General features: G+C 62.1%; 58 protein-coding genes and 1 pseudogene (2 of these 59 running past the window's edge). 54 read left to right on the forward strand and 5 right to left on the reverse strand.

Going from position 1 to position 55,881, the window contains the following annotated elements; all coding sequences use genetic code 11:
* The 14 genes from AFIDRAFT_RS03905 to AFIDRAFT_RS19075 form a co-directional block, all read left to right on the forward strand.
* Positions 1–76 carry the 3' end of a hypothetical protein gene (locus AFIDRAFT_RS03905; RefSeq protein WP_009337791.1) on the forward strand. 440 nt of this gene lie to the left of the window's left edge, so 76 of the gene's 516 nt are visible here — the last part of the coding sequence; the start codon falls outside the window, past its left edge; the stop codon is at positions 74–76.
* 222 nt (positions 77–298) lie between these two features.
* On the forward strand, positions 299–1,480 hold the full coding sequence (locus AFIDRAFT_RS03910) for a hypothetical protein (protein WP_009337792.1): 1,182 nt from the start codon (positions 299–301) through the stop codon (positions 1,478–1,480).
* A gap of 102 nt (positions 1,481–1,582) precedes the next feature.
* A complete protein-coding gene (locus AFIDRAFT_RS03915; protein ID WP_009337793.1) occupies positions 1,583–2,413 on the forward strand; it encodes a hypothetical protein in 831 nt (276 codons plus the stop codon).
* Positions 2,413–2,790: a hypothetical protein gene (locus AFIDRAFT_RS03920; RefSeq protein WP_009337794.1), complete on the forward strand. Its 378-nt coding sequence runs from the start codon at positions 2,413–2,415 to the stop codon at positions 2,788–2,790. The genes AFIDRAFT_RS03915 and AFIDRAFT_RS03920 overlap by 1 nt, the downstream gene beginning before the upstream one ends.
* A gap of 22 nt (positions 2,791–2,812) precedes the next feature.
* Positions 2,813–4,585, forward strand: a complete 1,773-nt coding sequence (locus AFIDRAFT_RS03925) for a type IV secretion system DNA-binding domain-containing protein (protein WP_009337795.1) — start codon at positions 2,813–2,815, stop codon at positions 4,583–4,585.
* 145 nt (positions 4,586–4,730) lie between these two features.
* Positions 4,731–7,436, forward strand: a complete 2,706-nt coding sequence (gene mobF, locus AFIDRAFT_RS03930; RefSeq protein WP_009337796.1) for a MobF family relaxase — start codon at positions 4,731–4,733, stop codon at positions 7,434–7,436.
* Between the two features lie 4 nt (positions 7,437–7,440).
* A complete protein-coding gene (locus AFIDRAFT_RS03935) occupies positions 7,441–7,638 on the forward strand; it encodes a hypothetical protein (RefSeq protein ID WP_245258104.1) in 198 nt (65 codons plus the stop codon).
* On the forward strand, positions 7,635–8,069 hold the full coding sequence (locus AFIDRAFT_RS03940) for a hypothetical protein (protein WP_009337801.1): 435 nt from the start codon (positions 7,635–7,637) through the stop codon (positions 8,067–8,069). Before AFIDRAFT_RS03935 ends, AFIDRAFT_RS03940 begins: the two co-directional genes overlap by 4 nt.
* A 78-nt stretch (positions 8,070–8,147) precedes the next feature.
* The gene (locus AFIDRAFT_RS03945) at positions 8,148–9,812 is read left to right on the forward strand and encodes a recombinase family protein (RefSeq protein ID WP_009337804.1); all 1,665 of its coding nucleotides are present in this window, start codon (positions 8,148–8,150) and stop codon (positions 9,810–9,812) included.
* Positions 9,813–10,008: 196 nt separating this feature from the next.
* A complete protein-coding gene (locus tag AFIDRAFT_RS03950; protein WP_009337806.1) occupies positions 10,009–11,376 on the forward strand; it encodes a tyrosine-type recombinase/integrase in 1,368 nt (455 codons plus the stop codon).
* A 186-nt stretch (positions 11,377–11,562) separates the two neighbouring features.
* Positions 11,563–11,868, forward strand: a complete 306-nt coding sequence (locus AFIDRAFT_RS03955) for a type II toxin-antitoxin system TacA family antitoxin (RefSeq protein ID WP_009337808.1) — start codon at positions 11,563–11,565, stop codon at positions 11,866–11,868.
* A gap of 23 nt (positions 11,869–11,891) precedes the next feature.
* Positions 11,892–12,392, forward strand: coding sequence for a GNAT family N-acetyltransferase (locus AFIDRAFT_RS03960; protein WP_245258105.1), 501 nt, complete (start codon positions 11,892–11,894; stop codon positions 12,390–12,392).
* A 463-nt stretch (positions 12,393–12,855) separates the two neighbouring features.
* Entirely contained in the window at positions 12,856–13,629 is a 774-nt protein-coding gene (locus AFIDRAFT_RS03965) for an HNH endonuclease signature motif containing protein (RefSeq protein ID WP_009337812.1), read from the forward strand.
* 123 nt (positions 13,630–13,752) lie between these two features.
* Positions 13,753–15,570 carry a competence protein CoiA family protein gene (locus AFIDRAFT_RS19075; protein WP_009337817.1) on the forward strand — a complete coding sequence of 606 codons (1,818 nt, stop codon included), beginning with the start codon at positions 13,753–13,755 and terminating at the stop codon, positions 15,568–15,570.
* Between the two features lie 73 nt (positions 15,571–15,643).
* On the opposite strand, the gene AFIDRAFT_RS03975 is transcribed toward AFIDRAFT_RS19075, so the two are convergent.
* The 3 genes from AFIDRAFT_RS03975 to AFIDRAFT_RS03985 are packed head-to-tail and all read right to left on the reverse strand — an operon-like array spanning position 15,644 to position 20,105.
* The gene (locus tag AFIDRAFT_RS03975; RefSeq protein ID WP_009337819.1) at positions 15,644–16,537 is read right to left on the reverse strand and encodes a 3'-5' exonuclease; all 894 of its coding nucleotides are present in this window, start codon (positions 16,535–16,537) and stop codon (positions 15,644–15,646) included.
* A complete protein-coding gene (locus AFIDRAFT_RS03980; protein WP_009337820.1) occupies positions 16,537–18,561 on the reverse strand; it encodes an ATP-binding protein in 2,025 nt (674 codons plus the stop codon). The genes AFIDRAFT_RS03975 and AFIDRAFT_RS03980 overlap by 1 nt, the downstream gene beginning before the upstream one ends.
* The gene (locus AFIDRAFT_RS03985) at positions 18,558–20,105 is read right to left on the reverse strand and encodes an SIR2 family protein (protein WP_245258106.1); all 1,548 of its coding nucleotides are present in this window, start codon (positions 20,103–20,105) and stop codon (positions 18,558–18,560) included. Before AFIDRAFT_RS03985 ends, AFIDRAFT_RS03980 begins: the two co-directional genes overlap by 4 nt.
* A 235-nt stretch (positions 20,106–20,340) precedes the next feature.
* On the opposite strand from AFIDRAFT_RS03985, the gene AFIDRAFT_RS03990 reads away from it, so the two are divergent.
* On the forward strand, positions 20,341–20,619 hold the full coding sequence (locus tag AFIDRAFT_RS03990; RefSeq protein WP_009337824.1) for a hypothetical protein: 279 nt from the start codon (positions 20,341–20,343) through the stop codon (positions 20,617–20,619).
* A gap of 161 nt (positions 20,620–20,780) precedes the next feature.
* On the opposite strand, the gene AFIDRAFT_RS03995 is transcribed toward AFIDRAFT_RS03990, so the two are convergent.
* Positions 20,781–21,686: a LysR family transcriptional regulator gene (locus AFIDRAFT_RS03995; protein WP_009337825.1), complete on the reverse strand. Its 906-nt coding sequence runs from the start codon at positions 21,684–21,686 to the stop codon at positions 20,781–20,783.
* Between the two features lie 139 nt (positions 21,687–21,825).
* Between AFIDRAFT_RS03995 and AFIDRAFT_RS04000 the strand changes: the two genes are divergently transcribed.
* The 14 genes from AFIDRAFT_RS04000 to AFIDRAFT_RS04065 all read left to right on the forward strand — a co-directional run bounded on the left by AFIDRAFT_RS04000 (position 21,826) and on the right by AFIDRAFT_RS04065 (position 36,610).
* Complete coding sequence (locus AFIDRAFT_RS04000) at positions 21,826–22,314, forward strand: (R)-mandelonitrile lyase (protein WP_009337827.1); 489 nt, start codon at positions 21,826–21,828, stop codon at positions 22,312–22,314.
* A gap of 3 nt (positions 22,315–22,317) precedes the next feature.
* A complete protein-coding gene (locus tag AFIDRAFT_RS04005) occupies positions 22,318–22,563 on the forward strand; it encodes a tautomerase family protein (protein WP_009337829.1) in 246 nt (81 codons plus the stop codon).
* Between the two features lie 11 nt (positions 22,564–22,574).
* Positions 22,575–23,465: an aldo/keto reductase gene (locus tag AFIDRAFT_RS04010; protein ID WP_009337830.1), complete on the forward strand. Its 891-nt coding sequence runs from the start codon at positions 22,575–22,577 to the stop codon at positions 23,463–23,465.
* A gap of 4 nt (positions 23,466–23,469) precedes the next feature.
* Positions 23,470–24,237, forward strand: coding sequence for an SDR family oxidoreductase (locus AFIDRAFT_RS04015; protein ID WP_009337832.1), 768 nt, complete (start codon positions 23,470–23,472; stop codon positions 24,235–24,237).
* Positions 24,238–24,329: 92 nt separating this feature from the next.
* Complete coding sequence (locus tag AFIDRAFT_RS04020) at positions 24,330–24,656, forward strand: carboxymuconolactone decarboxylase family protein (RefSeq protein WP_009337834.1); 327 nt, start codon at positions 24,330–24,332, stop codon at positions 24,654–24,656.
* A gap of 105 nt (positions 24,657–24,761) precedes the next feature.
* The gene (locus AFIDRAFT_RS04025) at positions 24,762–25,724 is read left to right on the forward strand and encodes an ArdC family protein (protein ID WP_009337836.1); all 963 of its coding nucleotides are present in this window, start codon (positions 24,762–24,764) and stop codon (positions 25,722–25,724) included.
* A gap of 149 nt (positions 25,725–25,873) precedes the next feature.
* Entirely contained in the window at positions 25,874–28,024 is a 2,151-nt protein-coding gene (locus AFIDRAFT_RS04030) for a ParB/RepB/Spo0J family partition protein (protein ID WP_009337837.1), read from the forward strand.
* A 101-nt stretch (positions 28,025–28,125) separates the two neighbouring features.
* Positions 28,126–28,602, forward strand: a complete 477-nt coding sequence (locus tag AFIDRAFT_RS04035) for a UCP036055 family protein (protein ID WP_009337838.1) — start codon at positions 28,126–28,128, stop codon at positions 28,600–28,602.
* Positions 28,603–28,672: 70 nt separating this feature from the next.
* On the forward strand, positions 28,673–28,942 hold the full coding sequence (locus AFIDRAFT_RS04040; protein ID WP_009337840.1) for a DUF6117 family protein: 270 nt from the start codon (positions 28,673–28,675) through the stop codon (positions 28,940–28,942).
* Between the two features lie 70 nt (positions 28,943–29,012).
* On the forward strand, positions 29,013–29,237 hold the full coding sequence (locus AFIDRAFT_RS04045) for a hypothetical protein (RefSeq protein WP_009337841.1): 225 nt from the start codon (positions 29,013–29,015) through the stop codon (positions 29,235–29,237).
* Positions 29,238–29,331: 94 nt separating this feature from the next.
* Positions 29,332–29,754 (forward strand): antirestriction protein, encoded by a 423-nt coding sequence (locus tag AFIDRAFT_RS04050; protein ID WP_009337844.1) that lies wholly within the window; start codon positions 29,332–29,334, stop codon positions 29,752–29,754.
* A 158-nt stretch (positions 29,755–29,912) separates the two neighbouring features.
* Complete coding sequence (locus AFIDRAFT_RS04055; RefSeq protein WP_009337846.1) at positions 29,913–34,265, forward strand: strawberry notch-like NTP hydrolase domain-containing protein; 4,353 nt, start codon at positions 29,913–29,915, stop codon at positions 34,263–34,265.
* Entirely contained in the window at positions 34,265–35,305 is a 1,041-nt protein-coding gene (locus tag AFIDRAFT_RS04060; RefSeq protein ID WP_009337847.1) for a DUF7146 domain-containing protein, read from the forward strand. Before AFIDRAFT_RS04055 ends, AFIDRAFT_RS04060 begins: the two co-directional genes overlap by 1 nt.
* Positions 35,306–35,674: 369 nt before the next feature.
* Complete coding sequence (locus AFIDRAFT_RS04065; protein WP_009337849.1) at positions 35,675–36,610, forward strand: DUF2493 domain-containing protein; 936 nt, start codon at positions 35,675–35,677, stop codon at positions 36,608–36,610.
* Between the two features lie 8 nt (positions 36,611–36,618).
* Here the strand turns inward: AFIDRAFT_RS04065 and AFIDRAFT_RS04070 are convergent.
* Positions 36,619–37,177, reverse strand: a pseudogene (locus tag AFIDRAFT_RS04070) (flavin reductase family protein).
* A 241-nt stretch (positions 37,178–37,418) separates the two neighbouring features.
* Here AFIDRAFT_RS04070 and AFIDRAFT_RS04075 point away from each other — a divergent pair.
* From AFIDRAFT_RS04075 to trbE, 25 genes are all read left to right on the forward strand, one after another.
* Positions 37,419–37,835 (forward strand): hypothetical protein, encoded by a 417-nt coding sequence (locus AFIDRAFT_RS04075; RefSeq protein WP_009337854.1) that lies wholly within the window; start codon positions 37,419–37,421, stop codon positions 37,833–37,835.
* Between the two features lie 688 nt (positions 37,836–38,523).
* Positions 38,524–38,928, forward strand: a complete 405-nt coding sequence (locus tag AFIDRAFT_RS04080; RefSeq protein ID WP_009337855.1) for a single-stranded DNA-binding protein — start codon at positions 38,524–38,526, stop codon at positions 38,926–38,928.
* Between the two features lie 461 nt (positions 38,929–39,389).
* A complete protein-coding gene (locus AFIDRAFT_RS19960; RefSeq protein WP_009337856.1) occupies positions 39,390–39,557 on the forward strand; it encodes a hypothetical protein in 168 nt (55 codons plus the stop codon).
* A 180-nt stretch (positions 39,558–39,737) separates the two neighbouring features.
* On the forward strand, positions 39,738–39,986 hold the full coding sequence (locus AFIDRAFT_RS20135; protein WP_009337858.1) for a helix-turn-helix domain-containing protein: 249 nt from the start codon (positions 39,738–39,740) through the stop codon (positions 39,984–39,986).
* 119 nt (positions 39,987–40,105) lie between these two features.
* Complete coding sequence (locus tag AFIDRAFT_RS04090) at positions 40,106–40,366, forward strand: DNA -binding domain-containing protein (protein ID WP_009337860.1); 261 nt, start codon at positions 40,106–40,108, stop codon at positions 40,364–40,366.
* A 134-nt stretch (positions 40,367–40,500) separates the two neighbouring features.
* The gene (locus tag AFIDRAFT_RS20140) at positions 40,501–40,788 is read left to right on the forward strand and encodes a transcriptional regulator domain-containing protein (RefSeq protein ID WP_009337862.1); all 288 of its coding nucleotides are present in this window, start codon (positions 40,501–40,503) and stop codon (positions 40,786–40,788) included.
* A 4-nt stretch (positions 40,789–40,792) separates the two neighbouring features.
* Complete coding sequence (locus AFIDRAFT_RS19970; RefSeq protein ID WP_343205833.1) at positions 40,793–41,263, forward strand: DUF2285 domain-containing protein; 471 nt, start codon at positions 40,793–40,795, stop codon at positions 41,261–41,263.
* Between the two features lie 140 nt (positions 41,264–41,403).
* A complete protein-coding gene (locus tag AFIDRAFT_RS04100) occupies positions 41,404–41,685 on the forward strand; it encodes a helix-turn-helix transcriptional regulator (RefSeq protein ID WP_009337866.1) in 282 nt (93 codons plus the stop codon).
* Between the two features lie 18 nt (positions 41,686–41,703).
* Positions 41,704–42,885, forward strand: coding sequence for a replication initiator protein A (locus tag AFIDRAFT_RS04105; RefSeq protein ID WP_083801620.1), 1,182 nt, complete (start codon positions 41,704–41,706; stop codon positions 42,883–42,885).
* A complete protein-coding gene (gene parA / locus AFIDRAFT_RS04110; protein WP_009337870.1) occupies positions 42,882–43,535 on the forward strand; it encodes a ParA family partition ATPase in 654 nt (217 codons plus the stop codon). The genes AFIDRAFT_RS04105 and parA overlap by 4 nt, the downstream gene beginning before the upstream one ends.
* Complete coding sequence (locus AFIDRAFT_RS04115) at positions 43,532–44,275, forward strand: DNA-methyltransferase (RefSeq protein ID WP_009337872.1); 744 nt, start codon at positions 43,532–43,534, stop codon at positions 44,273–44,275. Before parA ends, AFIDRAFT_RS04115 begins: the two co-directional genes overlap by 4 nt.
* Positions 44,272–44,526 carry a hypothetical protein gene (locus AFIDRAFT_RS04120; RefSeq protein WP_009337874.1) on the forward strand — a complete coding sequence of 85 codons (255 nt, stop codon included), beginning with the start codon at positions 44,272–44,274 and terminating at the stop codon, positions 44,524–44,526. The genes AFIDRAFT_RS04115 and AFIDRAFT_RS04120 overlap by 4 nt, the downstream gene beginning before the upstream one ends.
* The gene (locus AFIDRAFT_RS04125) at positions 44,523–45,041 is read left to right on the forward strand and encodes a DUF2840 domain-containing protein (protein WP_009337876.1); all 519 of its coding nucleotides are present in this window, start codon (positions 44,523–44,525) and stop codon (positions 45,039–45,041) included. Before AFIDRAFT_RS04120 ends, AFIDRAFT_RS04125 begins: the two co-directional genes overlap by 4 nt.
* Positions 45,038–45,583: a S26 family signal peptidase gene (locus tag AFIDRAFT_RS04130; RefSeq protein ID WP_009337877.1), complete on the forward strand. Its 546-nt coding sequence runs from the start codon at positions 45,038–45,040 to the stop codon at positions 45,581–45,583. Before AFIDRAFT_RS04125 ends, AFIDRAFT_RS04130 begins: the two co-directional genes overlap by 4 nt.
* 67 nt (positions 45,584–45,650) lie before the next feature.
* On the forward strand, positions 45,651–45,986 hold the full coding sequence (locus AFIDRAFT_RS04135) for a DUF736 domain-containing protein (protein ID WP_009337878.1): 336 nt from the start codon (positions 45,651–45,653) through the stop codon (positions 45,984–45,986).
* Positions 45,987–45,988: 2 nt separating this feature from the next.
* Positions 45,989–46,753, forward strand: a complete 765-nt coding sequence (locus AFIDRAFT_RS04140) for a lytic transglycosylase domain-containing protein (protein ID WP_009337879.1) — start codon at positions 45,989–45,991, stop codon at positions 46,751–46,753.
* A gap of 243 nt (positions 46,754–46,996) precedes the next feature.
* Positions 46,997–48,736, forward strand: coding sequence for a relaxase/mobilization nuclease domain-containing protein (locus AFIDRAFT_RS04145; RefSeq protein ID WP_009337880.1), 1,740 nt, complete (start codon positions 46,997–46,999; stop codon positions 48,734–48,736).
* Positions 48,737–48,760: 24 nt separating this feature from the next.
* On the forward strand, positions 48,761–50,743 hold the full coding sequence (locus tag AFIDRAFT_RS04150) for a conjugal transfer protein TraG (RefSeq protein ID WP_009337881.1): 1,983 nt from the start codon (positions 48,761–48,763) through the stop codon (positions 50,741–50,743).
* Between the two features lie 5 nt (positions 50,744–50,748).
* Complete coding sequence (locus tag AFIDRAFT_RS04155; protein WP_009337882.1) at positions 50,749–51,195, forward strand: CopG family transcriptional regulator; 447 nt, start codon at positions 50,749–50,751, stop codon at positions 51,193–51,195.
* Between the two features lie 60 nt (positions 51,196–51,255).
* Positions 51,256–51,516, forward strand: coding sequence for an AbrB/MazE/SpoVT family DNA-binding domain-containing protein (locus tag AFIDRAFT_RS04160; RefSeq protein ID WP_009337883.1), 261 nt, complete (start codon positions 51,256–51,258; stop codon positions 51,514–51,516).
* Positions 51,513–51,920 (forward strand): type II toxin-antitoxin system VapC family toxin, encoded by a 408-nt coding sequence (locus AFIDRAFT_RS04165; protein WP_009337884.1) that lies wholly within the window; start codon positions 51,513–51,515, stop codon positions 51,918–51,920. Before AFIDRAFT_RS04160 ends, AFIDRAFT_RS04165 begins: the two co-directional genes overlap by 4 nt.
* Before the next feature lie 244 nt (positions 51,921–52,164).
* Positions 52,165–53,145 (forward strand): P-type conjugative transfer ATPase TrbB, encoded by a 981-nt coding sequence (gene trbB / locus AFIDRAFT_RS04175; RefSeq protein WP_009337886.1) that lies wholly within the window; start codon positions 52,165–52,167, stop codon positions 53,143–53,145.
* Positions 53,142–53,474 (forward strand): TrbC/VirB2 family type IV secretion system protein, encoded by a 333-nt coding sequence (locus AFIDRAFT_RS04180; protein ID WP_009337887.1) that lies wholly within the window; start codon positions 53,142–53,144, stop codon positions 53,472–53,474. Before trbB ends, AFIDRAFT_RS04180 begins: the two co-directional genes overlap by 4 nt.
* Positions 53,474–53,755: a VirB3 family type IV secretion system protein gene (locus AFIDRAFT_RS04185; protein ID WP_009337888.1), complete on the forward strand. Its 282-nt coding sequence runs from the start codon at positions 53,474–53,476 to the stop codon at positions 53,753–53,755. Before AFIDRAFT_RS04180 ends, AFIDRAFT_RS04185 begins: the two co-directional genes overlap by 1 nt.
* Positions 53,756–53,768: 13 nt before the next feature.
* Positions 53,769–55,881: the 5' portion of a conjugal transfer protein TrbE gene (gene trbE / locus AFIDRAFT_RS04190; RefSeq protein WP_009337889.1), read on the forward strand. 326 nt of this gene lie beyond the right edge of the window; the window shows 2,113 of its 2,439 coding nt (coding positions 1–2,113); the start codon lies at positions 53,769–53,771; its stop codon lies beyond the right edge, outside the window.

The following is a 55,881-nucleotide window of genomic DNA, read 5'->3' on the forward strand; positions in this document are numbered from 1 at the left end:
CGTGTTAGCGCTCGGTCCGCTGAAGTTCAACGTGCATACGCCGCTCGGCTCGGCGTGGACCGACATCGTCCACTGATCGCGACCGTAGCGCAAAGTGCGAGGCATCGATGGTGATCAATTGCAACGCGCGGCGCAGCCTTGATCGACCGGAACCGCTGGGCGAGTGCCAGGTATTCAACCGCCACCTTGAGGGCTGATTGAAGGGACGTTCCAGCCGCCACCTCCAGCAATCCGAAAATATAGAGAGTTAGGCCAACGGCAACGACGGCCGTCGCCGACAATCGAAGCGCAGGGACACATGAACAGCACCGACAACCTCAGCTACATGGAACTCAAGGACCGGCTCGAAAATCTGGAGCCGCCGACCACCAGCGTGCTCATCCACGACCGGCGATTCACGACCGACGCCGGTCGCAGTGAGATCGAGGTCATCCGCACTGCTTTCGGTGACCGCCCCGTCGCAACATTCAATGTGCCAGTCGAGTGGCTACGAAAACTTTCTATATTCGTGCCGTCGGACCAGCTCGCCCGGTATAATAACGGGTTCCCGATCGTGATCCGCGGTGTCGAACTCGAAGATGTCGATATCCGGCAAAAACATGACCGCCATGACGGCGATTTGGTCAAGTCCGCCAAGCACGCGCTCGAGATTGAAACCTTTCGTATCACCGGCCGCCAGACCGAGGTCGAATTGGCTCGAAACACCCGCCTGCGCACGCTGACCGAGAGCGAAGCGGAACATCGGGCGAAGCAGGCGGTGGGCGTGGCCGCTTATCGCGAGAAGGTCTCGCCTAAACTCCATATAATCGTACCCACGTTCGATACGATCATGAGCCTGATCAATGGTCTGATCGATCGGGGCCGTCGACTGGTAAAGGCCTTCTTCGGCATCCCCGCGCCCAAAGACCTGATCGCCGACGAGCAGGCCATCGTCAAAGCCATGATGCATGAGCGGGGAGCTGGCATTCTCGAACATGTCGAGGAGGACAATATTAGCCGGGTGCGCGGGGCGGCCTGGAATCGAGAGCGTGCGGGCCTCTTTACCAAGGCCATGGAGACGTGGACGAAGCGCGCAGCGATCGAAAAGCCCATCACCATCTCAAGCGGCGAAGATCTCACCAACGCCCTTGAGGAGCGGATGACGGCGACCGCGTTGATGAAAATCGCCGTTTCGGGCGATCTGCAACCCTCGGACATCCATAAGAACCTGTTGATCGAAGAGGACCGCTTCGCGATTGGGCGTTTGATCGGCCAACTATCGCGAGGAAGACAGATAGAAATCGATGCCCTGCAAGCGAAGATATTGCGGCACGCGATTATCAAGAGAGGCTTCGGTTGCCTCGAAACGCAATCTGACAGCATGAACTTCCTGCTGGCCGACGCTGCTCTGACTTGTCGGGACATGACGGCCTGGATGAAGGCGCTCGACCACATCGTCTCGACTGGTCTTGCCGAAACAATTCAGCCCCAAACCAGGTAAATTTCATTTTGGGCATCTAATCCCAAACCCGGGGATCGGCGCCACCCCTACGATTCATCCCGTGGCCGCGCCGTAACGGCCGGCAGATTGGGAAGGATCGGTATGAAGAAAAACAAAGCTGCCGCGATGAGTGGCGCCAGCCAGCTCATCATCATGGCGAACGACAAAGGCGGCCAAGGTAAGACCTTGGCTTCGCTCGTCGTCGCCGATCATGCTCATCTGCACGATGCGCCGCTGGCCATCGCTCAGGTAGACGTCCAGCACCGCCTGGCTCGCACGGTGGGCCGTAATGTCCTGACGATACCAGCGGTACCACGCGAATCACGGCGCGATCCGACCGCCGACGCTCGCTCCTTCACGCCGCTTTACCACATGCTGGAGCGCGTAAGCGCTCGCAACGCGAACTGCTTGCTCGACATCGGCGCCAACCAGGTCGAGCGCTTCGCCAACTGGGCCGGGATCGTTGAGCTCGACGAAGATCTCGAAGCATGGCGCTTCGAGACCACGATCATGATCCCGTACGTGGCGGAAAGCGAGGGCATTCGTCAGGCCGCCATGACCGCAGACGCTTTGCTGCAGCGCTTTCCGCGCTCCAACTTGGTCTTTGTCCAGAATGAGCGCGACGGCGAATTTGCCCATCTGCATGAAGCCTCTGACGCCGCGTCGATTTACCGTAGATCGATCGAACCTCTATTGGACCGGGCTACATTGCTCCGTATGCCCGTCGTCGAGGCTGGCTCCTGGCGTCCGTTTGAAGCAGCGCACTGCCGCTTGATGGACGTACCTTTGATGCCCATCCGCAAGGTCATGGCGTTAACGGGCTTGCCGCACCCCGAAAGCAAGATTGCGAAGGGCGAAGTAGCCGCCTGGACGTCTGTCGTTTTCGGCGAACTCGACCGCGTTTTGAACTGGGCAACGACGGAGGCCAAGTGATGCCAGAACAACGCGATCTATTTGACCTTGCTGCAGCAGATGCTGTAGCAGCCCGTACCTCCGCACAGGCCGAACTCGCCAAAAATCTTGCCAATGAGATTTTGAAGGGTCCCGCGAAGTTCGACCCGAAACGCCTGAAGGCGCTCAGCCCCCAGGGCATCCTCGTTCTGCTCGCTGCGATTCGTCAGCACAAGGTCCGCGAAGCGGAACCTCCGCGCGAAACATCCGCCGGTAAGGTTGACGAGCGCATGAAATCCTTTTCGTGGCAGCACTTACGCAAGCCGGAGCCCAACCGCTGGCTCCGCAGCGTGGCCGCTGGCGTGGGCAGCGGCCTCCTTATCGTCGCGATCGGCCTTTCCGCCGCGGCATTCTCCTAACCGACAAGCAGCGAGCATCATCATGCCGGTCGTCAATCCGTTCCTCGAAACCAAACCCGTCGTGCCCGCCGTCTTGGGAGCGACGATTGCCGCCTTCCTCGTCTTGATCGTGGGGCTGGCGATCCTCTTTTCGACTGGTGCACCGTATGTGATCGCCGCCAACGGGACCGTTCCGCTCAATTTTCAGATGGTTGGTCGGATCGCTCTGGAGTTTCTCCGTGGCGATACGTGTGCAGCAGGCCTGACCAAAATCATTGGGCTTGACTGCCGTTTCCAGTATCTGGACCGTGTCTTTCAGGCGATTGCGGCGTCCAGGTCAGCGTCGATCCCCACCGTCACTCTGCTATTAGCAATTGCAGTGTCGTGGGGAACGACGGCGTACATGATGTACGCGGCAGCATCGAAGTGCGAGCGATTCGTCACGCTGCGCGGATGGCGACTGCTGTTCGATGGCGAGGGCCGCGCGTCCTTGCGGGGAGTGATCGCGCGAACCGGACCAATCCTCAAGCGCGGCTTGTGGCTGCTGCCCCACGTCCAACTGACGAGCGAGTGCGAAGGGTACAATATCCTCGCCCTCGGGACCCAAGGCAGCGCCAAGACATCAACGCTGCGCGGTCTGGTCGAGCAGTGCGAGGCCAGAGGCGACCAGATGTTTATCCACGAGGTCAAGGGCGACTTCACCGCGGGGCTTCCGATCAACCCGTTCATTCTGGTTGCGCCGCATGATCGACGATCCGCTGCCTACGACATTGCCCGTGACATCAGAAACGAGAAACATGCGCGTGAATTCGCGACGCACGCGGTTCAAAAATCCGACCACGATTCGATGTGGGGCGACGCCGCCCGCGCCGCGTGGGCGGATCTGGTCATGACGCTGCACGCGGAGAATCCCGGCGACTGGAGTTGGGATGATCTCGCCTCGGTTCTGCTGTCCCCGGGTGAGACCATCAAGGCAACGTTGGACGCCGCCGGCAAGAACAGCGCCAGCCGCCTGATCTTTGGCAGCGACAACCCCGAGGATAACCGCACCACGATGTCAATTCTCGTGACCATGTGGGTGGCTGCGTTGACGACCGTCCTGCCTCTCGCCGAGGCGTGGCGTGACGTGCCGGTTAAGCGGCGCTTCTCCCTACGGCAGTGGCTGGATGAGCCGACGGCATATCCGCGTGTTATCGTGCTGCAGAAGTCGAGTGAGTATCCGGAGTTGTCGGGCGCAATCGGCGGCTTTCTGATCGATCGCCTGATCGCTCTCGCACTGCGTCCCGGCCGTCAGCGCAATCCGACGCGCAAGCTGGTGTTCTGCCTGGACGAGTTGCCCGAGTGCGGCAACGGCCACATCCAGGGCCTTCCAAGGCTTCTAAATACCGGGCGCGAGTTCGGCATCGTGACGCTGGCGGGAATCCAGGAGATCTCTCACCTGGTCGAAATTTACGGCGAGAACCTGGCCAGCGTTCTCCTCGGCCGATTCAGGATCAAGCTGATCCACCAGCTCAACGCCGGCGATTCGGCAGAACGGATCAGCGCGTTGCTTGGCGAGCGCCGCATCGAATATCCTGGCGCGCCTGTACGCGACCAGATTACCGGCCGCTGGGTTCGCGAGACCGTCCGCGAAACGGCGCCGGTCTGCCCGGCCGACCGCCTCGAAAGTGATCTCGGCGTGACGAAGAAGGGCCTCCACAAAACAGCGCGGATACTGGTGATGGGATTGGGCAATCCCGCGATTGTAGACGTGCCTCTGACCGTGTGGCGCGATCGTCGTCCCGGCCATGTCCCGGCAGCTTGGACCGGCGAATAGGGCACCCGATCCGACATGATACTTAGCGAAGCGGCCGCCGTTCTCGCGGCCGCTTTTCTTTCAGAAATCTTTCCGATAACCGATCTAATCCCAAAATCCGGGATCCGGCCACGCGCTAATTGAACAGCCTCCTCGGAGGCTCTTCGTGGTCGCAACTTTCGCTATCATTCATCGTCCCGCCTACTACACGTCCCAACCATCGGCCTATTATACGGCCGACAAGGAAGCTGCGGGTGTGTGGCTGCGCGGCAACGAGCGGTTGGGGATCGTTCAGGGATCAGCGGTCCGTCCTCGCGATTTCGATCTTCTGTGCGAGGGCTGCGACACGACCGGCAAGAAGCTGGTTAAAACGCCACTGTTCAAGCGCAGGGTATTGGGCGTCGACATCACCCTGTCATCGCCCAAAGCTGTATCGGTCCTCTATGCCGCCGGCGATGACGCGTTGCGGGAAGAAATCGCCAGCGCCGAGCGCGCTTCGGTCGAAGCCACTCTTCGGATCATCGAGCAGGAAATTCCGCTGGCGCGGCGCGGAAAAGATGGCGTCCGGCGCGAGCATGCGAAATTTGTCGCCGCGGTCTTCACCCACTCCGAGGCGCGTCCGGAGACCCACGCGGATGGCAGTGTTCTTGCCTCAGTGCAGCGCCATCATCACGTATGCCTCCCATCGATTGTGGAGCGCCTTTCTGACTCTACATTTGGCGCATTAGACACAGCCGGCGGCATCCGATCAGGCAAAAAACTCCTCGGCTCAATCTTTCGGTTGCAACTCGCCACCGAACTGGAGCAGCGAGGTTTTGCAATTGAGCGCGCCGACGACGGTTGGCGCTGGAGCATAGCTGGCGTTCCCGACAAGGTCGCAAAATTCTTCTCCGCGCGCAGGTCGGCTATCGAAGCCGAATTGGCCAAGGCCGGCCTGACCTCGGGCGAAGCGCCGTCCGCTGCCGCTGCTATCACCCGAAAGAACCGCCGGACCAAAGATACGGTGCATGCCATTGATCGTATTGCCGGCTGGCAGGAGGCCATCAAGGACCTCGGCTTCGATTCTAGCGCGATCGTCGAAGCGGCCCGCGAAGCTGGCCGCGAGGCAGCAGCGACTCGCGATCCCGCGACCCTGAACACGCTCATTCGTGAGCGAACGGCACTCCTTCCGGCCTCCCTCACCGAGTTTGAGGCAACGTTCGAGCGGCGACATCTCCTTGAGGCCGCGTGCAACGCGCTCGTGGGCACCGGCGTATCGGTCGAACAGGCCGTCAAGGAAGCCGACGCCCTCATCCAGAGTCGTGCCATCGTCGAGCTCGGCACGACGCGTGATGGCGTCGTCCTGTCCACCCCCGAAATGGTCGCGATCGAACGGCGGCTTGTCGAAACCGCGGTCAACCTCGCGCAGGCGCGCTTAGCTGTTCCCGACCCCGGTCTGGTGCGACGTCTCTGCCAAGAGAACGGTCTGTCGCGGGAGCAGACGGAAGTCGCGCTCGCGGCAACGTCGGGTGCCCGACTGGTGAACGTTCTCGCGCCGGCGGGCACCGGCAAGTCCAAACTCCTCGGCGTGATCGCGCGCAGCTTCGAAGTTGCCGGATATTCGCCCGCAGTGAGCGGCTCTCCGGCCGCTAGTGACCGAGCCGGCACCGCTTTGCCGGGCGCCTCCGTTGTGGGCGCCTCCGTGGCCTGGAGGGCTGCGCTCGACTTGGGACAGTCCATCAACGTTCCATCGTCCGCGATCGATGCGCTACTGAACCGTCTGGATTCCCGTGTTGCCGAGGGAAAGCCGTTATTCGAAGGCAGGACGGTTCTGCTGATCGACGAAAGCGGCCTGCAGTCAAGCCCTCAGCTCGCGCGGATTCTCGATCATATCAGCCGGGACAATAGTCGCAGCCTGTTAGTGGTGGTCGGCGACGAGCGGCAGGTAAGGCCGATAGGTCCAGGCCACGCGATTCGGCTCGTGCGAGAAGCTATTGGAGCTGCCACGCTCAGCCAGATTTACCGGCAGCGCGAGGCCTGGGCGCGCGAGGCCCCGCAAGCGTTCGCGCGCGGTGATGCCGAGGCTGCCTTGAAGGCGTTCGATGAGCATGGCCTCATTGAATTTCACGACGGACTCAAACCCACGGTCGATGCGCTGGCGGATGCCTGGCAACAAGCCCGCCTAAGCCGTCCGAGCGAACAAATCACCGTTCTCACCAAATCCAACGCTGAAGCCCGCGCTGTTGCCGCAGTGCTTCGCAACAGACTCAAACGCGAGGGCATCGTTGGAACTCGCGAGGTACTACTTCCGGCGGTCGATGCCTCCGGGAATCCTCACACGCTCCCGGTAGCGGCGGGAGATACGCTGGTCGCACTTCGCCGCGTCGATCGGATCGGCGTGGTCAATGGTACGCCGCTTGTGGTCGAGCGTGTCAAGGTCGCGCGCCTCACCAAGAAAGTCACGATCACCGCACGGCGCGGCGACGAAATCATCCAGTTCACACCGGAGGATATCGCGGACGGCAAGGGACGCGTTCGCCTCGCCAACGGTCTCGTCTCCACGATCTTTCGGGCTCAAGGTGCCACCGTCGATCAAGCTTTTGTCTTGCTCAATGAAAAATTCGATAGACACGATTCTTACGTCAGTGCCTCAAGAGCCAGAGGCGACACGCGATTTTTCTGCTCGAGGTCGCTCGACTCGTCAATTCGTGCCTCCAGTGGCGACTTTCACAGCGAAATAGACGACGCGCAACGCCTCGACCATCTGGCGCAGCGGTTGTCGCGCGAGCGCGTCAAGACCACGACACTTGACCTGATTGACGTCTCCGAATTTGCCAAGGCGCATATCAAGCGCGAGCGCAATCGCCAGAAAGAGCTCGGGCATGAGTTCTAGGCAATTGAAGTCCAAGCTTCGGCCCATCGATCCGGAGTTCTGGACGGTCGAGAACGAGCTGCCTGATCCGTTTCCCTTCTCAACGGCCGAACTGGATGCGATCGAGCGATATTTTGGCGGTGTGCTCGACGCCGTCTTCGACTCCAAACCCCGCGCACTACCAGTGGCAACCACCGCATCTCAGAAAGGAAAGAAGCGATGACGACCCAACCGTTCTACGAACCCCGTATCCTGGAAATGCCCTTGGAAAAGTATGCTGAAATCGCCATCGACGGCGGCCTCTGGTTTGTCGGCGAACTGTTGGCGCAGGGCTGCCTAACAAAGCATGGATTTGTCCCAGATCCCCGCTACGTCTACAAGCCCCGGCATCAGGAGACCGCTATGATCCAGCTTCGCCGAGTGAGCGAGGAGCTGCGTCACCGGGTCTTCATCTCAGGGTTTTTAACGTTGCCGGACAATGGTGCGCAGGGCACCTTTCAACGCCTGCTCGTGACCCATACCGAAATGCTGTACGAAACGTTCCGCCTTGAATGGGAGATCCGAACGCGCCGGATGATCGATGTCAGCCCTCGGCACCTGCTCCAAGCCAATGTTACAACGCAGATGCTTCACAAGCTCATTCTTGATCGCTAGACTCACTTTGCTACTAGGACTACGGCTATTTTGCTGTGTTTGAACCAACGTGCGATTGCTCGTTTAACTGAGGGAAGAATGAACAAGCATACCTTCGGGAACGTTGTTCGGAGTGGTAACGCCGCCCCAAAGAGAGCGGTGCTTTATTTGCGCGTCAGCACAGGCAGACAAGCTACTAACGACGTCTCCTTGCCATCGCAGCGAGATATCACCACCGCGCACTGCACAGCCAACGGATGGCTCGTGATCGACGAATTTGTGGAAGCAGGAGCAACCGCGACGGACGATCGCCGGCCGGCGTTCCAAGACATGATGGAGCGTGCCTGCGATCCCAGCCGACCATACGACGTGATCGTTATCTACGCATTCAACCGTCTATATCGTAACGGTGTCGAGTTGGAGCTTGCTGTTCGTAAGCTGCGCAAAAACGGGGTTGAAGTTGCCTCAGTGACTCAGCCAACTGGTAACGACCCATCACAAGAACTGATGCGCCAACTCATCGGCGTGTTCGACGAACACACGTCCCGCGAAATAGGAAAAAATACCAAAAGAGCGATGATGCAGTCCGCGAAGCAAGGCTTCTGGAACGGCGCAACGCCGCCGTTGGGCTATAAGATCGTTGAGGCGGAACGCCGCGGTCAAAAGATCAAGAAGAAACTCGATACCGACCCCGTCGAGGCGGAGACGATCAGACTGATTTTCCGTCTTTATCTCGAGGGTGACGGAAACACGGGTCCGCTCGGCGTCAAGGAAACAACCAAGTGGCTCAATAGCCACGGCTACCGAACGCGGCGTGGATCCACATTCGGCGTGGGACCGGTCCACAAGATACTGACCAATACATGCTACGCGACCGGGCTGTGGGTTTATGGGAAAAGAGACTCTCGCAATGGCGGGCTCAACGATCCTTCGACAGTCGTTGAGATTCCAATTCCGACTCTGATTGAACTGGCGATCTTTGATCGCGTCCAGGCAAAGCTGAGTAACAATAACCCGCGGACCACCGCGCCACGCATCGTCAACGGTCCGTCCTTGCTGACCGGGATTGCCATATGCGCATCCTGCGGCGCTGGCATGACACGCACCGGCACAAATCGACGTGGCAAGTCTTATTCCTATTATAGCTGCGCAGGTTGCCACCGGAAGGGGGAGACCGCTTGCAAGGGACGACACATTCCGACAGGTACGTTGGACGAAATCGTTGTCAGCAATCTCAAGCAGAGGCTGTTCGCACCGGAGCGGCTCGCTGAATTGCTCCAGACCCTGGCAGATCGACGTTCCGCCAAGAGCCTTGCGGAAGACAATCGGCTCGTTTCCCTTCGTCACCAGTTGACCGAGACCGAGGAGCGCCTCAAGCGCCTCTATCGTTCGATCGAAGATGGCATAATCGAACTCGACGACATTCTCCGGGAACGAACCTCTACCCTCAAATCAGAGCACGAAAGGGCAAAAGCCGCACTTGACCGTGCCCGCAGCCAAGGCGGAGCCGAGATATTGATCGACGCGGACAAAATCGACACCTTCTCAAGGCTCATGACCGAGAAACTTGATCACGGCGATGTCAATTCGAAGAAGGCCTATATTCGCGCCGTCGTCAGCGCGATCGAAGTTGACGATACTGCGATCCGGATCATCGGCAGTAAGCACATGCTGCAGGCGGTCATTGCGGGAAAACAGGCCACGAACGAAAATGTTCGTGGTTTTGTACGCAAATGGCGCGCCCGAAGAGATTCGAACTCCTGACCCCCAGATTCGTAGTTCAAAAAGTCCCTTACGAGGCATTATCCGGCAGCACTTCTAACTTTCCGAATAAACATATTTTTATTTGTAATTCAATGGATTATCGCATATTCTCTTGTGGTGGCGTAGGGAGCCCGTTAGACACCCCATTCCGCCAAAACCGTTTCAAAAACCGTTTCAGAATCTCGGGAGCTCGCAAATGGCCGACATGCGTATCCCCTTGAACGATAAGACAGTCGAGCGTTTGCCACTGCCCGAAAAGGGACGCTACATTGTCCGAGATACCGACCAAAAGGGCTTCTTCCTGATGGTCGGAGCCCGAAAGAAGACCTTTATGGTCCAGGGCGACCTTCGCCAACAGGGCAAACGTGCCTCCACCATCCGCATCGCGATTGGCGATTCTAAGCAGCTCTCGACCCGTGCGGCGCGTGCAGCGGCCAAGGAATATCTGATCCAAATTAGTCGCGGCATACACCCCAAGAGCGACGAGAAAGCCACGAAGGCATCGACGATTGCTGACCTCGCAAACGAGCAAAAGCCCGGCCCGGTCGGGATCACCCTCAAAGAGGCGTGGGCCCGATACAAAATCGCAATGGAGCGCAAGAACCGGAGCGCGCGGACGATCGAGAGCTACCGCGATCACGTCGAGCGCATTTTCAAGGACTGGCTGGATACGCCTCTGAAACAACTTGGTGACGATCCGGGCCAGGTCTCCGCAAAGCACGACGCCATCAGTGAAAAGCATGGACCCTACATCGCGAATGGCAGCATGCGCACCTTCCGCGCCATCTACAATCACGCCCGCAAGACCAATCGCGAACTGCCGCCCGACAATCCCGTCGATAGCGTCGATTGGAATCACGAGAAGCGACGGGATACAGGGATGGGCGTCGCCGACTTGAAAGGCTGGTTCGTCGAGGCTGCGACACTTGACAATCCGATACGGCGCGAATTTCATCTGTTCACCCTCCTCTCGGCATCGCGTCCAACGGCCTTGAAAGAAGCTCGGCTCGAACATCTCGATCTGCGTCGTCGGGTTCTTCACATCCCGCGCCCGAAGGGAGGCGCCGATCGTGCCTTCGACATCCCGCTGTCCCGGCAGGCGATCAATTGCCTCATGCGCTCCATTCGGTTCGGCCGGCAGATGCACCCCTATGAGGCGAAAGACTGGCTGTTTCCTGCCGATGGTGCCGATGGTCATCTGGTCGAGCAGAAGGAAGATCGAGCGGTGCTGTCGAAGTGGGGCAACGAGCTACGCCAAACGTATCGCACTGTCGCAACCCCTGCCGGCGTCTCGGAACTCGACGCCCGCATGCTGATGAATCATTCGGTCCCCGGCGTGAATTCAGGGTACATCACGCGACACAAGCTGCTGGAGGATCATCTGCGCGCCCAACAGCAGGCGATCAGCAACACCATCTTTTCAGCACTCGGAAATACGTTGACGGCGCAACCAGAACTTCGCGACTGGCTAGGTCGCGGGGCCGCGCGACGGCAGGTTGCACGTGCGCGAGAGGCCTTCGAACAGCGGGAGGTAAAGGTTCCGCGAGTCAGGAAGGCGGCATAGGAGTGACCCGCCCGATCGCTTCCGGCCCGCTCCCGTCCACGTGACCTCGGGGATAAACACGGAACTGCCTCACGCTCAACCTGACCCATCCCGTGTCGCATTACGAGAATCGCCGCACGTTTAACTTGCAATGTTCGTCAATTAGACGTACATTTAAGCTATAAAACTGTTATCAGGTGAATTCTTATGTCAAGCAATCAGGCCCGATCCCCCCGAAACGTACCCGGCCGTGTCGAGCGGCTCGGGTTCCGGATTGATGAAGAGACCAAGGATCTCATCGAGCGCGCGGCTCATCTGTCGCAGCGCAAGGTGAGCGACTTCTGTGTCACTGCGCTCGCCGATACCGCACGCCGGACGATCGCCGAACATGAGACGCTCGTGCTCTCGAACCGTGATCGCGAGGCTTTCTTCAACGCGCTGATGAACCCGCCCGAACCGAGCGAAAGACTCACGCGCGCGATCGCCGAGCACAGGCGTCGCATTGCTTCCTGAACATGACGGACTCTCGATCGGACTTGAGAATCGAGCCGTTCTCCGCGGATCATGATCGCGATGGCTTTTCATGCGGCGTCGACAGCCTCGACCGGTATCTGCGGACGCAGGCGAGTCAGGACGTGCGGCGCAAGGCGAATGGTGTCTTCATCCTTGTGGAGTCCGAGGCGAACCGGACGGTGCTTGGTTATTACACGCTCTGCGCAACGGGCTTGCAACAGGGCGCCGTACCGGCCGCTGCCCGCAAATATGTGCCACGCTATCCGTTAGTGAGCGCCACGTTGATCGGGCGTCTTGCGGTTTCGGCCGCAAGGCAAGGAGAGCGTCTAGGAGGAATCCTTCTCGCCGACGCAGTGCAGCGAGCGTATGCGTCAGCCTCGACTGTTGGTTCGTCGATGCTCGTCGTTGACGCGATCAATGAGCGCGCCGCTGCCTTCTATGAGGGCAACGGCTTCGTGCGCCTGCCTGATTCCATGCGCCTGGTGCTACCCATGCACGTTATTGAGAAAATGCTGAAGGCTTGAGAGCCGGGTTCGAAGCAACCACGTAGACGGTGTTTCGCCTTCTGAAATCCTGACTTCCGCATTTGTGGTTTTGCGGGGGAAAGCCTTCCCCCTGGTCGGCACTGCGTTGCCGACACGCCCCCTTCTGCGGGGAGACCCTCGCAACGCCCCCCCTAAGAGTGAGAGTGCAGGCCGGGTGTGCCGTGACGGGTTGGCGTGGATATTGACGCGGACCCGGCAATGCAAGCTGTGGAAGCCGGCACCACCTTCCTCGCCGAACTCAGGGCTCTAACCGCTAATGATTGAGACGCTCAACGAGAGAAACAACACCGACGGCTCTACCTCAGTCACTGAGCGAGTACTTTACTCACACCGAGGGACTTAGGTTGCTAGGCTGCTTTCTGAACCACAAATTCGATTCGTCAATCGTTAGAGCTAGGCGGACTCTTCCAGCCCAACTGTCAATGCAAGGCAACGGAACACAATGGCAGAACCGACGGCTAAGACCATAAAGCGATTATTCGCTCTTTCCGGAAACACCTGCGCATTCCCAAGATGCACGCTGCCAATCATCGAAACCGCGGGTAACGTCACTGGCGAAATTTGTCATATCGCTGCTCGCAGCCCCGGAGGCCCTCGCTACGATCCTTCACAATCTGACAAAGGCCGGAACGATTTTGGCAACCTCCTCCTCTTGTGCAGACATCATCACAAAGTTGTCGACGGGGAGCCGCAGATCTATACGGTTGATGTTCTGCAAGACATGAAGACCATTCACGAAAGCGCCGCCGGCCGAGCCGAGCAACCGGCAGATCTCATATTCGCAAAGCTTCTCTTGAACGACCTCGACCGGATCACGATCGGCCAGAACAGCGGCAATATCGCGATCAACAGTCCCGGCGCCATTCAAGCGCACCAAGTCCATGTGCGCACCACCCGTCGCTCTATCAGCATTAATGCACCACCCGGAACGATCGGTTCTGATCAGGAAACCACGCGCTATGTGCAATATCTAATCGACCGATACAATAAATTTGCCGGTGCAGACCGGATGCGCGCGTCGAAATTCAGCTATGGCGCGATATCCAAGAACATTGAGAGCAATTTCGGTGCCCCTTGGCGGCTACTACCAATTGAGAAGTTCAATGCAGTTTGCGAGTATCTGCAACAGCGGATTAATCGAACGGTCGTAGCCAAATCGAATGCCGCTAAGGGAATGCGCGCCTATTCCACCTATATGGAGTTCAACACGAGATAGGCTCTCAAACATGATCTCCGGACACAAGAATCTACGGCTCAAGCTGCTGTTAACGGACCAGATTCGACAATGCTCGAGATCGATGACCATCGCGCGCCGGCGTGTCATCGACGCGGAGCTGTAATGCCTCTGAAGGCTAAGCTCGATGGCCGCGAAATAGTTTCTATCCTCTGCTCGGACGGGGACTGGTCAGAGGCGCAGCGTGCGTCAAAGGGGACAGAAAATCGGCTCCGTATGTCCTGCTGCGATGCCCCAGCTTATGCCAGCCACAGTCCGCTCGATCTGCGCTATTTTGCCCACAAGTCCGGCTACGATCGCTGCTCTTCCAGCGGCGAATCTGACGAACATGAGTCCTTGAAGGCCGCCGCGGCAAGAGCAGTTCAATCTCTGGTAGGATGGCAGGCAGATGTTGAGGTCTCAGGCGACGGCTGGCGCGCCGACGCTCTAGCCATACGCGGCAGCATCAAGATCGCAATCGAAGTCCAGCTTTCGGCGCAGGCAAAACGACGGACTGGGGCACGTAACGACAGATTCGAAGCCTCGGAGGTTTCCGCATTCTGGCTCAAAGGTCCGAGAAATCACTTCAACGATTTTGGCGACGGCCTACAAGCTCCCGTCCACGGAACCTCAATCCGAGAACAGATGGCAAGTGTCGGGGCGGCAGTCAGGGGCCTGCTCGGCGCCGTTGAGCGCCAAGTGGGGATGGCAAACGAACTTGCTCGACTCATCCGCACCATTCCTGGATGGAAGTACAAAATCGATCTACAGGGAACCATCCCGGCTTGCTTCGAACTGCAACACGAGGGCAAGCGACAACAGATTTTGCTCGGCGAGTTAGGCCCGTCGCTTTTACCGACGATTTTTCGTCCTGTTGACGGAAAACAGATCGGCGCAGATCAATTTGCCGGCGCCATCCTACAGTTGCGCGTCAATGCTCCGCATCTTCGCGGCTACCAAGCGTCGAGTTTCCAGCTCGCATCCGACGACCTTTCCAACTCGCTCGCGCGTCAGCTCCGTCCCATCCTCGAAGGTAGCAAGACCTGGCGAGGCAAGGAACACACCGAGGTTGTGCCAGGAGCCTTCGTGCATTACGCAGAAGAATGTTCAGACTGCAAAGCTCGTTTTCTCAGGATTACCCATCTCCTCATCGGACATCCTCGCCGACCGCGCACACTTCCCGTCAAAGTCGTGCGCGACGAGTGGCGCTGGTATGAACCGATCCTTTCGACAGCCGAAGCACTATCGAGGAAAGTCGGTCTTCCCTTGGGGCCATTGAGCGACGGCGGTGAAAGTGCATACTTCCAACCAAAGCGAGCCCGCCAGAAGTGCCCAGCGTGCGGAAAGCACGCCCCTGATCCTTTGGTCTCTGACGACGAGGTGCTCCGTGCGTGGCCTGGTCGTGACGAGCACTTCCGCTATCGCTTGCCCTTGCCCGGCAAAGGATGGGGCGCATCGGCTCGATGGGTAACGCAGCCGGCGCCTGACGCCGCCGCTTGGGACGCTCTGCTGGACACGAAACGTACCGAACGTCAACAAGAACGTGACGAAGAGCGCCGACGCGAAGAGTTAGCCGAAGCGGAGCGCAAACGCCGCCACGAAGAACTACAGCGACAAGCAGAAGAGCGACATCAACAACGTATTGCAGACGACTTGGCTCGCAAGGCGGCCGACGAGCAACGAGCCATAGAGGCGCGACGCCAAGCCGAAAAAGATCGTCAAATGCGCATGGTAACTCAACAGGGGGAGAGGAAGAGCAAGCTGCGCACTGCCGCGGAGACAGCGATCAGAGATAACGAGCGTCGCAATCTCTGGCTGACAACCGGCAACTCTCATCTACGATCTCTGGGTGATGCCGTTGCCCCACGACCAATCGAGGTCGCCGCCCAGAGCCAGGAAGGGTTGGAGAGAGCGCTGCAATTACTTCGATCAACTAAGTTCTGAGTGCCTGTCAGCACACAAACGAAGCTCAGCAACAAAACTAATTTTTCAGCAATCACGGCGGCGGCCAAGGGAGCTAGACTCTGTTCGAAAACCGATCATAGGCGGTGACACGAACTGTTCGAACGTCTACTTCATATTGGTATATTTCTCGCGCAAGGTAAGAGATTTCCGCTTCTTTCTCAGCGTCGGAAACATCAACATACCAAGATCTCGGCTTTCCGTTTTCTTCGCCATTCCAACGATATCCCCTCGCTTTTAGGAGGTCCTTGAATTCAAATGGTGAGTTCTCAGCCCAGATCCGCCAGGTCGGCAACCGCGCGCGCTCAAGCAGCTTTGCCAAGGCTGGCGCTCGTGCACGAGGTAACTCGCGTGCAAGCAACTCAATGGCGGCCAAGCAGTCATTCGCAGCTCGATGCCGGTCGTAAAAAAAGCCTAGAGCCATCGCGAGATAGGAGAGCTTCGCGCCCTCGAACCCTTCGGCTGCCCAGTCGATCTCCGACATAGAACACGCCCATGGCTTGGTTGAAAACACAGGGCTGAAGCGCTCCAGAAAGCGCCGATCGAACGCCGCATTGTGGGCTATGACTACAGCCGCCGGCGCAGCAAACATCGTGACTTCCGAGGGGTCAATCGACTTTCCCGCAACCATTGCATCCGTAATCCCCGTCAACACAGTGATTTCGGACGAAATCGGTTTGCTCGGCTCACGGAGACGGTCGAAAGGCTCCAGGACCTCTACAACCGTGCCATCAAGCGCGTATCGGAACGGCACCATCGCGAGTTCAATGATCTCATCCCGATCCGGATCGAGACCTGTCGTCTCAACATCGACCATAAGGCCCGTGCGTGTCTCAGCAACATCGAATCCTTCAACCGTGGGGCGAGGTCGAAGACGCCTAAGAACTCGATAGTCCGAGCTGGCTTCGAGCGCCGCAGCGAAAGCTTCCAAATCTGAGGCGTTGGTCATTAGTCGAAGACGTCTCCCGCACCTGCCTGCTGAATAGGCGCCACGCCAATAAGCACCTGAGCCGCGCGCCCTTGTTCGTGGAACCAAAGATCGCGGATTCTAGCGTCATCGCTTGCAGGAAGTGGATCAGCGTCGCGGACCTTGAATGTTGTCGGAAGATTGACAGAGGTCCCGAAAACCAAAGCATGCTGCTTTGGCAATGAGGGAAGTCGCTTTAGAACGGCATCTGAGATAAACGGTGTCATCTGCCGAATATGTGAGAGGTCATCTGGATTTTGGATTCGGTGGATCACGAAGTTTGAGCACTGCGAAAGCACCGTCTTCGATAACTCGCTCGGTCGCTGAGATGCGACCAAGAGGAAAAGGCCGTACTTTCGGCCCTCTTTCGCAATGCGCTCGAAGACGCGGCTCGCATCGATCGCATAGCGCGATGGAGTGGATGCAACGTAGCGATGCGCCTCTTCGAGAAGCAGATGGACAGGAAAGCGATTGCGTGGATCGGCTTGGCGAAGAAGACGAAACGACATCCGTGCCAGAACGGAAGCCACGAGTTCTACCACTTCATCTTCGACCGAGTTCATGTCGATGATGATGAGCTGATTTCGCTTTACCCAGTTTGCGTCATTTTGCACCAAACCCAAAAGCTGCGACAGAAAGGTGCCCATGGATGGATCATGACCACCACCCTGTAGATCGTGTCGCAGGAAAGCATATTCCGCCCGCTCTTCGAGCGATTTGAATCGGGTGATCATCTGGGAGCAGTAGTCGCGTATCTGCCGGTTTCCATGCGCTTCCTCATAGAGGATCGCGAGGTCCAGGGCTTCGCCAAGGGCAGAAAATTCAAATGGAAGAGACTTATAGGTAGGCATCTTCAGGCCATCGATAATGAACCCTCCTCCCTGTGCTCCACCAAGAAGGTAGTTTGTCAGCCCTTGGGGATTGGCCATCTGGCCGAAATTAATCCTGATGAACTGTGCAATCGTTGGATTATTAATTTGCTGAGTATTGAAGCGCTGAAGGAGGCCCACCATACGATCGTGTTTCGACGGACTCCCAGAGTCGTCACGCAGGATCTGACTGAGGCAGGTCGCTAAGATATGATTCTTGATACCATTGAGTTCCTGTGCGTTCCCTCCCGAAAACAGCGTCGATAGACCCAACGCCATACGCAGGATTGGCACCTGAGTGCGTTCGCTCGCCTGAAGGAGCAACTCCCATTCCGACTGTTCAAGAAACCAGTGGGGTAGCCGGAAACGGCCTTCGGCAGCGGTTCCATCGAGAACGACGTGGGAAACGCCGATTCCGTTGCCGTTCGCCAAGGGCGTCAACGCCCGAGCATACTCTCCATTGACGTCGAATATTACGAACGTCGCACCACGGGCATGATGCTCGTCGGGTTTATCGAACAGCGACTGAATCACGGATGCAACCGTGCAGGACTTCCCGCTGCCGGTATTTCCGAGGACCGCAGTATGACCTCCGAAGAAGTCATCAATTCGAACCTTCACATCGTAGCCGTCGAAAATAACGGACCGACCAATTGTCAACGCGCGGAATCGAGTTGCCTCCGGCGGGATAGGCGGGTGTCCTCCCCTCTTCGGAGCTGGCTCGCTTGGAACGTCCGTCTCAAACACGCGATCGAGTTCGGCGTCCAGAGCATAGAGCGCATCGGCGTAGAGCGACGGGAATATAGACACACCGAACCGAAATTTCTCGTCTAGTTTTTGGGGAAGCATCCCCACAGGTACGACATCCAGAAACTTCGCCGATGACGCCTTGTCCATATCACCATCGCGTCGATCTGAACTGCCGACATCTCGCTCGCGAAGCCCGACGACCTCTGCGACGACATACTCCGTCTGCGCTGGGATCATTAAAAAGGAGCCGAGGCGAGCCACGTAGTGGACGTCATCGAATCCGACGACCGTGAAGTTGTCGGTCCCAGCGTGCATCTCGACGACAAATTTATCGGCCGCAACGGAGACGACCTTGCCGATAGCCCGCTTTCGGTCGTCACGGCTCATTCTTGTTCCTCCTTCTTCTGAGAAGGAGCCATCGCATCCAGAACCTTGCGGACAGCCTCATCAATGCGTTCACTCGGTCGCTGAGGCATGAACTGCTCGATAATCGTATCGAAGTAATGCGCCTTGCGTCCCGCTTCCGGGCCTTCACCCCCTATGATCCAAATCCGGGGATCGTTGAGAGCTTTCAATTTGGCGATATCGCCATCGAGATTGGGGTCTACAAAGATAACCAGTCGGAACGTGGGTATCGTCAGCGCCTGATAGATGATGTTGTTGATATGCTCATCGCCGAATGCGTACCCCATCGTAAACAGAACGCTCTGTTCCCGGACGACCCGCGACTGGAATTCACGGAAAAGGTCGGCATAAGGCGATCCGAGGCTGGCATTCTGCTTCCCTGGCGTTGGATAAATCATGACCTTTCCGGGCACTTCGGAAGCCGCTGTTTCTCTAATCGGGAAGAGACCGTGATCGTCCTCCGTCCAACTTATCGAACCATGGATCTTGCAGAGATAAACGAACCCATCGACTGCCGACCATTTTCGGCTTGTCAGATCGAGCTGCTCGGCTAACGCGTACCGAAAAGTCGCGGGATTGAAGCGGCGTTCGACAACACCGGAAAACCCGTTTGCATATGGCAGGCCAAGCCTATCCATAGCCGTCTCGTTGAAAAGATCATAATTGGTCGTGAACACCCAGGGCCGCGGCAGAGAACGGTCACGCAGAACGAGTTTCCGATAAAAAGTTTCATACAGATTCAGAACACCGCGATCACCGACGGCAAAGGCCCCTTTGGTGCATTTTTCCCACAGAAAAGCCTGAACCTTTTTTATGACCGACACCACGGCAATCAGTTGCTTTTTCGATACTTCAAGCGCGCTTCGCTCCAGCGCAAACCGCAGGCTGTGAAGCAGTTCCATCAGGCGTTCGAGATTACGAGCATATTCCTTCGCGCTGATATCAATGCCGAGTTGCTCGACGAACACCTTACGCTCCGCAATCGTGGGAAAGTCCGCAACATCCTCTTTGCGCGTTTTCGTGAATTCTGCGGCAAGCGGTGCCATGGTTGGAATACCAACCTCGGCATTGTTTACACGTAGCGACGAGCACCCCGCTCCGAGTAGGAAAGCGACATTTTTCGCGTTCAACGACTCCGCCAGAGCCTTACGAACAATATCGGCGCCTTCGACCCAATCATATTCGCGACTATCGGCGTCGCTCCCTCGAATGAAACGGAATGTCTGCTTTGGCTCTTCCGCTCCTCCTGGTTTGTCCAAATTTCCCTCCTGATCGTCCGGCTCAGGCTCATCATGTTCAAGGCCGAATTCAAAATCTTCAAGGACTCCATGCCCTCCCACATTCGTCTCATGACGGTTCTCAGCCCCTATGGGATATTCCCACAGCGACCATCTAAGCTCCCCCAACGCGGGATGCTCTAATATCGCTTCATAATGGATTTCCGGCCCCATCTGGCGTTCATCGCCGCCCACCGCATCCCAATCCAGTTCGTCACTCTCGATCTCATAGATCTCGCCAGTCGCCATGTGCCTGATGCGAGCTGCCCCCCTGCAATAAATGTTCACTATCCCCTCCAACGAGTCGCTTGCTAAACTATAGCCAAAACTCAGAAATTTGGACTTCATTCAGAGAACCGAGCCATAATTGCTCGGCTAGGTGGCTGTACATCCAGAATGCGCAGGCGGACGTCGAAAGGGGAATGGCTCCCGAACCATGATCGCCCTTCCTGCCGGTTCTTTCCGCATCGGAAAGCGCAACTAAATGCTCCGTGTCCTCACCGACTGGATCGAGCGCCGGCGACGGATGCGCCAACGCTGGCAGCAGGACGCCCGCGTCCTGATTACGCACCACGAACGCCAAGCCTATTATGAAGCGCAGCGCCTGGCCGCCCGTAGCCGCGCACAAGGGAACAGGCCTGAGTTCTGGCATTGGGCAAAGGTTGCTTCCGAGGTTGCGCGCCTGTTACCCGCTGCCGAGATGGACATGAAGGTCGTGGAGGCCATCGTCGACGAGGAAATGCGCGGATACCGGCGTTCCTGACGAGTGTGGGAGGGGAAAAGTCTTCCCCCTGGTCGGCACTCTCGTTGCCGACACACCCCCTTCTGCGGGGACCCCCGCAACGTCCCCGAAGGGCAAGAGCGTCGGCAGAAACCAACTGACGGATCGAGCAGTGATACAGTGATACGCCTGCACGGTAAGCTTCAGTGGAGTGGAGCAATCTCACGGATGAGATCGATGAGCAGGCGCAATGCAGTGGGGACTTGGCGGCGACCGGAATAATAGGCGTGAAACCCGCTGCCCATCGACGCCCAGTCGCTTAGCACGACCTTCAAGCTGCCACGATCCAAATACGGCCGGAGCACCGGTTCCGCGCCGTAGATCATGCCGACGCCGCTGAGGCCAAAGCCGATCGCCGCATGGCTTTCATCCACCGTTAGCGGGCCAGGTGTGGCGACCGCGACGGCCTCTTGTCCGCGCTCAAATTCCCACTGATAGATCTGGTCATTACCCAAGCGGATGCGGACACAGCGATGCTTGTGCAGATCGTGTGGCGTAGTAGGCGTACCGAAGCGTTCGAGATAGACGGGCGACGCGGCGGCAACCCAACGGATGTCCGGCGACAGCCGCTGCGCGATCATGTCTTCCGGCACGGTGCCGCCATAGCGGATACCGGCGTCGAAACCGCTCGCGATGACATCGATCAGGCGGTTGCTCACACTGATGTCGACCTCGACCTCTGGATAGCGGTCGACGAAGATCGGCATGACAGGGTCGAGCAGAAGCGGGACCGCATCCTCCAGAATGTTGATCCTGACGCGGCCCATCGGCGCATCCCGGAACCTGTTGAGGTTCTCCGCCGCGTCGCCAACGATCTGCAATGGACCTTCGATTGACGCCCGAAGCTCCGCCCCGGCGGCAGTGAGCGTCACGCTCCTCGTGGTTCTGTTCAACAATCGAACACCGCGCCGCGCTTCGAGTGCGGTGATGGCATGGCTCAGTGCCGAGGTCGTGACCCCCATTTCCAAGGCCGCGCGACGGAAATTGGAATGTCTGACGATAGCCAGGAAGTAGAGGAAATCGGCAAGATCGGTCCGGCTTAGCTGCATTGCATCACACTAACACGCTGTTGATCTGTGTTCATCAGTTCATTGCTTGCGAGGGCGCTAATCCGGATCGGCCCGACCGACTAAATGATGGCCATGCTCAATGCCTAGGGCGAGCGACTCGATTTGGAGCCCGGCCATCATGATCAAGCTCGCAATTGTCCTTGCCGCTGTCGTGTCGGCCACAGGTGCCGCCGCGGCACAGGAAGGAATCACGACCATGGACATCACCCGTAAAGCCGACCTCAAGACGGTCGACGGCCCGCCCGAATATTTCACCGGCAAGGTCACTGTCACCGGCGCATTCCAGCGCCCCGATCCATCGCGCGTGAGTGGCGGGATCGTCCACTTCGAACCCGGCGCTCGCACTGCCTGGCACACGCATCCCGCTGGCCAGACGCTGATCGTGACCGAAGGGGTCGGCTGGACCCAGGTCGAGGGTGGACCGAAGCTGGAGTTCCACGCCGGCGACATCCTGTGGTGTCCCGCCGAGCACAAGCATTGGCATGGCGCCGCCCCACACGAGGGCATGACCCACATCGCCATTCAGGACACGATCGACGGCAAGAACGTCGTCTGGATGGAGAAGGTGACGGACGAGGAATATCTCGCGCCGCTGGGAAGCGAGTAGTCCGTGCCCCACGTCATCGTGAAGCTCTGGCCCGGCAAATCCGACGCGCAGAAGCGCGATTTGTCCGCGGCCATCGTCCGGGATGTCACCCGTATCCTGAATTACGGCGATGAAGCGGTGTCGGTCGGCTTCGAGGAGGTCCAGCCCGATGCGTGGACCGCCCAGGTCTACGAGACTGACATTCGGGGTCGATGGAGCACGCTCACCAAGAAGCCGGGGTACGGCCCCGGCCCGAAGGGTACAGATTGAAGGTAAGCAGCATGATACTGGAAGAGACATATACTCTCGCAAACGGGGTGAAGATCCCGAAGCTGGGGCTAGGCACCTGGTGCATTCCCGACGCCGATACCGGACGTGTCGTACGCGAAGCCATCGAGATCGGCTATCGCCACATTGATACCGCCCAGGCGTATGAGAACGAGCACGGCGTGGGCGCGGGGCTTCGCGCGAGCGGCGTATCCCGCGACCAGATTTTCGTGACCACGAAGCTGGCAGCCGAGTGCAAGACCTTCGCTGCGGCAAGCGCCCGCATCGACAAGTCGCTCCGGGCGCTCGGGCTAGATCATATCGACCTGTTGCTGATTCACAGCCCGCAGCCCTGGGCAGAGTTTCGGGAAGGCGAGCATTTCTTCGAAGGCAATCTCGAAGCATGGCGCGCGCTCGAAGAAGCCTACGCCGCCGGCAAGGTCCGCGCGATCGGCGTCTCGAATTTCGAGGCCGCGGACCTCGACAATTTGCTCGACAACGGCAACGTCGCGCCGATGGTCAATCAGGTCCTGGCCCATGTCGGCAACACCCCGTTCGACCTGATCGACTATTCGCGATCGAAGGGGCTGTTGGTCGAAGCCTACTCCCCTGTCGCCCATGGCGCCGTGCTCAGGAACGCCCAGCTCGGCGCGCTGGCGCAGCGCTATGGGGTCAGCATCGCGCAGTTCTGCATCCGCTATTGCCTCCAGCTCGGCCTGCTCCCGCTACCCAAGACGGCCAATGCGGCGCACATGCGCGACAATGCCGCCATCGGCTTCGTCATCTCCGATGCCGATATGGACACCCTCAAGGGTTGGGAGAACAGCACCGACTACGGAGAGGCCGGTGCCTTCCCGGTGTTCGGCAAGAAGCGGCAGATCGCCGCCGCCGGTCGGGAGGGCTGACCTCATGAACCCGGTCTATGTTTTCAAGGATCAGGTCGCGCTGGTCACCGGCGCGGCCAAGGGCATGGGGCTCGCGACCGCGCGCGCCTTCGCCGAGAATGGCGCATCCGTGGTGCTGGCCGACATCGATGGCGATCTCGCCGCGCAGGAAGCGAAGCGGATCGCCGCCGCGGGCGGCGCCGCGATCGGCACGGCCTGCGACGTCGCCGATGAAACGCAGGTGGCGGCTATGATCGACCTGGCGGTCGCCGAATATGGCCGGCTCGACATGGCGTTCAACAATGCCGGCATCCAGGTGCCCCCGTCCGACGCGGCGGACGAGCCGCTGGCGAATTTCGAGCGCGTCACCGCCGTCAACCAGCGCGGCGTGTGGGCCTGCATGAAGCATGAACTCAGAGTGATGCGATCGCAGGGCTCGGGGGCGATCGTCAATTGCTCGTCGCTCGGGGGCTTGGTCGGATTGCCCGGACGCGCCGCCTATCACGGGACCAAACATGCCGTGATCGGGATGACCAAAAGCGCGGGCGTCGAATATGCGCCGCGCGGCATCCGCATCAATGCGATCTGTCCCGGCACGATCGACACGCCGATGGTGCAGGCGATGCTGGAGGGTCAATCGGATGCGATGGCCGAGATCATGAAGCAGCAGCCGATCGGTCGCCTCGGACGTTCCGAGGAAATCGCCGCGGCCGTGCTCTGGCTGTGCAGCCCGGCGGCCAGTTTCGTGATCGGCGCCGCGCTGCCGGTCGATGGCGGTTTCACAGCGCACTGATGACGTTTGCGCCACTCTTCACGCGCCGATCCGCGATCTCGATGACCGTGGCGGCCGTCATGCCATGGCCCCTAACCGCAGGAGTAAAGACGATGCCTACTGAACCGACCAACGCGCGCAAGTCCTTTGGCGACATCGCGCCACACCTTGCCGAGATCACCGACAAGGTGCTGTTTGGCGACGTCTGGGAAAACCCCTCGCTGAAGCCGCGTGACCGCAGCCTCGTGACGATCACCTGCCTGATCGCGATGTACCGGATCAACGAGATGCCGTTTCACATCAAGAAGGCGCTCGAGAATGGCGTGACCAAGGAAGAGATTATCGAGGCTGTCACGCAGATCGCATTCTACGCCGGATGGCCACCCGCGATGACGGCGCTGCCTATCCTCAAGAAGGTGTTTGAGGAAGCTGGCCTCTGAATACCGACCACGTCGTCCCGGTTAGAGTGAGAGTGCAGGCCGGGTTTGCCGTGACGGGTTGAGGGCTGGAGAACAGGTCTCCGGCGCCTGTCGCGGAGAACCGCGATGTCCAGACATGATCGCACCCCACGCGCCGGCGCGAACCGGGCGAACCTTTACGACGAAATCACCGCCAAGGTCATCGCCGAGCTGGAGGCCGGCCGCTTCCCCTGGGTTCAGCCATGGGGCTCGTCCACGGCAAAAGCCCCGCTCGGCCTCCCGAAGAATGCCGCGACTTGTCGCACCTACAGCGGTATCAACATTCTGATCCTCTGGGGCGCCGTCATCGAGCACGGCTTTCCCGGCCAGGGCTGGCTCACCTTCCGCCAAGCCCTTTCTCTTGGCGGCAATGTCCGCAAGGGCGAGCGCGGCACCACTGTCGTCTATGCCGATCGCTTCGTGCCCGAGGGCGAGAAGCAGCGCGCTCGCGAAACCGGCGAGGAAGCGCAATCGATCCCCTTCCTGAAGCGCTTCACCGTCTTCAACGCGGCGCAATGCGAGGGCCTGCCCGACGAAATCGCCGTCGCTGCGCCGCCGACGCCGCAAGGCTTGATCGAGCCGAAGGTCGAAGCGCTCATCAAAGCAACGGGCATCGACTTCCGCATCGGCGGCAACCGCGCCTTCTATATCCCGGCGCACGACTATGTGCAGGTTCCTCCGCCGCAAGCCTATTTCGAACCGATCAACTGGCATCGCACGGCACTGCATGAGATCGGGCACGCCAGCGGCCATCACAGCCGGCTGAATCGCGATCTCTCCGGCTCCTTCGGCACGAGGAAATATGCCTTCGAGGAATTGGTTGCCGAGATGTCGAGCGCTTTCGCCTGCGCCTCGCTCGGCACCGTGCCGACGGTGCGCCACGCGGATTACATTGGCTCCTGGCTCGAAACCCTGCGCGAGGATTCCCGCGCCGTCGTCCGCGCCGCCAGCCAGGCCAGCAAGGCGGCCGACTGGATCTTGTCCTTCCTGCCGGAAGACAATTCCGTTGCGGTCGCTGCCGAATCCTCGATGGACAGGAACGCGGCATGATCCTCCTCTCCACCGATACGCAATGATCGCACGGCGCCAACCTAACGCGCGCGTTCCGCGGCTTAGAGGAAGAGAGGGGATGGGTTTTCGCTGACGGGTTGATAGGTCGAGAGAGAGGCTCCCGGCTGCCCGTCACGGAGTAACCCACCATGGCAAAAGCTGCCAAGAAAAAACGCGCACCCGCAATCATCGTCTTCTCGCGAGCACGCGACATTCCGTTCAACCGCATCAGGTTGTCGGAGGCCAACGTTCGCCAAACCGGCGTCGAGGCCGGCGTGGACCACCTCGCCCGTGACATCGACCGCCGCGAGGATCTCATACAGGGCCTCAATGTTCGCGTGGTTCTTGATGCCGACGGCAATGAGACTGGCGATTTCGAGACTCCGGCTGGCGGACGCCGCTACAGGTCGATCGCACGCCTGGTCGAAGCCGGTCGCTTCCCCGCCGATGGCCTTGTCCCCTGCATCGTCAAGAAGGCCGACGCCAAGACCTCGGCGACCGACGACTCGCTGGCAGAAAACACATTCCGGCTCGCGCTGCATCCGCTCGATCAGTTCAAGGCGTTCCAGCGCATGGTCGACGGCGGGATGAGCACCGAGGAAGTCGCCAGCGCCTACTTCACCAGCCAGCGTTATGTCGATCAGCGCCTCGCGCTCGCCAAGGTCTCGCCAAAGCTGCACGACGTGTATGCCCAGGATGCCATGACCTTGGCGATGCTGGAGGCGTTCACCGCGCATCCGGATCATGCCCGTCAGGAGCAAGTATGGGAGGCTGTCAAGCAGTCTTACTATCGCGAGCCCTCGCGTATCCGGAGCATGCTGACCGAAACCACCGTTGCCGCATCCGACAAACGCGCGCTGTTCGTCGGTATCGATGCCTATATGGCGGCAGGTGGCCAGGTGCTTCCGCGCTACCTCTTCGATGATGACGAGAACGGCTGGCTGGAAGATGTGGCGCTTCTCGATCGCCTTGTCGCCGAGAAACTGAAGGTCACCGCCGACGAGGTCGCGGCCGAAGGCTGGAAGTGGGTCAACGCCGACCTCGAACTTCCCTATGGCCATGATCACGGGTTGCGCGCAATCACCGGCACCTTCGCGCCACTGACCAAGAAGGAGCAGCGGCAGCGCGAGAAGTTGCGCGAGGAGCAGGAGCGTCTCGAGACTGAATATGCCGAGTACGACGAGTTGCCGGACGACATCGACCACCGGCTCGGCGAGATCGAGAAGCAGCTCGACGTCTTCGAACGCCGTCCTGCTATCTATAACTCCGCCGAGATCGCCATCGCCGGTGCCTTCGTCACTGTCGACGAGGACGGCGCCCTTGTCGTCGATCGCGGCTGGGTCCGTCCCGAGGACGAACAGCCCGAGACCGTCGACGGCAATGCCCCACAGGATGACGACGTCGCCGACGACACGCTCGCGCCGGATGGCAAGCGCACCGTCGTCACCATCGGCGGACAGCCGGCCGAGCCCGAAGAGGAAGAAGAGATCATCAAGCCTCTTCCCGAGCGGTTGGTTGCCGAACTGACGGCGCATCGCACCGTCGCGCTGAGCGATGCTGTCGGCTCTCATCCGCACATCGCCATGACGGCGCTGCTGCACCGGCTGGTCCGTGACACCTTCAAGCGCTCCACGAGCGGTTCGGCTGTCCAGGTGTCGATGCGTGAGGTGTATTTCCGTGAGCAGGGAATTGACCTCAAGGACAGCGCCTACGCGAAATCGGTCAGCGAACGGCATGCGGGCTGGAAAGCCGATCTGCCGGCCGACGATGACGCGCTGTGGGACTGGCTCGATGTGCTCGACGATGCCAGCCGCATGGCGCTTCTCGCCCATTGCGTTTCCTTCGGGATCAACGCGCTCTATGAGCGTCCAAATCCGATGAGCGCGACCGGGATTTCCGAGCACGGCCTGCGGACCCGCATGGCGGAAGCCGACCGCCTTGCTCGCGTCACCGGCCTCGACATGTCGGATGCCGGTTTCCGGCCGACCGTCGCGAACTACCTCGGCCGCGTCACCAAGCCTCGCATCCTCGAAGCGGTCCATGAGGCGCTTGGTGAGGAGAAGGTGCGCCTGATCGACCACCTGAAGAAGGACGATATGGCGCGTGAGGCCGAACGTCTCTTGGCCGACACCGGCTGGCTGCCGGAGCCGTTGCGCCTCATCGCCGAGGCGCCGGCTGTTGAAACCTCGGCGGGGCAAGATGGCGGCGACGTCGCACTGCCGGAGTTCCTCGCCGGCGGCGACGAGGAAGCTGCAACCGACGCTATCGACGATCCGACGGTTCTCGCCGCCGCCGAGTGACGCGCACCAGCGGGGCGGCTCCCGGTCGCCCCGCTTTTCTTCCCTTCCATCCCAAGGCCCGGCATCCCGCCGGGCCATTTTCATTTCAGGAGGCTGACGTCATGTCCGCACACAATATCTACGATATCGCGCCCATCGGCGCCCTGATCCGCTACACGGATCACAAGCCGAAGCCGCCAGCGCGTTTCACCAAGAAGCTCGCGGCCTGGCAAAGCGGCAACGGTGTCGGTCGGCTCGTGCGCAAACAGCCGCCGCGCGATCGCGCCACCTATATCGCGCCGGCCTCGATCACCCTGCACGAGGGCAATTTCGAATCCGGCTCGGTGATCCTCGTCACCGTCATGCGCACCCATTCGGTCGACAGCGATCTCAGCTTCGAGATAGCCGAACGTCCGAAGATCGGCATGGTCCGTGTGTTGAACCGGATCGGCGACGATGAAGAGTTGCTGTATCTCGCCGACAACCGCGAAGCTGCCGAACTGTGGCTGGCCAAGGCCGGTTATCACCATGCTCGCCTTAAGGAGATCACGGCCGACGAGGTCGGCGCCGATGTCGTCGAGGGCCGCGCCGCCGCCTGACCACCGCATTTCCCCACCCACCTGGCCCGCTGTCCCTTCGACAGCGGGCCATTTTGTTTCAGGAGAACCCATGGCTATTCCCGATCCCGTTCGCACGAATTTCAACACCATGCTGCGCGCTGCTGATGACGGCAACCTAGCACTCCTGGAGTGCCTCGACGTCGTGACGCGCGAGCCGCGCTACGTCCTGTGCGCTGTCGAACGCGACGGAGACGATTACGTGTTCGCGCCGTTCGGCCATCTCGTTGCGGATTGCAATCCCTACGACGCTTACCTGCCGCCAGATCCCGACAATCCGGCCAGCTTCATCGAGAAGTCCGAAGACAGCGGTGCAGCATGATGACCATCGATGAAATTTCGCTGATGATCGCCGCAATCCTCCCTCGGAGCGCTCGCTTCCGTGGGAAGAGATGCGCGGCGGCGGCGGCGGCGTCGTCGAGCCGAAACCGCATTGGGCGTCCGACATGGCCGTCTTCCGGCTGACCGACCGGAGCTGGTGTTCCTACGCCGACTGGATCGAGAACGGCCCTGCCGCGCGGTTCATCGATCATCCTGAAACGCGCGGTGACCACCTGATGATGAAGGCGCGGGCCATGATCGCACGCGAGATCGCAAACGAGCTTTGGTCGAACTGAGAGGGAGAGGGTTGTCGGGTCGGGATGGGCCCGAACAGAAGAAGAGAGAGCGCTATCCAGACTCGTCCTCTTCCGCTCTCGGGAGATCAGCCCCATGACGACGCAAGACGCCAGTACCCATGTCGCGACGCTTGTTCCGGACAACCGCCGCGAGATGTTCTTGCCGACGATATTCGGCCTTCGCCATCTGATCGTCGCTGAAAATACCGTCCATACATTCATGGATCGTCTTAGCCCCCGAGACTATGGCGGCGGCTTCTGGAATTTCTACGAATGCGATGGCCAGCCATTGTTTCTGGCGCCGAAATCAACCTCGCGTTTCCGGATCGAAAGCGACATCACCGAATTTCGCGGCGAGGTCTCGGCGGAGGCCGCAGGCATCATCGCCACGCTCTTCACCTTCTCACATCTCTCCTTCCAATTTGAGTCCGACCATCTGGTGGAAGGCTACCATCGCTTGCATGCCTGGTGCGACGGACATCCCGAGGCATCGGAGATCTTCCAGGCCATCGATTGAATTTCACGAGCGCTCCGCCTTTCGGTGGGGCGCTTTTTTCATGTTGGCGACCGCCATGATCTGAGAGCGAGAGCGTGGCGGGGACAGATGTGAGCCAGTGCGGTCGAGAGAGAGCGCTGCGCGGCTCACTCCCGTCCCGCTCTCCCGAGGTTCGCATCATGACCATGACTTCCGCATCGGTGGCATTGCCCGCTGCCGCACAGCTTCCGCTCGTCAGCGATTCCGACAGCGCGCCTTTGATCTTCGCCGCGGCGCAGCTCCTCCTTCCACATCTCGAACGCGGTCAGCGCATCGACGCCGCCACCCTGCGCGGCAAGATGGAAGCTGCCTTCGGCGCTTCCGACTCCGCCGGCGCATGGGACTGGAAGACGGCCTATGACGCCTGCGAAGCCGCGACCGTCCTCTTTCTGCGCAAATACGGAAAGCCGCTTTTCCGTAAAGTCGGCAACCCGACGGCGATCCTGCCGCAGTTCGTCAAGATCGCCGGCCTGATGCCGACGCACACGCGCCGCTCGCAGGAAGCGCAGACCTTCCAGCAGTTCTCGACGCCGATTCCGCTGGGTCTTGCAGCGATGACGGCCGCCGCGATCACGCCGGCCGACCGCGTGCTGGAGCCCTCGGCCGGCACCGGACTCCTCGCCATCCTGGCCGAGATCGCCGGCAGCTCGCTCGTGCTCAACGAGCTGGCCGAGACGCGCGCCTCGCTTCTCTCTTCCCTCTTTCCGGCCCTATCCGTCACGCGCTTCGACGCGGCTCAGATCGACGACCATCTCGATCCGGCCGTGGTCCCGACCGTGGTGCTGATGAACCCGCCGTTCTCGGTCATGGCGAATGTCGAAGGCCGCATGGCCGACGCCGCCTTTCGCCATGTTGCCTCGGCGCTGGCGCGTCTCGCTCCCGGCGGCCGTCTCGTCGCCATCACCGGCGCGAACTTCGCGCCCGATGCGTCGGCCTGGTCCTCGGCCTATGCCCGGCTGCAGGAACGCGGCCGCGTCGTGTTCTCAGCCGCCATCGACGGCTCGGTCTATGCCAAGCACGGCACGACCATCGCCACGCGGCTGACCGTCATCGACAAGATGCCCGCCGACGATCCGACCGCGTTTCCGGCCGCGCCGGGCATCGCGCCGGACGTCGCCACGCTGCTCGGCTGGCTGGCCTCGCATCTGCCCGGCCGGCTGCACGTCGATCCGTCCGTCGCCGTGCCGGTCGCGGCGCCAGCCGTCGCCCACACCGTGCGCGGCTATCTGAACCGGGCGGCGAAGGCTGCTCCAGCCGCCGCGCTGGCTGAGCCGGACGGCACTCCGCTCGAATACGAAACCGTCGATTGGCAGGCAGCCGAGGGCGGCCACATCTCCGATTCCATCTATGAGGAATACGGACTTCAGGCAATCCACATTGCCGGATCTCAGGCGCATCCGACCCAGCTCGTCCAGTCGGCCGCCATGGCGAGCATAGCGCCGCCGAAGCCGAGCTACCGGCCGCGCTTGCCGGAGAAGATCCGCGAGCTACTTTCCGACGCTCAGTTAGAGACCGTCATCTATGCCGGCGAAGCGCATTCCAACTATCTCGCCGGCGCGTGGACGGTTGACGCCACGTTCGACGTCCTGACCGCCGCGTCCGATGACGCCAAGAGCGGCGTCCTCTTCCGTCAGGGCTTCATGATCGGCGATGGCACCGGCGTCGGCAAGGGTCGCGAGTCCGCCGCGATCATTCTCGACAACTGGATGCAAGGTCGCCGCAAGGCGGTCTGGATTTCGAAGTCCGACAAGCTGCTGGAGGACGCGCAGCGCGATTGGAGCGCACTCGGCATGGAGCGTTTGCTGGTCACGCCGCTGTCGCGATTCCCGCAAGGCAAGCCGATCACGCTCAGCGAAGGCATCCTATTTCTAACCTACGCTACGCTCAGGTCCGACGATCGCGGAGAGAGGGTTTCCAGGGTCAAGCAGATCGTCGAATGGTTGGGCTCCGATTTCGACGGAGTGATCATTTTCGACGAGGCGCACGCCATGCAGAACGCCGCCGGAGGCAAGGGCGAGCGCAGCGACGTCGCCGCCTCGCAGCAGGGCCGTGCTGGCCTGCGCCTCCAGCACGCGCTTCCGAACGCGCGCGTTGTCTATGTCTCGGCAACCGGCGCCACCACCGTCCACAATCTTGCCTACGCCCAGCGACTCGGCCTGTGGGGTGGCGAGGATTTTCCGTTCGTCACGCGCGCCGAGTTCGTCGAGGCGATTGAGGCGGGCGGCGTCGCGGCGATGGAGGTGCTGGCCCGCGACCTGCGCGCGCTCGGCCTTTATACCGCCCGCTCGCTCTCGTTCGCCGGCGTCGAATACGAGCTTGTCGAGCACGAACTGACGCCCGAACAAATCCGCATCTACGATGCCTATGCGGGCGCGTTCGCCATCATCCACAACAATCTGGACGCCGCAATGCAGGCCGCCAACATCACCGGCGCCGGCGAAGGCGGATCGAGCACGCTGAACCGGCAGGCGAAGTCCGCCGCCCGTTCGGCTTTCGAGTCGGCCAAGCAGCGCTTCTTCGGCCATCTGCTCACCAGCATGAAAACGCCGACCCTGATCCGTTCGATCACGCGCGATCTCGAAGAGCGTCATTCGGCCGTGATCCAGATCGTCTCGACCGGCGAGGCACTCATGGAACGGCGGCTGGCCGAACTGCCGACCGAGGAATGGAATGACGTGCGCGTGGACATTACGCCTCGCGAATACGTCCTCGACTACCTTGCCCATTCCTTCCCGGTGCAGCTCTACGAACGCTTCACCGACAGTTCGGGAAACCTGTCGTCGCGGCCGGTCTATCGTGACGGCCATCCGGTCGAGAGCCGCGAAGCTGTCGCGCGCCGCGATGAATTGATCGCCAAGCTCGCCAGCCTGCCGCCGGTGCCCGGCGCGCTCGACCAGATCATCCAGCACTTCGGCGCCGATGTTGTCGCCGAGGTGACGGGCCGTTCGCGCCGCATCGTGCGCAAGCGCAGCGCCACCGTCGACCGGCTCGTGGTCGAGAATCGCGCGGCGTCCGCCAATCTCGCGGAGACGCAAGCCTTCATGGACGATCTGAAGCGCGGGCTCATCTTCTCGGATGCCGGCGGCACCGGCCGCAGCTATCACGCGGAAAAGTCCGCGAAGAACACGCGGCTGCGCGTCCATTATCTTCTCGAGGCCGGCTGGAAGGCGGATACCGCCATCCAGGGTCTCGGCCGCACCCACCGCACCAATCAAGCGCAGCCGCCGCTATTCCGCCCGATCTCGACCAATGTGAAGGCCGAGAAGCGGTTCTTATCGACCATCGCGCGTCGCCTCGACACGCTGGGGGCCATCACGCGCGGCCAGCGCCAGACGGGCGGACAGGGGTTGTTCCGGCCCGAGGACAATCTGGAATCGCATTATGCGCGCGACGCGCTGCGCCAGCTTTATTTCCTGTTGGTCCGCGGCAAGGTCGAGGGATGCTCGCTCCAGCGCTTCGAGGCCGCCACCGGCTTGAAGCTGATGGACTCGAACGGCATCAAGGACGAGCTGCCGCCGATCACGACATTTTTGAACCGGCTGCTCGCGCTCACCATCGAGCTTCAGGGCGTGCTGTTCACGGCCTTCGAGCAGCTTCTTGCCGCCAGGATCGAGGGTGCGATCGCGTCGGGCACCTATGATGCCGGGCTGGAGACGCTGCGCGCCGAGAGCTTCGTCATCACCGATCGACAGACGATCTACACGCATCCGCGTACAGGCGCGGAAACAAGCCTGCTGACGATCAATGAGCGCAAGCGCAATCGGCCGCTGACGCTCGATGACGCCCTTGCCGAACTCCGCGACCCGCGTGCGGCCCTGCTGATCAACGAGCGCTCCGGCCGCGCCGCGGTGCAGATCCCTGCGAGCAGCGTCATGCTCGATGACGGCGAGATCGAGCGCCGCGTCCGGCTGATCCGGCCGATGGAAGCCCACAATCTGCCGATCCGGCAGATGCGCGAGACGCATTGGATCGAGACCGACCGCGATGCGTTCGCCGCCGCGTGGATCGCTGAAATCTCCGAGGTGCCACCGTTCTCCGAGACCAAGCTGCACATGGTCACGGGGCTTCTCCTTCCCATCTGGAAACGGCTGCCGCACGAGTCGACCCGCGTCTATCGCCTCCAGACCGATGCGGGCGAGCGCATCATCGGCCGCAAGGTCTCGCCGGCCTGGGCCGCCACCGCGACGACAACCGGCTCGACCTCACTCACGCCGGACGACGCCTTCACGGCTCTGATGGACGGCCGGACGATCCTCGATCTTGCCGAGGGCCTCCAGCTTCGACGCGCCCGCGTCATGGGCGCGAACCGCATCGAGTTGTCGGGCTTTGACGACACGATGCGCGAACGCCTCACCGCCTACGGCCTCTACCATGAGATCATCTCGTGGAAGCTGCGCATGTTCGTGCCGACCGACGCCAACGCTCCGACGGTGCTCGGCAAGCTGCTTGATCGCTGGCCGGTCGCGCGCATCGGCGAGCAGGAGACAGCGTGATGGCGCGTCACGATGCCTCCGAACTGGCGTCTCGTCTCGGCCGACATGCCGAGGCCGTCTGCAAACAATATTTATCGTCCGGCCATCGCGCCGGACGATATTGGATCGTCGGCGATGCGAAGAACACGCCCGGCCGCTCGATGTTCGTGCGCCTTGCAGGGCCGGAATCCGGCAAGGGCGCCGCGGGCAAATGGACCGACGGAGCAACCGGCGAGCATGGCGATCTTCTCGACGTCATCCGCGAAACGCTCGGCCTCGTCGACTTCAAGGATGTGGCCGAGGAAGCGCGCCGTTTCCTCGCGCTCCCGCATCCCGAGCCGCAGAGCGCGCCGACGAACCGGACCGCAAGTCCGGCGCTGTCGGGTTCACCTGAAGCGTCGCGGCGTCTCTTCGCCATGGCGCAGCCGATCGGCGGCACGCTGGCGGCGACCTACCTCAACGGGCGGGCGATCACGTCGCTCGTCGGCGTTACCGCGCTGCGCTACCATCCGAGGTGCTACTACAAGCCCGACAAGCATTCGTCCACCGAGATCTGGCCGGCGATGGTCGCCGCCGTCACCGATCTCGAGGGCCGGCAGACCGGCGCGCACCGCACCTGGCTCGCCCCGGACGGTTCGGGCAAGGCGCCTGTCGATACACCGCGCCGGGCGATGGGCGACCTTCTCGGGCGCGGCGTCCGCTTCGGCGTCGCCGGTGACGTGCTCGCGGCCGGCGAAGGCATCGAGACCGTGCTATCACCCCGCATGGTTCTGCCCCACATGCCGATGTTGGCGGCGCTCTCGGCCGCTCACCTCGCCGCCATCCTGTTCCCGCTGACGGTGCGCAGGCTCTATGTCTTCAGAGATCGCGACCCGGCCGGAGACGGCGCGCGAGACAGCCTGGTCGCCAGAGCAATGAACGTCGGCATCGAGGCGATTTCGGTGTCGCCGGTGTGCGAGGACTTCAACGAGGATCTGCGCTGGCGCGGCGTCGACGCCCTTCGGGCGGCCTTGAAGGAGCAGCTTCGTCCCGAAGACGTCAGCCGGTTCATGGAGGGGTGAGGGATCGGCGGGAGACAAGGCGCGGCTGGGCGTCTTCTCGACCTGCCGTCTCCCTTCATCACCGCGAGCAGCCTTCTCTTGTCGGAGAGAGCAGCGCCCACCGCCTTCTGAGAGGGCGATCGGCCCACAAACGGGCCGGCCGGGCAATGGCGGCGCTCCGGCTATTTTCCGCCACGGGGAATCCACCCCACGCGACAGGTCGCGCGGGGACCCCGGACCGCCCCGCCTTTGCAGCGCGAAACAAAATAGCCGGGCTTGGCCATCAAGGCCCTCGCGAGATGGCGAGGGCTGCCAGGCCGTCCCGCCCGTGGGCTTTCGACGCCTGCGAAGGCCGCGATGGGCGCGGTCTCCAGACAAAGGACGCTCCCGATGACGAACGAAGACGATAATGCAGGTTTTGAGCCGGTCCACGCCTCGTCTCCCACCGATCATGTTCTCACCGAACTCCAGCTCTACGGCTGGCGCCCGTTTCAGGACGAACCCGATCCGAGGCCGCTGCCCGAGGGCAATGCCGTCGCCGCCGCTGTCGCAGATATCTTCGACGCCCTCATCGCGACGCTCGGCGATACCCGCCTTGAACCCGACCTCGAAGAATTGCTCTGGGGGACCGTCAATCTCTTCCACCGCGCCACGGGCCGGGTGGAGCGCGAACTAGACGACAACGAACAGGGGCAGCGCCGCCTCCAGAACGAACAGGATGGCAGCGAGGTGAAGTCGGTCGAACTGGAGCGCCTCACGGCAGAAGGTCAGAGCCTTATCGAACGGCGCAACAGCATGGAACTATTCCGCGACGTCGCCACTGAGGCCTTCGAGCACCATACCGGCGCCGCGTGGCGGCCGCGCACCGGCTCGATCGTCAACCATCGCAATCTCACCGCCGCGATGATCGACAGCCGCGACTTTCTTGCGGCGAAGCGCCGGATCGAGACCGAGGTGTTGCTGCCTGCTGGCCCGAAGGTTGCCGTGACCGGCGGCGCCGACTTCAACGACCACCGCCTGATCTGGGCGAAGCTCGATCAGGTCCATGCCAAGCACCTCGACATGGTGCTGATGCACGGCGGCACGCCGAAAGGAGCCGAACTGATCGCCTCCCGTTGGGCACACAGGCGCAAGGTGCCGCAGGTCGCCTTCCGGCCTGACTGGACGAAACACGGCAAGGCGGCGCCCTTCAAGCGTAACGATGCCATGCTGGACGTCCTGCCCGTCGGCGTCCTCGTCTTCCCCGGCACCGGGATTCAGGAGAACCTTGCGGACAAGGCCCGCAAGCTCGGCATTCCGGTCATGAAGTTCAACGGCGGCGCATAAGCGCCGCCTCAACCCAGCATCTCGGGCCTGAACAGCGAGCGCCGGCTGATGATCTTGCCGGATACCATGAACACACCATCGCCGGTGTAGTGCAGCGTCTCGGGATGCTTCGGTGAAGCCGCCACATGCGCCTTCACCACTTCGAAGATGAAAAAATTATAGCGATCGACCAACACGTCGTCGTGCAAGCGGCACTCGAAGTTCGCATGGCACTCATCGATCAGCGGCGCCTCGACATCGTGGGCCTGCCGTCAAACCGAACTCCGCAAACTTGTTGATCTCTGCTCCAGACGTATTGCCGATCCCGACCACTGTGTCGGTCAACGCCGTTGTCGGCAGGTTGATCACGCATTCGCCGCTGCTTTTGATCATATCGAAGCTGTGATTGCCGCCCGAAATCATCAGGCCGACGAGCGACGGCGAGAACTCCAGAATCGTATGCCAGCCGAGCGTCATGATATTCGTCCTGCCTTGCCATTGCGATGACACAAGGACGATCGGGCCGGGTTCGAGATAGCGGCGCACCTGGCTGACCGGGAAATCATCCTTGCGGACTTTCCGCGTCATGACGTCGCCTCCTATTGCGCAACATATCAATGCTCGTTTGCTGGTTGATGATCGAAGTACGATAGCGGCAAATGAACCACCACGATGCAGACGATCGACCTCCGAACGTTACTTGACGACATCGGTATGTCCGAGGAAAAATGCACGACCCACGCAGAACCGGCAAAGCAGTATAGTCGCAGGCGGAGCGCATCCTCAGGCAGCCTGTCGTGAACTCTCAACCGTTCATGTGGAGGCTTCCATGACGCTGATCCTGCTCGCCGTTTTTTTGACGATCGCATTCTGCGTCGTCGCCTATAATCTCGCGATCTACGCGCTTCCTTTCTGGGCCGGACTGACGGCGGCTCAATACACCTGGGACGCTGGAGCCGGCGTGATGATGTCGGGCTTCGCCGCCATTGCCGCTGCGTTGCTGTCCGTCGCGCTCGTCATCGCCGTTCTCGGCTTCGCGAAGAATCCGCTTCTGCGCCTGGTCGCTCTCGCCGTCTTCGCCGTGCCCGCCGCGATCGCCGGCTATGCGCTCGTGCATGGTGTCGCGAAGCACGCCATCGACTCGGCCATCGCGCTCAACCTCCTTTGTGGAGCCGCCGGTCTGTTCATCGGCGGCGCCGCAATCGTCAGTCTCAACGCACTTGGTGAAAGCGTCTTGTCGCGCTGAAGCACTCGCGATCTTCCGCTTTCGGGAAACCCCGCAGCTTTTACCGCCGAACTCTGGGCGTCCCGCTCAGAATATGAATGTCAGGTCGAGACAGTCCTCACCGCCGCAATTTCGATCAGCTGCGCCCGGCTCCGGAAATCGGTCATGGGGCATGGATCTTTCACGGCCGTAACGGTCGTTGCCCTGCTGCATTCATTCTCGTGAACGCAGGCCGCATCAACTTCATTTGCACTTGCGGCAATGCCGGCGGATCACGCCGCCTCCCAGTGAACCGCAATCGCGACCATTCACCTGGAGTCCGATAGCGTTTTTGCCTTTTCCCGAATGGCCTTCCGTCTGGCGACGTGAGCGGTGGCCGTGAATGGGGTGACGAGCGAGCCGGCAAGGCGACGCGGTGTTGATTCTGAGGCGATGCTGCTGTCGGCTCGAACGATGATTCCGCCGGGCGTCTCCGTGGTCATGCTCTCAGAGGCGCCAATCCCTCCGACTGACTGATCCCCTAAGTCCGTTCGGTTTCCACCCGCAACCCCGGCGGCTCCGGACCGTGTTGGCGCTAAAGCGCCTGCCCGCGCCACTCCGGGCCTTAGGGGCGAGCTGCCGACGAGCCGGCAGTTGCAGGAGCCTCCCGACGGCCTTGGCCGGGTCTCGTCGGAGGGATGGTCCCTCCGAGGAGCAACGGAGACTTAAAATGCAGAACATCGTCATTCTCGCTGGCAACATCGGCCAGGACCCCGAATCCCGCACCACCCAGAGCGGCACCCGTATCACCCACTTCACGCTGGCCACCTCGCGGCCTCGCTACTCGGAAGGCAAGGTTGTTCGGGATAAGGACGGCTATCGGGTCCAGGACACCGAATGGCACCGGATCACTTGCTTCAACGGCCTCGGCACGACGGTCCAGGAGCATTGCCAGAAGGGCATGAAGGTTCTGGTGCGCGGCCGCATCCACTACACGAAGTGGACCGACCAGCAGGGCGTTGAGCGCTACGGCTGCGAGATCATCGCCGAAACGGTCGACTTCCTGAGCCGGGCGAAGCAGACCGAAAGCGAGGGCGACAGGCAGTCCGATCAGGACGACGACATCCCGTTCTAGGGCGGGCGAAAGAAGGCCCGGCGGCACAAGCCGCCGGGTCTTCTCCTGTTCGCAACGGATCGCGGCCGCAACCCAACTCGACGTTCGCGCTGCGACGACGGTGCCCGCGCACAGTTTCCGTGACGAGTACAAATCGCGCCGCCTGATTGCATCAGGTCTGGCGGTCGACAGCACGCCAGATCTCCAATGCAGATGATCGAGGCCACCAGAATAAAAGCAGCGTCAGATTTCAGCATGACGACATGGCAAGGGTTTTCGGCTGCGGTCAGCGCGCACCACTCGCTCTTTGAGACGCAACCTTGGTTTCAATCCCGGCCTTCCAAGGTCAACCCGCTTGGGGTCCGCTACGCGAGCGTGCGGTCGCTTCGGCTTTGCCTCCGCGATGACCCCGGCCGAGACCAAAACACTTCAGGCGCCTGTCGAGCGGGGAATGGTCCCCGCCTCCAAACAGGAGCCGGAAAATGTCCCTTGCAGATGCCCACGCCTTCGCCTTCAGCCTCGCTTCCACGCTTATGGTCTCCATCGTCATCTTCCGCGCCGGCGATGGCACGATGGGCGTGATGCCCGCAACGGAATATGATGGTGAGGATGATGCGATCGTCGACGAGATGGACCCGTTCGCCCCGTGAGGGGCGACATGGAGAAATCGGCGTTGGGCTGGCTTTTCCTTAAGCCGACCGAATCAGTTTCGGTCGTGTTGTCTGCGGTATTGTGCTGAGCGGTGATTTCAGCTCGCATCAGCAAACAATAGCGACTAAAATAGTCGTAGTTCTGGCGTGCGCGTAGGCCCGAGTGGGAGGTGATCATGCATGATCACCTCCCGACAATCACGGGCCGCGCGCGCGTTACTGGGGTGGACGCAGGAGACCCTTGCTGACAAGGCCCGCGTTGCGCTGACCGCCCTCAAGCGCCTCGAATCCGAAAACGGATTGCGGGTGCATGAGGGTACGCGCGATCAGGTTCGGCGGGCCATCGAAGCGGCAGGCGTTGTCCTCCTGACCACCGATCGCGGACAGGGAGTGCTGCTTGTCGATGATCGCGAGGGTCGGAAAGGTTGATGGGTTGTGGGCCGGCGATGCCAGGACAGCATCGAGCGGTGCTCTTTCCAACGGTTATATTCCATCTTCAATTCCACTAGCTCCCGCCCGCCACACCGCCACACCAAGCGTGCCGCCCTATGATTGAGCCGTTCGAGGACATCGCCCCGTCCTGTCAGAATCTGACGAAATACGACAGGAAGCACGTCAAGCTTTATGTCCGCCTTCTCGACGCCGACGCCGATGGCGCCGACTGGCGGGAGGCTGTCGAAGTGCTGTTCGGAATCGATCCTGCCAGCGAGCCCGACAGGGCGCGGCGTGTTCACGACAGCCATCTCCAGCGCGCCCGCTGGATGACACATACAGGCTATCGCCAGCTTCTGCTTGGCCCCAGTAACTGATTTCAACTTAGAGATTATTTCGCAAAGGCGATGCCGCTACGGCATCGCCTAATGCCGTTGACCAAGCTTCCATCACCTCTCGCGTGCGGCAATCATTTTCTGCTCGACCTTGACAAGACAGGGGAGGCGAAGGGATGCGGCCCGATACTTCTCGATGGAGAGAACACAGCAGTTACGACTACTTCGACAAGCTCGCGACCGAAGGCTTGGCGTGGGAGTGCTTGCGCCGGCACACACCCTATCAACATCAATATCAGGCACTCGTCAGCGCTCGGGAGGACACCGCGCCGCTTCCTGTAGAGGATCAGCGGCGTTGGGGGTTGCGGTTTCCCGGCGCGACCGAGTCTGTCTGCGCTCGCGCAAACCATCTTCTGGTCGCCGGCCGCCGCGCCGTCCGTGCTGACGTTTGCGTCCACACCTGATCATTTGCCCGCCACGCCGACTCCTGAGCTGGTCGGGCTCCAATCGTTCCGCGACGGCCCCGAGGGCATTTACGCGGTCTATCCGGCCGACATGCCTGCACAGTTGCTTTTTCTTCCCGGCAGCGATCGCCGCGCGCTTGTCGCCCTGGTCCCGATCGACATCGATCTGCTCGATCGCGTCGATGCGCTGACCCGCTTCTGGCGTGCCCTCTACGGCCGCAAAGCCCTCGCCGACACCCGCTTGACGCGCCAGCAGCGCCGACGCCTGCGCCTGATGCTTCAGGCGGTCGACGGCCGCATGAACGGCGCAAGCTATCGCGAGATTGCCAGCGCGATCTACGGCGAGGCGCGCGTTACCGCCGATCCGTGGAAGACCTCGCCGTTGCGCGATTCCGTCATCGGGCTGATCGAGAGCGGCCTCGTCATGGTCGGCGGCGGCTATCTGAACCTCCTTCGGCATCGCCGTCGACCTTAGCCGGTCGATGCCTGGGCGAAGGGTGGGGATTTTAGCCCTCTCAACTTCCCCATCCCCCCTGACGCATTCCCTCCGCCACCGTGGTCGCCGTTCGCCGCTGAACCGCAGCGACCGTCCCTGACACCACGGAGGCCCGATCCATGCCACACGAACCCGTCGTTCTGCCGCCGCGCTTCCTGCGCACCAAGGAAGCTGCCGAGTTTCTCAGCCTCTCCGCCCGCACGCTCGAAAAACATCGCACCTACGGGACCGGCCCCGCCTATCGCAAACTCGGCGGCCGCGTCGTTTATGCCATCGACGATCTCGAAACCTGGGCCGCGCGCGGCTCCGTCACCTCGACGTCGGACCCGCGCGGTTCGGTCCTTCCCGCCAAACGCCACGCGCCCACGCAGCCGACCCACGCCGGTCGCTACGCACGCTGACCGCAACCGGACTTCTTCATGGCGGTGCGGCGTCGATCCCTTTCGGAGCGCGGACAACTCGATCTGTTCCGAGCACGCCCCGGCGACTTCGCGCCACGAGACGCGCAGGATCTCATGGCCTATCCGTTCTTCTCGCTCTCCAAGTCCCATCGCGTTGCGCCGATCGATTTCGTCGCCGGCAACGTGACGATCCGCGTCGAGGCCGTGCCCGATCATGGCATGGCGACAATCTGGGACGCCGACATCCTGATCTGGGCGGCGAGCCAGATCGTCGAGGCGCGGGATGCCGGGCTTCGCACCTCGCGGCTGATGGCCGCCACGCCCTACGAAATTCTCACCTATGTCGGGCGCGGCACGTCGCTGCGCGACTACCAGCGCCTGAAGGCGGCGCTCGACCGGCTGCAATCGACGACCGTTGCGACATCGATCCGCCAGCCGGCGGAAGGCCGCCGCCATCGCTTCTCGTGGATCAACGAATGGCAGGAGCGCACCGATCGCAACGGCCGGCCGGAGGGCATCGAGCTGATCGTGCCGGACTGGTTCTACCAAGCCGTTCTTGACGACGCGCTCGTGCTCACGATCGACCGCGCTTATTTCGATCTGACGGGCGGCCTCGACCGCTGGCTCTACCGCCTGGTGCGCAAGCACGGCGGCCGCCAGCGCAATGGATGGCGCTTCGACTTTCGCCATCTCCATCAAAAGTCCGGCAGCCTGTCGCCGTTCAAGCGCTTTGCCTTCGAGCTGCGCGACATCATCCGGCGCCAGCCGCTGCCGGGCTACACGCTGTTCCTCGAGGTCGAGATCGGCGGCCGCACGCTGCTCGCCTTCGAGCCGACGATGCGCTGTGGACAGCCTGTGGACGGGCTCGTGCTATCGGGAACCCGGACTATCGTGCTATCGGGAACCGGAGGCTCGTGCTATCGGGAACCCAAACCGGCTCTAACCGCCGAAGATCAAACACGAAATCGCGCCCTTAACTTAGAATCTAACATAGATTCTAACCTTGAAGAGAGCGCGCGCGATGTGGACAACCTCGCCCGCGACGCCGCCGGAAACCTCGGCATAGAGACCGGCAAGGGCGCGGACCTCCCGCCCGCAACGACGGCGCCAACTCCGCCCCTCGGTAAAGACGACCTCTCGACCACCGATCACTCGGAAACACTCCATCGTCCTCGCGATCCGTCGGGAGGACGCCGATGATCGTCGCGCTGCTCAATCAGAAAGGTGGCGTCGGCAAGACGACGCTGGCGCTGCACCTCGCTGGCGCGTGGGCCGCGAGAGGACACCGCGTCACCCTGATCGACGCCGATCCTCAAGGCTCGGCACTCGACTGGTCGCAGCAACGCTCGCGCGAGGGCTTGCCGCGCGCCTTCGGCGTCGTCGGCCTGGCGCGCGACACGCTGCACCGCGAGGCTCCCGAGCTGGCTCGCGATTCCGATCACGTCGTCATCGACGGCCCGCCGCGTGTCGCCGGCCTGATGCGCTCCGCGCTGCTCGCCGCCGACCTCGTACTGATCCCGGTGCAGCCGTCGCCGCTCGACGGCTGGGCCTCGGCCGAGATGCTTTCGCTCCTCACGGAGGCTCGCATCTACCGGCCGCAACTCGCGGCGCGTTTCGTGCTCAATCGCTGCGCCGCCCGCACCGTGATCGCGCGGGAGACCGCCGAGACGCTGGCGGACCATGATCCGCCGGTGCTCGCCAGCACCATCGGCCAGCGCGTTGTCTTCGCCGACGCCGCGCAGACCGGACGTTTAGCCTCGGACATCGACAGCCGATCCCCCGCTGCACGCGAGATCGCCGCGCTCGCCGTCGAGATCGAGCGATTGCGCATCGGGAGGACCCCGCCATGACGGTCCTTACCGGCGACTGCCGCGAGATTATGCCGCCGCACGGTCCGTTCGACATGATCCTCGCCGATCCGCCCTATGGCGACACATCGCTTGCATGGGACCGGCGCGTCGAGGGCTGGATCGCACTCGCGCGTGAGGCGCTCAATCTCACCGGCTCGCTGTGGGTGTTCGGATCGCTCCGTTGCTTCATGGCGACCGCGGATCGGTTCACGGAGGCGGGGCTGCGGATCGCACAGGAGATCGTCTGGGAGAAGCAGAACGGCACCGGCTTCCACAATGACCGCTTCAAGCGCGTGCATGAGTTGGCCGTCCAGTTCTATCCCGCCGAGACGGCCTGGCGCGACATCTACAACGACGTCCAGACCACGCCGGATGCGACAGCGCGCACGGTTCGGCGCAAGCAACGTCCTCCCCACACCGGCCAGATCGACGCCGGCCACTATGTCAGCCACGACGGCGGGCCGCGCCTCATGCGGTCAGTCATCTATGTCCGCAACTGCCACGGTCGCGCGATCCATCCGACCGAGAAGCCGTCATCGCTGCTCGAAATTCTGATTCGTACCAGTTGTCCCGAAGGCGGCCTGGTCGGCGACTGGTTCGCCGGCTCCGGCTCCGCTGGCGAAGCCTGCCGGCTGTCCGGCCGACGCTATCTCGGTTGTGAGATCGACGCCGCCATGGCCGAGCGCGCCTGCGCGCGCATCGCCGCCGTGCTGCCGTTCCATGACGCAGGCGCATCATGACGGCGCGCACGCAGAAGCGCGTCTTCGCGCAGCGACCCGCCGATCCCGATGGCTGGATCAAGGCGGGTGACACGCCGCCGGCCGGCTGCAGCGCGGCCGCGATCTATACGGCCCGGCTGACCATCGACGTCACCCCAGCCCTGCGCGGCCGCATCAAGGTCGCTGCCTTCAGCCGCAGCGTCACCGTCGCCGACATGCTGCGCGACCTGCTCGCGCGCGAATTCCCCGAAAAGTCAGGAGATCCCTCATGACCGGCAATGCGGCACGCCGCTCGCGCTGGTGTCCGTCGCCGGACGCACCAGCACCGTTCACCACGCTCGTACATCTGACATGGCGTCAGAAGACGATCGAGCACTGGATCAGGTTCGGCCACAAAAGCCACGAACAGATTCTCGATCGACATCGCAGCGTCGTCGGCTTCGCACCGAACAGCGTCTTCGCGTTCGTCCGCTGGGCCGCCAACGACTACGGCACGATCGTCTCGCGCATCGACATCGTGCGGGCCATCGGGCGCGGGGAGCCGTTCCAGACGCTGCCCTTCGTGCGTCCGGGCGGCGAAATCCTGCTTAAGGCGGAAAGCTGGCCCACGGTCGAGCGCGTGCTGCAGCACATCGACGCGATCGAGAGCCTCGGCATCGATCCCGCCGACGTCGATCCCGATCACTGGCGGCATGTCCACCATTGCCTGCGCGCCGGCGAACAGCCGTCCGCCTATACGCCGGCACGTCATGAGGCGTGGCTGATGCGCCGCCGGGTGACGCCATGACGCGCGTCAGTCTCTTCCTTTGCACGGCGCTCGCGTCGTTCGGCGTCGGCTATCCGGGCCTCACGCCGATGCCGATCAAGCTGATGTGGAACGCCTCGGCCAGTGCGCCGATCGGTTTCTACACGATCGACTTCGACGGTCCCTTCGAGGTCACGGACCTTGTGGCCATCGACGCGCCAGAGCCGCTCGCGGACTTTCTCGACAAGCGCGGCTACCTGCCCAAGGGCGTGCCGCTCCTGAAGCGCGTGCTCGCGGTTTCCGGACAGGTGGTCTGCCGGACGGGTCTCGTCATCACTGTCGATGGCGTCGACATGGGCCATGCGCTCGAACGCGATCGCGCCGGCCGCGATCTGCCCGAATGGCAAGGCTGCCAACGCATCCAGACCGGCGAGTTCTTCGCGATGAACTGGCAGGTCGAAGGCAGCCTCGATGGCCGCTACTTCGGCCTTCTCTCCACCGACCAGATCATCGGCCGCGCGGTCCCGCTGTGGACCGACGAGGAAGGCGACGGCCGCTTCGAATGGCGCGCGCCAACGCGGTGATCGCGCGCGCGCTGCGGGCTGTCCGAGTGGCCCGCATCAACTTCACCGCTCATGAAAGGAGCCTTCAATGGCGCAGATTGGTCAATTCACCCGCACCCCGTCCGGTTATTCCGGACATATCCGCACGCTCTCGCTCGATCTCGACCTGACCTTCGTTCCGGCCGAGAACGCCAATGTCGAGAACGCGCCGGCCTATCGCATCCATCTCGGCGACGAGGACGGACCGGAAGTCGGCGCGGGATGGAAGCGCACCGGCGATCGCGCCGGCCCGTTCGTTTCGGTTGTCCTCGACGATCCCGTCTTTCAGCAGCCGATCCGCGCCCGCCTGTTCCAGGCGGACGAAGACGGCCGCGAGTGGAGCCTGCACTGGACCCGTCAGAAGAAACGCGACGAGCAGGAATGACCATGGATAATTCCTGCGCTCGTTTCGCGATCAGAAGATGCGGCGGCCGCCGCCGCATCTTCCTCCTTCTTCTTTCCGGCCTGAGCTTCTCCGCGGCCGCAGCGCCTCATGCTTTGGCGCAGAACGCTCGTCCGGTCCGCGCCGCTTCGATCAACGTCCATGCCGCACACCTCTCCGAAGCCGCGCAGCGCTTCGGCATTCCGGTGCGCTGGATCGTCGCCGTCATGCGCGGCGAAAGCGCAGGCGATGTTCGCGCCGTGTCCTCGGCCGGCGCAGTGGGCCTGATGCAGATCATGCCCGACACCTGGGCCGAACTGCGCACCCGCTATGGTCTCGGCCGCGATCCCTATACACCGCGCGACAACATTCTCGCGGGCGCTGCGTATCTTCGCGAGATGTGGGATCGCTACGGCGACATCGGTGCGATGCTCGCTGCCTACAACGCCGGCCCCGCACGCTATGATGAGCACCGTGCAACCGGGCGCCCGTTGCCTGCCGAAACGCGCGCCTATGTCGATTTTCTTGCGCCCGCGCTGCGCGGCGAGCGTCCATCGAAGGGTGCGTCGACGGCGGCGCGACCGTTCGACTGGCGCGAGGCGACACTCTTTGTCGTGAGCGTGTTCAGCGATTCCGCCGCCAATGCCGCGCCACGGGAAGGCTCGCCGGACAAAGCCCGCCCACCCGTTCCGGCAACATCCGACGCGCTTGCCGCGCTCCAGTCGAGGGGGCTGTTTGTCGCTCCCAGTACCGATGGAGGTCGGCCATGACCGGCTGCGCGGCAATTCGCATCCCCGCGTATGCCGGCGTGTCATGGAGGGCGCGGAGGGTGGAGGCAGGCGCAACAACCGACCGATGGCGAGATAAAAAGGCGCACGGTGCGCCTCGGTCGAGTGGTTGTTTCTGCTTGTTTTTCTGGCGCGTTCCGCGCCGTGCGGCGCTCGCCCGCACCGTGCGCTTCGCGCTCATCTCTCTCTTTTCACAAGCAGTTTTGCACCGTGCGGGGTTTCGCCATGACCGATGACCGCGAGTTCCGTGTCCGTCCGGGGCGCATCCGCTCGACACGCGCCCAGCAGGCCCGCCCGTTCATCGCACAGGCGTTGGCCGCCGCGCAGAAGGCCGGAGGCCGCGTGTCGCGCTCCGGCCGGATCACGCCCGGCAACCGCTCGCGCTTCGGGCGCGGCCAGCGCGCCAGCATCCAGGCCAATCGCCTGCTGACCGGCCGCTCGCGCATCGTCGTCATCAAGACCCGCGTTGTCCGCCACACCGCGCGCTCCGCACCGCTGGGCGCGCATCTGAACTATCTGCGCCGCGACGGCGTGACCCGTGACGGGGAGAAGGCGCGGCTGTTCGGCCCGGAGAGCGACGACATCGACGCGCGCGCCTTCGCCGATCGCTGCGAGAACGACCGGCATCATTTCCGCTTCATCATCTCACCCGAGGACGCCGCGGATATGGCCGACCTCAAAGCACACGCGCGCGAGCTGATGGGGCAGATGGAAAAAGACCTCGGCACGAAGCTGGATTGGGTCGGCGTCGATCACTGGAACACCGACAACCCGCACCTTCATATCATCCTGCGTGGCCGCACCGACGACGGCCAAGATCTCGTGATCTCGCGCGACTACATCAAGGAGGGGATGCGTGCCCGCGCGCAAGATCTCGTCACCCAGGAACTTGGACTTCGCTCCGATTTCGATATCCACCGCACACTCGAAAGTCAGGTCGAGGCCGAACGCTGGACGCAGCTCGACCGTCAGCTTGTCCGCGACGCCGGTAAATCCGGCATCATCGATCTCGCCCCGCGCGCCGACCGCCAGCCCGACGAGTTTCATGCGCTGAAGGTCGGCCGGCTGCGCACCCTCGAAGTTCTCGGCGTCGCCGGACAGGTTGGGCATTCGCAATGGTTCATCAAGCCGGAAGCCGAGACCGTCCTGCGCGAACTCGGCGAGCGCGGTGACATCATCAAGCGGATGCACCGCGCGCTCACCGAACGCGGCATCGAGCGCGGCTCGGCGAACTATGTCCTGGCCGGCGAAAGCCTCGACGTACCCATCGTCGGCCGCCTCATCGAACGCGGCCTCGATGACGAGCTGAAGGGCACGGCCTACGCCGTTGTCGACGGGGTGGATGGCCGGACCCATCACATCAAGCTGCCGCATCTCGACGCCGCCGGTGATAGCCGGCCCGGATCAATCGTTGAGCTGCGCACCTTTGAGGATGCGCGCGGCGAGCGTCGTGTCGCGCTGGCGGTGCGCGCTGATCTCGATATCCAGGCCCAGGTGAATGCAACCGGTGCGACCTGGCTCGACCGCCAAGCTGTCGCTCGCGATCCCATCGCTCTCTCCGAAGGAGGCTTCGGCGCCGAAGTGCGTGAGACGATGGACCAGCGCGCCGAGCACCTGATCGGTGAAGGGCTCGCCGAGCGCCAGAGTGGGCGCGTCGTCTTCGCCCGCCGGCTGCTTAACACCTTGCGTGATCGGGAACTGAGCGCGCTCGGCGAGAAGCTCGCGGCCGAGACCGGCCTTCCGTTCAACCGCGCGGACAGCGGCGAATATGTCGCCGGCTTCTATCGCCAGCGTTTCACGCTCGCCTCCGGCCGCTTCGCCATGATCGACGACGGCCTCGGCTTCCAGCTCGTGCCCTGGTCGCCCTCCCTCGAAAAGCAACTCGGTCGCCACGTCGCCGGCGTCGCCCGCGACGACGGCAGCATCGACTGGGATTTCGGCCGCAAGCGGGGGCTCGGCCTCTAGCGCCAATCGGAAAGGAACATCGCCATGTCCGGTACCAAAATCCTGTGGGGACCGATCACCGTCGTCTTCCTCATCGTGCTCGTCACCACTTGGGGCGCGACCCAATATGTCGCATGGAGTCTCGGCTATCAGGCGCAGCTTGGCCACCCGTGGCTTAAGCTGCTCGGCGTGCCCGTCTATTTTCCCCTCGCCATTATATGGTGGTGGTACTTCTACGACGCCTATGCGCCGGGGATCTTCGCAACGGGCGGGATCATCGCAGCGTCCGGCGGCATCATTGCCATCGCTGTCGCCATCGGCATGTCGGTCTGGCGAGCGCGCGAGCAGAAGAATGTCGCTACCTATGGCTCGGCGCGCTGGGCCGAGAAGCCTGAGATCAAGGCCGCGGGTCTGCTCGATCCCGATGGCGTGGTGCTCGGCCGCTACGAGCATGAGTATTTGCGCCACGACGGCCCGGAGCATGTGCTGTGCTTCGCGCCGACCCGATCGGGCAAGGGCGTCGGCCTTGTCGTGCCGTCGCTTCTGACCTGGCCGGGCTCGGCCATTGTTCACGACATCAAGGGTGAGAACTGGATTCTAACCGCAGGCTTCCGGTCGCAGCACGGCCGGGTGCTGCTGTTCGACCCGACCAACCCGAAGTCGTCAGCCTACAATCCGCTGCTCGAGGTGCGGCGCGGTGAATGGGAGGTGCGGGACGTCCAAAACATCGCCGACATCCTGGTCGATCCGGAAGGATCACTCGACAAACGGAACCATTGGGAGAAAACGAGCCACTCGCTTCTCGTCGGTGCGATCCTGCATGTTCTCTATGCCGAGCCCGACAAGACGCTGGCCGGCGTCGCCGGCTTCCTCTCCGATCCGAAACGCCCGGTCGAATCCACGCTGCGCGCCATGATGAGGACCACGCATCTCGGCAAGGCGGGACCGCATCCCGTCGTCGCCAGCGCTGCGCGCGAGTTGCTCAACAAATCCGACAACGAGCGCTCCGGCGTGCTGTCCACCGCCATGTCGTTTCTCGGCCTCTACCGCGATCCTGTCATCGCGGAGGTCACGCGCCGCTGCGACTGGAGAATCCGCGACATCGTTGGCGGCGAGCGGCCAACCACGCTCTACCTCGTGGTGCCGCCATCGGACATCAATCGCACCAAGCCGCTGATCCGGTTGCTGCTGAACCAGATCGGCCGCCGCCTGACCGAGGATCTGCAAGCGAAAGCCGGACGCCATCGCCTGCTGCTGATGCTGGATGAATTCCCCGCCTTGGGGAGGTTAGATTTTTTCGAGACCGCGCTGGCCTTCATGGCGGGCTACGGGTTGAAGAGTTTCTTAATCTCACAGTCGCTGAACCAGATCGAGAAAGCCTACGGGCCGAACAATTCGATCCTCGACAACTGCCATGTGAGGGTGAGCTTCGCCACCAATGACGAGCGAACGGCCAAACGTGTCTCCGATGCCCTCGGCACAGCGACCGAGATGAAGGCGATGAAGAACTATGCTGGGCACCGGCTGTCGCCTTGGCTTGGCCATCTGATGGTGTCGCGCTCGGAAACTGCCCGCCAATTGCTGACGCCCGGCGAAATCATGCAGCTTCCGCCGACCGACGAGATCGTCATGGTCGCGGGCATCCCGCCGATCCGGGCGAAGAAGGCGCGCTATTACGAGGACGCCCGCCTCCGGGAGCGTGTGCTGTCGCCGCCAGAGCCGAAACGTCCCAACACAAACCACCTCGACGATTGGAGCACCCTGCCGATCCCGGCGCGGCCGGAGCCGGATGAGTCGCAATCGGCAAAACGATCCGACAACGATGACCCGACGCAATCCGAACGCCGGCTGCAACACGAACTCCATCGCGTGAAGCCGGTGGAGAAGAAGGCGCCGATCGACAACGAGTTCGAGCCGCCCGACGATCCTGACGAGGACGACGCTGTGCGCAATCGACGGATGCTCCGTCAGATGCAGGGCCTCGCTCGGCAGGTCTCGCTCGATCCCGGCGACAACATGGAGTTGTGAACGCCATGGCCAACATCAGGAAGAAAACGAAATTCACGGTCTATCTCGATCCCGATGTCACCAGGTCGCTCGCCGATTTCGCCGCGCGCCGCGATCAGTCGCAGTCGATGATCGCGGAAGCCGCGATCGCCTCGTTCCTGTCGCCGGACGATGCCGAGCGCCGCGAAGCGGTTGTTGCCAAGCGACTCGACCAACTCGATCGCCGCATGGCACGGCTGGAGCGCGATGTCGGCATCGCTGTCGAAACTCTGGCGGTGTTCGTCCGATTCTGGACCACCACCACACCTGCCTTGCCAGAACCCGCCGCGCAGGCCGCACGTGCCCTCGCCAGCAAGCGTTATGAAGCCTTCATCACCGCGCTCGGCAGACGACTGGCGAAGGGACCGAAGCTGCGGCAGGAGATTTCGGAGGATGTCGATACGGCCGGAGCCGGTCATGAAGCGGAGGGATAGCGGCCTTGTAGGGATCGGGGTTAAGGCGTATATACAGTCCCGTATCTACGGGAGGTTGCCGTGCCCCACATCGCCAAGGTTTTCCAGTCCGGCAACTCTCAGGCCGTGCGGTTGCCGAAGGATTTTCGTTTCACCGTCGATGAGGTCGAAGTCTCACGCGAGGGTGACGCCGTGATCCTGCGTCCGCGGCCGGATGCCTCCGGACGCTGGGCGTCGCTGCGGGCGGCCGTCGAGCGCGGCTTTAGCGCGGATTTCATGGCCGAAGGCCGGGAGCAGCCTGACGAGCAGAAGCGTCCCGATCTCGACCGGGCGTTTCCATGACGACATGGCTTCTCGACACCAATGCTGTCATCGCGTTGGTGACGCGCCGGTCGGAGGCGCTCTTGCGCAAGGTTGAATCCTGCGAGCCTGGCGCGCTCGCGGTTTCTTCCGTGGTCGCCCATGAACTCTACTTCGGCGCCTATCGCAGCCAGAGAGTGGACTTCAACCTCGAAACACTTCGGCTGCTCTTTACGGATCTCGAAATTCTCGATCTCGAGCGTGAGGATGCGCGGGCGGCCGGCGAGATCAGGGCGGAGCTTGCGCGGCGCGGCACGCCGGTCGGCCCCTATGACGTCCTGATCGCCGGTCAAGCGATGGCGCGCGGCCTGCCGCTCGTCACCAACAACACCGCCGAGTTCGAGCGCGTCGCCGGATTGCGGCTGGAGGATTGGACCAAGGATTGATGCTCGCAGCAACGCAGTTGCTCGGCCATCTGTCGACAAAGTCCAGATCCGCGCAGGTCGCTGATTCGAAATCCATCCGCTCACACGAAGACCCGCGGGCGCAGGCGATACCGCCGTTCTCCTGTATTTGCACGCTACGCTGCTACTACGACCGAAACTTGTTGAACGAACCCGACTTGAGTCTCTTTTAGTCATCCCCATCCGGGGACCTGTCTGTTGCGCCCCGTGAGGAAACGGGGCGGGTATGACTTCCAACCACCATAAGCCGGAGGCGATCGCACGCGGCGCGCGCATGTTGCGCACCGCGCTTGGACCGGCGATCGCGCGGTTTCTGGAAGACCCTGTCGTCGTCGAAGTGATGCTGAACCCGGACGGGCGATTGTGGATCGACCGCCTGTCCGAAGGGCTGGCCGACACCGGCGAGATGATGTCGGCGGCCGACGGCGAACGCATCATCCGCCTGGTCGCACATCATGTCGGGGCGGAGGTCCATCCCCGCTCGCCGCGCGTGTCGGCCGAACTGCCGGAGACCGGCGAACGCTTCGAGGGTCTGTTGCCCCCGGTCGTCGCAGCGCCCGCCTTCGCCATCCGCAAACCGGCCGTCGCGGTGTTCACGCTCGACGACTATGTTGCCGCCGGCATCATGACCGTCGATCAAGCGGAAACCCTGCGCGCGGCCGTCGCGTCCCGCGCCAACATCCTCGTCGCCGGCGGCACTTCGACCGGGAAGACCACGCTGACAAACGCGCTGCTCGCCGAAGTCGCGAAGGGCGCCGATCGCGTCGTTATCATCGAGGACACCCGCGAGTTGCAATGCGCCGCGCCCAACCTCGTCGCGATGCGCACGAAGGATGGCGTCGCGACACTCTCCGATCTCGTGCGCTCGTCGTTGCGCCTCCGCCCCGACCGCATCCCGATCGGCGAGGTACGCGGCGCGGAAGCGCTCGACCTCTTGAAAGCGTGGGGGACGGGACACCCCGGCGGCATCGGCACGATTCACGCCGGCACCGGCATCGGCGCGCTGCGCCGTCTCGAACAGCTCATTCAGGAAGCCGTCATCACCGTTCCGCGTGCGCTGATCGCGGAGACCGTCGACCTCGTTGCCGTCCTCTCAGGTCGCGGCTCCGCGCGCCGGCTGGCCGAACTGGCCCGTGTCGACGGGCTCGGTCCCGATGGCGACTACCGCATCACTCCAGCCACCCCGAACACAGGAGAATCCGAATGATTCGCACTACGATGCGCGTCCGCCGTTTGATAACGACGGCCGCCGCTTTCACCTACGTCAACCTCGTTCTTGTGCCCGCCGCTCAAGCCTCCGGCTCGTCCATGCCGTGGGAACAGCCACTGGAAAAGATCCTTCAGTCGGTCGAAGGACCCGTCGCCAAGATCGTCGCCGTCATCATCATCATCGTCACCGGCCTGACGCTGGCGTTCGGCGATTCGTCCGGAGGCTTCCGTCGCCTGATCCAGATCGTGTTCGGCCTGTCGATCGCTTTCGCGGCGTCGAGCTTCTTCCTGTCGTTCTTCTCGTTCGGCGGCGGAGCGCTCGTCTGATGGCGGTGGCTTTCGAACAACTCGACGCCGTGCCGGGATTTACCGCTCCCGTCCATCGGGCGTTGACCGAGCACATCATGCTCGGCGGCGCTCCCAGAAGTATCGCCATCATGAATAGCACGCTCGCCGGCGCAGTCGGCCTCGGCCTGCGCCTCTGGCTGGTCGGCCTTGTCATCTGGGCGATCGGTCACTTCGCCGCCGTCTGGGCGGCGAAGCGCGATCCGCTGTTCGTGGAAGTCGGGCGAAGGCATCTGCGCATCCCGGCTTTTCTGGCGGTGTGAGGGAGACACGCACATGATGAATCTTGCCGAATATCGTCGCGTCGCTTCTCGCCTTGCCGACTATTTGCCCTGGGTCGCGCTCGTTTCTGAAGGCGTCGTCCTCAACAAGGACGGCAGCTTCCAGCGCACGGCGCGCTTTCGCGGTCCCGATCTGGATTCCGCCGTGGCGGCCGAGCTGGTCGCGGTCGCCGGCCGCATCAACAACGCCTTCCGCCGTCTCGGCTCGGGCTGGAGTATCTTCGTCGAGGCGCAGCGCCATGAAGCCGCGACCTATCCGAACAGCAGGTTTCCCGATCCGGCTTCCGCTCTGGTCGATGCCGAACGCAAGGCCGACTTCGAGGAAGCGGGCGCGCATTTCGTGTCGAGCTACTTCCTCACATTCCTCTATTTGCCGCCGGCCGAGGAAGCGGCGCGCACGGAAGCCTGGCTCTACGAAGGACGCGAACGCTCAGGCGTCGATCCCCATGAAATCCTGCGCGCCTTCACCGATCGCACCGACCGCGTGCTGGCGCTGCTCGATGGCTTCATGCCCGAATGCGCCTGGCTCGACGATGCGCAAACACTGACCTACCTGCATTCCTGCGTTTCGACGAAGCGTCATCTCGTCCGCGTGCCGGAGACGCCGATCTATCTCGACGCGCTACTGACCGACCAGCCGCTGACCGGCGGCCTGGAGCCGCGCCTTGGCGACCAGCATCTGCGCATCCTCACCATCGTCGGGTTCCCCACCACGACGACGCCCGGTCTGCTCGATGAGCTGAACCGGCTGCCGTTTCCCTATCGCTGGAGCACGCGCGCGATTCTGCTCGACAAGCTGGAGGCGACCAGGTTGTTGACGAAGATCAGGCGGCAATGGTTCGCCAAGCGCAAGTCGATCGCAGCCATCCTGAAAGAGGTGATGACCAACGAGCAATCCGTGCTCGTGGACACCGACGCCGCCAACAAGGCGGCCGACGCCGACGTCGCGCTGCAAGAACTTGGCGCCGATGTGGCAGGCATGGCCTACGTCACCACGACGATCACAGTCTGGGATGCCGATCCTCGCCTTGCCGATGAGAAACTGCGCCTCGTCGAGAAGGTGATCCAGGGTCGTGATTTCACCGCCATGATTGAGTCGGTGAACGCAGTCGATGCCTGGCTCGGCTCGCTACCGGGGCACGCTTACGCCAACGTCCGCCAGCCGCCGATCTCGACGCTCAATCTCGCCCATATGATCCCGCTCTCCGCAATGTGGGCGGGGCCGGAACGCGACGAGCACTTCGGCGCACCCCCGCTGCTTTACGGCAGGACCGAGGGAAGCACTCCGTTCCGGTTTTCCCTCCATGTCGGCGATGTCGGTCACACGCTCGTCGTCGGACCGACCGGCGCGGGCAAGTCCGTCCTGCTCGCGCTGATGGCTTTGCAGTTCCGACGCTACGACCGATCGCAGGTGTTCGCCTTCGACTTCGGCGGTTCGATCCGCGCGGCTGCCCTCGCCATGGGCGGCGACTGGCACGATCTCGGCGGCGGACTGACCGAAGGCTCCGACGCTTCCGTGGCGCTCCAGCCGCTTGCCCGCATCCATGACACTTACGAGCGAGCCTGGGCGGCGGACTGGATCGTCGCGATCCTGATGCGCGAGGGCGTCGCGATCACGCCCGAGGTGAAGGAGCATCTTTGGACGACATTGACCTCGCTCGCCTCCGCGCCGGTCGAGGAACGCACCATTACCGGCCTCACCGTGCTGCTCCAGTCGAACGACCTGAAGCAGGCTTTGCGCCCATATTGCGTCGGCGGTCCCTATGGCCGGCTGCTCGACGCGGAATCCGAGCATCTCGGCAATTCGCGTTGCCAAGCGTTCGAGATCGAGGGTCTCGTCGGGACCGGCGCGGCGCCTGCTGTGCTCGCTTATCTGTTCCATCGCATTGGCGACCGCCTCGACGGCCGCCCGACGCTGCTCATCATCGACGAGGGCTGGCTCGCCCTCGATGACGAAGGGTTCGCCGGCCAACTCCGCGAATGGCTGAAAACCCTGCGCAAGAAGAACGCCAGCGTCATTTTCGCCACGCAGTCGCTGTCCGACATCGACAATTCCGCCATCGCGCCGGCCATCATCGAGAGCTGCCCGACACGGCTGCTGTTGCCGA

The organism is Afipia sp. 1NLS2 (assembly GCF_000178995.1).
In the GTDB taxonomy this organism is placed as follows: domain Bacteria; phylum Pseudomonadota; class Alphaproteobacteria; order Rhizobiales; family Xanthobacteraceae; genus Afipia.

Bases quoted from the DNA above. Each gene is read 5' to 3' on its own strand.
- AFIDRAFT_RS03910 (WP_009337792.1), top strand. From the start codon at position 299: ATGAACAGCACCGACAACCTCAGCTACATGGAACTCAAGGACCGGCTC.
- AFIDRAFT_RS04120 (WP_009337874.1), top strand. From the start codon at position 44,272: ATGACGGCGCGCACGCAGAAGCGCGTCTTCGCGCAGCGACCCGCCGAT.
- AFIDRAFT_RS04155 (WP_009337882.1), top strand. From the start codon at position 50,749: ATGGCCAACATCAGGAAGAAAACGAAATTCACGGTCTATCTCGATCCC.
- AFIDRAFT_RS04025 (WP_009337836.1), top strand. From the start codon at position 24,762: ATGTCCAGACATGATCGCACCCCACGCGCCGGCGCGAACCGGGCGAAC.
- AFIDRAFT_RS04030 (WP_009337837.1), top strand. From the start codon at position 25,874: ATGGCAAAAGCTGCCAAGAAAAAACGCGCACCCGCAATCATCGTCTTC.
- AFIDRAFT_RS04075 (WP_009337854.1), top strand. From the start codon at position 37,419: ATGACGCTGATCCTGCTCGCCGTTTTTTTGACGATCGCATTCTGCGTC.
- AFIDRAFT_RS04020 (WP_009337834.1), top strand. From the start codon at position 24,330: ATGCCTACTGAACCGACCAACGCGCGCAAGTCCTTTGGCGACATCGCG.
- AFIDRAFT_RS04010 (WP_009337830.1), top strand. From the start codon at position 22,575: ATGATACTGGAAGAGACATATACTCTCGCAAACGGGGTGAAGATCCCG.
- AFIDRAFT_RS04040 (WP_009337840.1), top strand. From the start codon at position 28,673: ATGGCTATTCCCGATCCCGTTCGCACGAATTTCAACACCATGCTGCGC.
- trbB (WP_009337886.1), top strand. From the start codon at position 52,165: ATGACTTCCAACCACCATAAGCCGGAGGCGATCGCACGCGGCGCGCGC.
- AFIDRAFT_RS04065 (WP_009337849.1), top strand. From the start codon at position 35,675: ATGACGAACGAAGACGATAATGCAGGTTTTGAGCCGGTCCACGCCTCG.
- AFIDRAFT_RS04125 (WP_009337876.1), top strand. From the start codon at position 44,523: ATGACCGGCAATGCGGCACGCCGCTCGCGCTGGTGTCCGTCGCCGGAC.
- AFIDRAFT_RS20140 (WP_009337862.1), top strand. From the start codon at position 40,501: ATGCGGCCCGATACTTCTCGATGGAGAGAACACAGCAGTTACGACTAC.
- AFIDRAFT_RS03940 (WP_009337801.1), top strand. From the start codon at position 7,635: ATGACGACCCAACCGTTCTACGAACCCCGTATCCTGGAAATGCCCTTG.
- AFIDRAFT_RS04165 (WP_009337884.1), top strand. From the start codon at position 51,513: ATGACGACATGGCTTCTCGACACCAATGCTGTCATCGCGTTGGTGACG.
- AFIDRAFT_RS04135 (WP_009337878.1), top strand. From the start codon at position 45,651: ATGGCGCAGATTGGTCAATTCACCCGCACCCCGTCCGGTTATTCCGGA.
- AFIDRAFT_RS04015 (WP_009337832.1), top strand. From the start codon at position 23,470: ATGAACCCGGTCTATGTTTTCAAGGATCAGGTCGCGCTGGTCACCGGC.
- AFIDRAFT_RS03955 (WP_009337808.1), top strand. From the start codon at position 11,563: ATGTCAAGCAATCAGGCCCGATCCCCCCGAAACGTACCCGGCCGTGTC.
- AFIDRAFT_RS03990 (WP_009337824.1), top strand. From the start codon at position 20,341: ATGCTCCGTGTCCTCACCGACTGGATCGAGCGCCGGCGACGGATGCGC.
- AFIDRAFT_RS04145 (WP_009337880.1), top strand. From the start codon at position 46,997: ATGACCGATGACCGCGAGTTCCGTGTCCGTCCGGGGCGCATCCGCTCG.
- AFIDRAFT_RS03980 (WP_009337820.1), bottom strand. From the start codon at position 18,561: ATGAGCCGTGACGACCGAAAGCGGGCTATCGGCAAGGTCGTCTCCGTT.
- AFIDRAFT_RS03975 (WP_009337819.1), bottom strand. From the start codon at position 16,537: ATGACCAACGCCTCAGATTTGGAAGCTTTCGCTGCGGCGCTCGAAGCC.
- AFIDRAFT_RS03915 (WP_009337793.1), top strand. From the start codon at position 1,583: ATGAAGAAAAACAAAGCTGCCGCGATGAGTGGCGCCAGCCAGCTCATC.
- AFIDRAFT_RS04045 (WP_009337841.1), top strand. From the start codon at position 29,013: ATGCGCGGCGGCGGCGGCGGCGTCGTCGAGCCGAAACCGCATTGGGCG.
- AFIDRAFT_RS03945 (WP_009337804.1), top strand. From the start codon at position 8,148: ATGAACAAGCATACCTTCGGGAACGTTGTTCGGAGTGGTAACGCCGCC.
- AFIDRAFT_RS04060 (WP_009337847.1), top strand. From the start codon at position 34,265: ATGGCGCGTCACGATGCCTCCGAACTGGCGTCTCGTCTCGGCCGACAT.
- AFIDRAFT_RS04130 (WP_009337877.1), top strand. From the start codon at position 45,038: ATGACGCGCGTCAGTCTCTTCCTTTGCACGGCGCTCGCGTCGTTCGGC.
- AFIDRAFT_RS19960 (WP_009337856.1), top strand. From the start codon at position 39,390: ATGTCCCTTGCAGATGCCCACGCCTTCGCCTTCAGCCTCGCTTCCACG.
- AFIDRAFT_RS04055 (WP_009337846.1), top strand. From the start codon at position 29,913: ATGACCATGACTTCCGCATCGGTGGCATTGCCCGCTGCCGCACAGCTT.
- AFIDRAFT_RS03965 (WP_009337812.1), top strand. From the start codon at position 12,856: ATGGCAGAACCGACGGCTAAGACCATAAAGCGATTATTCGCTCTTTCC.
- AFIDRAFT_RS20135 (WP_009337858.1), top strand. From the start codon at position 39,738: ATGATCACCTCCCGACAATCACGGGCCGCGCGCGCGTTACTGGGGTGG.
- AFIDRAFT_RS04140 (WP_009337879.1), top strand. From the start codon at position 45,989: ATGGATAATTCCTGCGCTCGTTTCGCGATCAGAAGATGCGGCGGCCGC.
- AFIDRAFT_RS03995 (WP_009337825.1), bottom strand. From the start codon at position 21,686: ATGCAGCTAAGCCGGACCGATCTTGCCGATTTCCTCTACTTCCTGGCT.
- AFIDRAFT_RS03950 (WP_009337806.1), top strand. From the start codon at position 10,009: ATGGCCGACATGCGTATCCCCTTGAACGATAAGACAGTCGAGCGTTTG.
- AFIDRAFT_RS04090 (WP_009337860.1), top strand. From the start codon at position 40,106: ATGATTGAGCCGTTCGAGGACATCGCCCCGTCCTGTCAGAATCTGACG.
- AFIDRAFT_RS04080 (WP_009337855.1), top strand. From the start codon at position 38,524: ATGCAGAACATCGTCATTCTCGCTGGCAACATCGGCCAGGACCCCGAA.
- AFIDRAFT_RS04050 (WP_009337844.1), top strand. From the start codon at position 29,332: ATGACGACGCAAGACGCCAGTACCCATGTCGCGACGCTTGTTCCGGAC.
- AFIDRAFT_RS19075 (WP_009337817.1), top strand. From the start codon at position 13,753: ATGCCTCTGAAGGCTAAGCTCGATGGCCGCGAAATAGTTTCTATCCTC.
- parA (WP_009337870.1), top strand. From the start codon at position 42,882: ATGATCGTCGCGCTGCTCAATCAGAAAGGTGGCGTCGGCAAGACGACG.
- AFIDRAFT_RS04150 (WP_009337881.1), top strand. From the start codon at position 48,761: ATGTCCGGTACCAAAATCCTGTGGGGACCGATCACCGTCGTCTTCCTC.
- AFIDRAFT_RS04180 (WP_009337887.1), top strand. From the start codon at position 53,142: ATGATTCGCACTACGATGCGCGTCCGCCGTTTGATAACGACGGCCGCC.
- AFIDRAFT_RS04035 (WP_009337838.1), top strand. From the start codon at position 28,126: ATGTCCGCACACAATATCTACGATATCGCGCCCATCGGCGCCCTGATC.
- AFIDRAFT_RS03985 (WP_245258106.1), bottom strand. From the start codon at position 20,105: ATGGCGACTGGCGAGATCTATGAGATCGAGAGTGACGAACTGGATTGG.
- AFIDRAFT_RS04105 (WP_083801620.1), top strand. From the start codon at position 41,704: ATGGCGGTGCGGCGTCGATCCCTTTCGGAGCGCGGACAACTCGATCTG.
- AFIDRAFT_RS03925 (WP_009337795.1), top strand. From the start codon at position 2,813: ATGCCGGTCGTCAATCCGTTCCTCGAAACCAAACCCGTCGTGCCCGCC.
- AFIDRAFT_RS04115 (WP_009337872.1), top strand. From the start codon at position 43,532: ATGACGGTCCTTACCGGCGACTGCCGCGAGATTATGCCGCCGCACGGT.
- AFIDRAFT_RS03920 (WP_009337794.1), top strand. From the start codon at position 2,413: ATGCCAGAACAACGCGATCTATTTGACCTTGCTGCAGCAGATGCTGTA.
- AFIDRAFT_RS04100 (WP_009337866.1), top strand. From the start codon at position 41,404: ATGCCACACGAACCCGTCGTTCTGCCGCCGCGCTTCCTGCGCACCAAG.
- AFIDRAFT_RS04185 (WP_009337888.1), top strand. From the start codon at position 53,474: ATGGCGGTGGCTTTCGAACAACTCGACGCCGTGCCGGGATTTACCGCT.
- AFIDRAFT_RS04000 (WP_009337827.1), top strand. From the start codon at position 21,826: ATGATCAAGCTCGCAATTGTCCTTGCCGCTGTCGTGTCGGCCACAGGT.